The organism is Globicatella sanguinis, assembly GCF_002847845.2.
In the GTDB taxonomy this organism is placed as follows: Bacteria; Bacillota; Bacilli; order Lactobacillales; family Aerococcaceae; genus Globicatella; species Globicatella sanguinis.
This window is the reverse complement of the sequence record NZ_CP126962.1, coordinates 865,073-922,743: the sequence shown is the minus strand read 5'-3', so window position 1 is coordinate 922,743 and position 57,671 is coordinate 865,073. Positions and strand designations below refer to the sequence as shown.

The 57,671-nt window shown below is 37.0% G+C and carries 50 protein-coding genes and 2 riboswitches (2 of these 52 running past the window's edge); of the genes, 37 read left to right on the top strand and 13 right to left on the bottom strand.

Going from position 1 to position 57,671, the window contains the following annotated elements; translation table 11 throughout:
• Together pepV and CYJ72_RS03885 are read left to right on the top strand one after the other, a co-directional pair.
• A protein-coding gene (gene pepV / locus CYJ72_RS03890; protein ID WP_066125963.1) for a dipeptidase PepV crosses the window boundary here: on the top strand, positions 1-786 show its 3' portion. Its footprint begins 612 nt before the window's first position; only the last 786 of its 1,398 coding nucleotides appear in the window; the start codon falls outside the window, past its left edge; its stop codon occupies positions 784-786.
• A gap of 3 nt (positions 787-789) precedes the next feature.
• On the top strand, positions 790-1,566 hold the full coding sequence (locus CYJ72_RS03885) for a TrmH family RNA methyltransferase (protein WP_284630586.1): 777 nt from the start codon (positions 790-792) through the stop codon (positions 1,564-1,566).
• Between the two features lie 384 nt (positions 1,567-1,950).
• On the opposite strand, the gene CYJ72_RS03880 is transcribed toward CYJ72_RS03885, so the two are convergent.
• Positions 1,951-2,841, bottom strand: a complete 891-nt coding sequence (locus tag CYJ72_RS03880) for a mechanosensitive ion channel family protein (protein WP_284630584.1) — start codon at positions 2,839-2,841, stop codon at positions 1,951-1,953.
• A 151-nt stretch (positions 2,842-2,992) separates the two neighbouring features.
• Between CYJ72_RS03880 and CYJ72_RS03875 the strand changes: the two genes are divergently transcribed.
• From CYJ72_RS03875 to CYJ72_RS03860, 4 genes are all read left to right on the top strand, one after another.
• Positions 2,993-3,559 (top strand): DUF948 domain-containing protein, encoded by a 567-nt coding sequence (locus tag CYJ72_RS03875; protein WP_066125959.1) that lies wholly within the window; start codon positions 2,993-2,995, stop codon positions 3,557-3,559.
• A gap of 1 nt (position 3,560) precedes the next feature.
• Entirely contained in the window at positions 3,561-4,079 is a 519-nt protein-coding gene (locus CYJ72_RS03870; protein WP_066125957.1) for a YtxH domain-containing protein, read from the top strand.
• A gap of 189 nt (positions 4,080-4,268) precedes the next feature.
• Positions 4,269-5,270 carry a catabolite control protein A gene (ccpA, locus tag CYJ72_RS03865; protein WP_284630581.1) on the top strand — a complete coding sequence of 334 codons (1,002 nt, stop codon included), beginning with the start codon at positions 4,269-4,271 and terminating at the stop codon, positions 5,268-5,270.
• A 544-nt stretch (positions 5,271-5,814) separates the two neighbouring features.
• Positions 5,815-6,981: an IS110 family RNA-guided transposase gene (locus tag CYJ72_RS03860; protein ID WP_071407987.1), complete on the top strand. Its 1,167-nt coding sequence runs from the start codon at positions 5,815-5,817 to the stop codon at positions 6,979-6,981.
• A gap of 158 nt (positions 6,982-7,139) precedes the next feature.
• Here CYJ72_RS03860 and brnQ read toward each other — a convergent pair whose 3' ends face one another.
• Positions 7,140-8,444 carry a branched-chain amino acid transport system II carrier protein gene (brnQ, locus tag CYJ72_RS03855; RefSeq protein WP_284630579.1) on the bottom strand — a complete coding sequence of 435 codons (1,305 nt, stop codon included), beginning with the start codon at positions 8,442-8,444 and terminating at the stop codon, positions 7,140-7,142.
• Between the two features lie 145 nt (positions 8,445-8,589).
• Here brnQ and CYJ72_RS03850 point away from each other — a divergent pair, with 145 nt between their 5' ends.
• Together CYJ72_RS03850 and CYJ72_RS03845 are read left to right on the top strand one after the other, a co-directional pair.
• Complete coding sequence (locus CYJ72_RS03850; RefSeq protein WP_078756571.1) at positions 8,590-9,225, top strand: sugar O-acetyltransferase; 636 nt, start codon at positions 8,590-8,592, stop codon at positions 9,223-9,225.
• 441 nt (positions 9,226-9,666) lie between these two features.
• Positions 9,667-10,437, top strand: a complete 771-nt coding sequence (locus tag CYJ72_RS03845) for a hypothetical protein (RefSeq protein WP_284630576.1) — start codon at positions 9,667-9,669, stop codon at positions 10,435-10,437.
• A 332-nt stretch (positions 10,438-10,769) separates the two neighbouring features.
• Here the strand turns inward: CYJ72_RS03845 and CYJ72_RS03840 are convergent, their stop codons facing one another.
• Complete coding sequence (locus CYJ72_RS03840; protein WP_066126264.1) at positions 10,770-11,825, bottom strand: hypothetical protein; 1,056 nt, start codon at positions 11,823-11,825, stop codon at positions 10,770-10,772.
• Between the two features lie 222 nt (positions 11,826-12,047).
• Between CYJ72_RS03840 and CYJ72_RS03835 the strand changes: the two genes are divergently transcribed.
• The 7 genes from CYJ72_RS03835 (at position 12,048) to CYJ72_RS03805 (ending at position 21,825) form a co-directional block, all read left to right on the top strand.
• A complete protein-coding gene (locus CYJ72_RS03835; RefSeq protein WP_066126263.1) occupies positions 12,048-12,692 on the top strand; it encodes a helix-hairpin-helix domain-containing protein in 645 nt (214 codons plus the stop codon).
• Between the two features lie 20 nt (positions 12,693-12,712).
• Positions 12,713-14,935 carry a ComEC/Rec2 family competence protein gene (locus CYJ72_RS03830; protein WP_284630573.1) on the top strand — a complete coding sequence of 741 codons (2,223 nt, stop codon included), beginning with the start codon at positions 12,713-12,715 and terminating at the stop codon, positions 14,933-14,935.
• A 466-nt stretch (positions 14,936-15,401) separates the two neighbouring features.
• Positions 15,402-17,120: a septation ring formation regulator EzrA gene (locus tag CYJ72_RS03825; RefSeq protein ID WP_066126260.1), complete on the top strand. Its 1,719-nt coding sequence runs from the start codon at positions 15,402-15,404 to the stop codon at positions 17,118-17,120.
• An 86-nt stretch (positions 17,121-17,206) separates the two neighbouring features.
• The gene (locus CYJ72_RS03820) at positions 17,207-18,340 is read left to right on the top strand and encodes a cysteine desulfurase family protein (RefSeq protein WP_284630570.1); all 1,134 of its coding nucleotides are present in this window, start codon (positions 17,207-17,209) and stop codon (positions 18,338-18,340) included.
• 176 nt (positions 18,341-18,516) lie between these two features.
• A complete protein-coding gene (gene thiI, locus CYJ72_RS03815; RefSeq protein ID WP_101813263.1) occupies positions 18,517-19,728 on the top strand; it encodes a tRNA uracil 4-sulfurtransferase ThiI in 1,212 nt (403 codons plus the stop codon).
• Between the two features lie 601 nt (positions 19,729-20,329).
• Positions 20,330-20,830: a redoxin family protein gene (locus CYJ72_RS03810; protein ID WP_101813264.1), complete on the top strand. Its 501-nt coding sequence runs from the start codon at positions 20,330-20,332 to the stop codon at positions 20,828-20,830.
• Between the two features lie 254 nt (positions 20,831-21,084).
• Positions 21,085-21,825 (top strand): NAD-dependent protein deacylase, encoded by a 741-nt coding sequence (locus tag CYJ72_RS03805; protein ID WP_066127209.1) that lies wholly within the window; start codon positions 21,085-21,087, stop codon positions 21,823-21,825.
• A 450-nt stretch (positions 21,826-22,275) separates the two neighbouring features.
• Here the strand turns inward: CYJ72_RS03805 and CYJ72_RS03800 are convergent, their stop codons facing one another.
• Both CYJ72_RS03800 and proB read right to left on the bottom strand, forming a co-directional pair.
• Entirely contained in the window at positions 22,276-23,514 is a 1,239-nt protein-coding gene (locus tag CYJ72_RS03800) for a glutamate-5-semialdehyde dehydrogenase (RefSeq protein WP_284630566.1), read from the bottom strand.
• 11 nt (positions 23,515-23,525) lie between these two features.
• Positions 23,526-24,605 (bottom strand): glutamate 5-kinase, encoded by a 1,080-nt coding sequence (gene proB, locus CYJ72_RS03795; protein ID WP_284630564.1) that lies wholly within the window; start codon positions 24,603-24,605, stop codon positions 23,526-23,528.
• 315 nt (positions 24,606-24,920) lie between these two features.
• Here proB and secG point away from each other — a divergent pair, with 315 nt between their 5' ends.
• The 11 genes from secG to CYJ72_RS03740 all read left to right on the top strand — a co-directional run bounded on the left by secG (position 24,921) and on the right by CYJ72_RS03740 (position 39,869).
• Complete coding sequence (gene secG, locus CYJ72_RS03790) at positions 24,921-25,154, top strand: preprotein translocase subunit SecG (RefSeq protein WP_066124205.1); 234 nt, start codon at positions 24,921-24,923, stop codon at positions 25,152-25,154.
• Positions 25,155-25,260: 106 nt separating this feature from the next.
• A complete protein-coding gene (locus CYJ72_RS03785; protein WP_066124203.1) occupies positions 25,261-26,010 on the top strand; it encodes an alpha/beta hydrolase in 750 nt (249 codons plus the stop codon).
• A gap of 27 nt (positions 26,011-26,037) precedes the next feature.
• Positions 26,038-28,401 carry a ribonuclease R gene (rnr, locus tag CYJ72_RS03780; protein WP_284630558.1) on the top strand — a complete coding sequence of 788 codons (2,364 nt, stop codon included), beginning with the start codon at positions 26,038-26,040 and terminating at the stop codon, positions 28,399-28,401.
• 14 nt (positions 28,402-28,415) lie between these two features.
• A complete protein-coding gene (gene smpB / locus CYJ72_RS03775) occupies positions 28,416-28,877 on the top strand; it encodes an SsrA-binding protein SmpB (RefSeq protein WP_066124200.1) in 462 nt (153 codons plus the stop codon).
• A 97-nt stretch (positions 28,878-28,974) separates the two neighbouring features.
• Positions 28,975-29,859 (top strand): DMT family transporter, encoded by an 885-nt coding sequence (locus CYJ72_RS03770; RefSeq protein ID WP_284630557.1) that lies wholly within the window; start codon positions 28,975-28,977, stop codon positions 29,857-29,859.
• 172 nt (positions 29,860-30,031) lie between these two features.
• A complete protein-coding gene (locus tag CYJ72_RS03765; RefSeq protein ID WP_066124196.1) occupies positions 30,032-30,904 on the top strand; it encodes a YtnP family quorum-quenching lactonase in 873 nt (290 codons plus the stop codon).
• A 315-nt stretch (positions 30,905-31,219) separates the two neighbouring features.
• Positions 31,220-32,431, top strand: a complete 1,212-nt coding sequence (gene fadE, locus CYJ72_RS03760) for an acyl-CoA dehydrogenase FadE (RefSeq protein ID WP_066124193.1) — start codon at positions 31,220-31,222, stop codon at positions 32,429-32,431.
• 102 nt (positions 32,432-32,533) lie between these two features.
• Positions 32,534-33,709, top strand: a complete 1,176-nt coding sequence (locus CYJ72_RS03755) for an acetyl-CoA C-acetyltransferase (protein ID WP_284630548.1) — start codon at positions 32,534-32,536, stop codon at positions 33,707-33,709.
• Positions 33,710-34,383: 674 nt separating this feature from the next.
• Positions 34,384-36,120 (top strand): ABC transporter ATP-binding protein, encoded by a 1,737-nt coding sequence (locus tag CYJ72_RS03750; RefSeq protein ID WP_284630547.1) that lies wholly within the window; start codon positions 34,384-34,386, stop codon positions 36,118-36,120.
• Between the two features lie 15 nt (positions 36,121-36,135).
• Entirely contained in the window at positions 36,136-37,899 is a 1,764-nt protein-coding gene (locus CYJ72_RS03745) for an ABC transporter ATP-binding protein (RefSeq protein WP_284630544.1), read from the top strand.
• Positions 37,900-38,393: 494 nt separating this feature from the next.
• Complete coding sequence (locus tag CYJ72_RS03740) at positions 38,394-39,869, top strand: carboxylesterase family protein (RefSeq protein WP_284630543.1); 1,476 nt, start codon at positions 38,394-38,396, stop codon at positions 39,867-39,869.
• 210 nt (positions 39,870-40,079) lie between these two features.
• On the opposite strand, the gene thiE is transcribed toward CYJ72_RS03740, so the two are convergent.
• The 6 genes from thiE to CYJ72_RS03710 all read right to left on the bottom strand — a co-directional run bounded on the left by thiE (position 40,080) and on the right by CYJ72_RS03710 (position 45,057).
• Positions 40,080-40,775, bottom strand: a complete 696-nt coding sequence (thiE, locus tag CYJ72_RS03735; RefSeq protein WP_066124182.1) for a thiamine phosphate synthase — start codon at positions 40,773-40,775, stop codon at positions 40,080-40,082.
• On the bottom strand, positions 40,768-41,619 hold the full coding sequence (gene thiD / locus CYJ72_RS03730; protein ID WP_101813274.1) for a bifunctional hydroxymethylpyrimidine kinase/phosphomethylpyrimidine kinase: 852 nt from the start codon (positions 41,617-41,619) through the stop codon (positions 40,768-40,770). Before thiD ends, thiE begins: the two co-directional genes overlap by 8 nt.
• Positions 41,612-42,463 (bottom strand): hydroxyethylthiazole kinase, encoded by an 852-nt coding sequence (gene thiM, locus CYJ72_RS03725; protein WP_284630539.1) that lies wholly within the window; start codon positions 42,461-42,463, stop codon positions 41,612-41,614. The genes thiD and thiM overlap by 8 nt, the downstream gene beginning before the upstream one ends.
• Before the next feature lie 95 nt (positions 42,464-42,558).
• Positions 42,559-43,545 (bottom strand): ABC transporter substrate-binding protein, encoded by a 987-nt coding sequence (locus CYJ72_RS03720; RefSeq protein WP_066124177.1) that lies wholly within the window; start codon positions 43,543-43,545, stop codon positions 42,559-42,561.
• A gap of 2 nt (positions 43,546-43,547) precedes the next feature.
• Positions 43,548-44,321, bottom strand: a complete 774-nt coding sequence (locus tag CYJ72_RS03715; RefSeq protein WP_066124175.1) for an ABC transporter permease — start codon at positions 44,319-44,321, stop codon at positions 43,548-43,550.
• Positions 44,314-45,057, bottom strand: a complete 744-nt coding sequence (locus CYJ72_RS03710) for an ABC transporter ATP-binding protein (RefSeq protein WP_284630536.1) — start codon at positions 45,055-45,057, stop codon at positions 44,314-44,316. The genes CYJ72_RS03715 and CYJ72_RS03710 overlap by 8 nt, the downstream gene beginning before the upstream one ends.
• 99 nt (positions 45,058-45,156) lie before the next feature.
• Positions 45,157-45,263, bottom strand: a riboswitch (TPP riboswitch).
• A gap of 363 nt (positions 45,264-45,626) precedes the next feature.
• A riboswitch (TPP riboswitch) is annotated at positions 45,627-45,723 on the top strand.
• A 103-nt stretch (positions 45,724-45,826) separates the two neighbouring features.
• Between CYJ72_RS03710 and tenA the strand changes: the two genes are divergently transcribed.
• The 8 genes from tenA (at position 45,827) to upp (ending at position 53,139) form a co-directional block, all read left to right on the top strand.
• Complete coding sequence (tenA, locus tag CYJ72_RS03705) at positions 45,827-46,504, top strand: thiaminase II (protein WP_101813276.1); 678 nt, start codon at positions 45,827-45,829, stop codon at positions 46,502-46,504.
• 19 nt (positions 46,505-46,523) lie between these two features.
• Positions 46,524-47,078: an energy coupling factor transporter S component ThiW gene (gene thiW / locus CYJ72_RS03700; protein WP_071408447.1), complete on the top strand. Its 555-nt coding sequence runs from the start codon at positions 46,524-46,526 to the stop codon at positions 47,076-47,078.
• A 555-nt stretch (positions 47,079-47,633) separates the two neighbouring features.
• Entirely contained in the window at positions 47,634-48,206 is a 573-nt protein-coding gene (locus tag CYJ72_RS03695; protein ID WP_101813277.1) for a thymidine kinase, read from the top strand.
• 12 nt (positions 48,207-48,218) lie between these two features.
• Positions 48,219-49,298, top strand: coding sequence for a peptide chain release factor 1 (prfA, locus tag CYJ72_RS03690; protein WP_101813278.1), 1,080 nt, complete (start codon positions 48,219-48,221; stop codon positions 49,296-49,298).
• Positions 49,282-50,142, top strand: a complete 861-nt coding sequence (gene prmC / locus CYJ72_RS03685; RefSeq protein WP_284630531.1) for a peptide chain release factor N(5)-glutamine methyltransferase — start codon at positions 49,282-49,284, stop codon at positions 50,140-50,142. The genes prfA and prmC overlap by 17 nt, the downstream gene beginning before the upstream one ends.
• Before the next feature lie 4 nt (positions 50,143-50,146).
• Complete coding sequence (locus tag CYJ72_RS03680; RefSeq protein ID WP_284630529.1) at positions 50,147-51,172, top strand: L-threonylcarbamoyladenylate synthase; 1,026 nt, start codon at positions 50,147-50,149, stop codon at positions 51,170-51,172.
• 67 nt (positions 51,173-51,239) lie between these two features.
• Positions 51,240-52,466 (top strand): serine hydroxymethyltransferase, encoded by a 1,227-nt coding sequence (gene glyA / locus CYJ72_RS03675; protein WP_284630527.1) that lies wholly within the window; start codon positions 51,240-51,242, stop codon positions 52,464-52,466.
• Between the two features lie 34 nt (positions 52,467-52,500).
• Positions 52,501-53,139, top strand: coding sequence for a uracil phosphoribosyltransferase (gene upp, locus CYJ72_RS03670; RefSeq protein WP_066124156.1), 639 nt, complete (start codon positions 52,501-52,503; stop codon positions 53,137-53,139).
• A gap of 482 nt (positions 53,140-53,621) precedes the next feature.
• Here upp and CYJ72_RS03665 read toward each other — a convergent pair whose 3' ends face one another.
• Entirely contained in the window at positions 53,622-54,299 is a 678-nt protein-coding gene (locus CYJ72_RS03665) for a CpXC domain-containing protein (RefSeq protein WP_284630523.1), read from the bottom strand.
• Positions 54,300-54,458: 159 nt separating this feature from the next.
• Between CYJ72_RS03665 and CYJ72_RS03660 the strand changes: the two genes are divergently transcribed.
• From CYJ72_RS03660 to CYJ72_RS03650, 3 genes are all read left to right on the top strand, one after another.
• Positions 54,459-55,016 carry a flavodoxin domain-containing protein gene (locus CYJ72_RS03660; RefSeq protein ID WP_284630521.1) on the top strand — a complete coding sequence of 186 codons (558 nt, stop codon included), beginning with the start codon at positions 54,459-54,461 and terminating at the stop codon, positions 55,014-55,016.
• Entirely contained in the window at positions 55,013-55,693 is a 681-nt protein-coding gene (gene rpiA, locus CYJ72_RS03655; protein ID WP_284630519.1) for a ribose-5-phosphate isomerase RpiA, read from the top strand. The genes CYJ72_RS03660 and rpiA overlap by 4 nt, the downstream gene beginning before the upstream one ends.
• A gap of 88 nt (positions 55,694-55,781) precedes the next feature.
• Positions 55,782-57,086: a pyrimidine-nucleoside phosphorylase gene (locus CYJ72_RS03650; RefSeq protein WP_284630517.1), complete on the top strand. Its 1,305-nt coding sequence runs from the start codon at positions 55,782-55,784 to the stop codon at positions 57,084-57,086.
• A gap of 206 nt (positions 57,087-57,292) precedes the next feature.
• On the opposite strand, the gene tnpC is transcribed toward CYJ72_RS03650, so the two are convergent.
• A protein-coding gene (gene tnpC / locus CYJ72_RS03645; RefSeq protein ID WP_431606495.1) for an IS66 family transposase crosses the window boundary here: on the bottom strand, positions 57,293-57,671 show its final stretch. It continues 980 nt past the right edge of the window; the window shows 379 of its 1,359 coding nt (coding positions 981-1,359); the start codon falls outside the window, past its right edge — the gene reads right to left on this strand; its stop codon occupies positions 57,293-57,295.

The following is a 57,671-nucleotide window of genomic DNA, read 5'->3' as shown; positions in this document are numbered from 1 at the left end:
TTAGTGAATTTTGAAGGTGGCTTACGTGAAAATATGGTCATCCAAGATGTGACCGCGACGGTTGAAGGTTTAGATAATACTGTTACCGAACAATTTGCGACATTTGTCAATGAGCATCAATTGTCTGGAAATGCAGAATGGCATGATGGCGTTGCTGAATTTAAATTAGTAGGAAAAGCGGCTCATGGTTCTACTCCTGAAAAAGGGCATAATGCGGCGACTTATTTAGCTGTATTCTTAAATGAATTTGCTTTTAATAATAAAGCAGCACAAGATTTTATCACTGCTTTAGCAACAGAATTACATCAAGATTTCAAAGCAGAAAAAGTAGGGGTTAGTCACCATCATGAGGTAATGGGCGATGTTAGTATGAATGTGGGGATTGTGTCATTTAATGAAGCAGATGGCGGTCGCATTGTATTAAACTTCCGTTTCCCTGAAGGGACAGAACCAGCGATGATGTCTGAGAAATTTACCAATGCTTTAACAAAATATCAATTTAACTTAACAGTCGGAGAAAGCAAAGAACCTCATTATGTGCCAGCGGATGATCCATTAGTCGCAACATTACTCGATGTTTATACTAACCAAACTGGTTTAGAAGGTCATGAAATGTCGATTGGTGGCGGTACTTATGGTCGTTTAATGCCACGTGGGGTCGCTTATGGAGCCTTATTCCCAGATTCAATTGATACAATGCATCAAGCAAATGAGTTTTTAGCGATTGATGATTTATTACGTGCTACAGCGATTTATGCTGAAGCCATCTATCGCTTAACGAGATAAGCTATGTTAAAAATTACTTCAAAGCAAAATGCCCAATTAAAACAATGGCGTAAATTAGCAACCACTAAAGGTAGAAAACAAAGTGGACAATATATGATTGAAGGCATTCATTTAATTGAAGAAGCATTGCAATCAGGTGCGAAAATAAAGTATTTGATTTACTCGGAGCACTATTTAGCAAAGAATGAACCTTTTAAAATGAAGCATTCAGCTGAAGAAGTTTTATTAGCTGATAATTGTTTGGCGGAATTAAGTCAAACGGAGACGACGCAAGGCATCTTTGCGATTATCGAAATGGGAAGTAAGCCGACCGCAATAACCAAAGAATTTAAGCGTATTTTGTTGGTTGATGCGGTTCAAGATCCAGGTAATCTTGGCACCTTAATTCGGACGGCTGATGCGGCCAATTACGATGCGATTATATTAGGCACTGGAACGGTTGACGTCTATAATGATAAAGTGATTCGTTCGACTCAAGGGTCATTATGGCATTTACCGATTATTCAAGCAGACCTAAACGAATGGATTCCCCAAGCACAACAACAAGGCACCACAGTATTAGCGACAGCTTTACATCAATCCGCAATTGACTATCGTCAATTTGAGTTGAAGGAAGCGACCGCATTAGCTATTCTTGTTGGAAATGAAGGACAAGGCGTTAATCAGAGTCTAATTGAATTAGCTGACCAATCAATCTATATTCCGATGCCTGGACAAGCAGAGTCGTTAAATGTTGGTGTAGCAGGTGCCATTTTGATGTTCAAGTTTGTTAATGAATAACCTTAAAAAATATGATCTGAGATTTGACAAAAAAAGAGTAAAATCGATTATCAAGATAAAAATGTAGCAGGTATAGGTTGCACGATAATACTCTTAATAATTAGCTCAATCTATTATAAAAATTAAAATGTAGCACGTAACGGTTACACGACGATACTCTAAAACAGAGTTCAATCGATTATCAAGATAAAAACCTCAAGTTTCGAAGGCAGTCTTCATCCAATTGATGGAGTGACTCCTAATCAAACTTGAGGTTTATTTAGGTTCTATAATTTTTAGTGTTGGTGGAGAAACCACCAGTACTGTTTGGCTATTTGTCAAATGATGTGGGTCAACATAAATTACTTGGTTTATTCACACCAAAGTACTATGAGCCTATTGAGATTATGATGGTGTGACCTTTTGTTGGTACACTCTAATTTCACCACTGTTCAAACTAACACCATTGGTCATTTCTTCATTGAGCGCTGTCAAATACAGTTCATAAAATTTACTGGTTAGTTTAAATTGTTGACCATTGGTTACTTTGAAAAAAATTTGGTAACTAAAGGTTTGGTTATCATTTCTGGTCAGACCGATAATATTCGGTTCATCATGTAAAAATTCAGCATATTGTTCTTTAATACGTTCCGTCTCACGTTCAACGATTTGCATCCATAATGGAAGATTAGTAGTCGTAGAAATTGGTAATTCAATGGACATGCCAACGTTCTCTCGACTTAAATTAGACACAATATTAATTTCACGATTAGGAATATAATAAACTTGACCACTAGGTGTTAAAAGAGTGGTCGAACGGATACCAACGGATTGTACCGTTCCTTTAATACCTTTATTGGGAATTTCAATCACTTCATCTACATCGAATTGACCTTCTGAGATAATAAAGAAACCATTGATCACATCGGTAACAAATTCTTTGGCACCCATCCCAAAAGCGAAGCTGGCAATTCCGGCGCTGGCGACTAAAGTAGCAACCGGAAACCCTAAAATGGATAATATAGTGTAAAATAAGAAAAAGTATAATAAATAACTCAAGGCATTTTTAGTTACTTTTGCTAAAGTATTCACCCTTTGTGGTGAGGTGTTTTTATTTTTAGCGATGAGCATTTCTTGGGTTTTATAATTAAAAATCCGATTAATAAACGCCCTAATGATTATAAAGAGCAGATAGGTCAATATTAGTTGAAAAATAATGATTAAGATTTCAGTTGCTCTTTCGTCCCACTGTGTTTTAATAAACGTTTGGAACCATTGATCAGTTTGATTTAACATAACTCACACTCCTCGTATATTATCATAGCATATTTTGTCAAGTTGGTGTTTTTGAAAGTGAATGAAAACGAAGTGTTATTAGTTGAGTTGGAAGCGGAATCGTGCTATATTTAATATATATCAAATTTGAAGAACTGGAGATGATTGTCATATGGATTTAGCAGGAATAGCTGCAATTATTGCGGCCTTGGCATTTACTGCACTTGTAGTTGTTCTTATCATCAGTCTGCTTAAAATACCAAAATTAATTGCAGAATTACAAAATACCATTCAAAAAGTGAATACGACGATTGATGTCGTTACAAAGGATGTTGATGGTCTTTCAATCGAAGTAGAAGGATTATTAAATAAAACCAATTCACTAATGGATGATGTAAATGGTAAAGTTAGCAAGATTGATCCTTTATTTACAGCAGTTGGTGATTTAGGCATAACAGTATCAGAAATTAATGTCTCTGCCAAAGACACAGCTAATAATTTTTTAAGTGGTATTGGTAGAAAGAAACCCTCAAAGACACAAAGATTACAAAGAAATATTAAGTCTTTATCAAAAGTAAAAGACTTTGTTTCACCAAGTAAACAAGAAAAAGTAGTTGTGGATGAAACAGTGCCAGTAACGACCCCAAAATCAGCAATTGAAGAAGAATTAGAATCAATTAGAAACCGCAAGCCTTCTTCTACAGCAGGCGAAATTACGATTAACCAAGGAGTGAAATAACATGGCTAAAAAAGATAATGGTGGATTTGTTTTAGGTGCCCTATTAGGTGCAGCAGTTGCCGGGCTGACAGCTTTATTGTATGCCCCTAAATCGGGTGAAGAATTACGTAAATCTGTTAGCAAAGATGTGGATAAATTAATTGACCGTGCACGTGATTATAAAGATACAGTCGTTGAACGTGGTGTAGAAATGTATGATTCTGCAGCAGAAGTAGCAAGTGAAAAATCTGAAGATATTATGCTAAATGTTCAATTAACAGCAGAAAATTTAAAAAATCAATTTAATGATCTAAAAGAAGATGGTAAAAAGTTTGTTGCTAAAAAAGAAGAGCAACTAGATGAATTAACCGAAGATATCGAAATTGAAGTTAATCAAGCAGAAGAAAAAGCTCAAGAATTTGCTGAAGATTTATCGGAGGATGTTGCTGATAAAGCAGGAGAATTTAAACACGAAGTTGCTGATAAAGCAGAGGAAATGGAGCACGAAGTTTCTGAAAAAGTGGATGAAATTCAAGAATAATATTTGAGGTTTAAGGGATTGAAAATATTTTCAGTCCCTTTATTTTATTTTCAAGAAAAAATTTAACAAAAAAGCAGCTTTCATTGAGAGAGTATTAAGATAATGAAAAGTTGTAAATGAAACGCTTGCAATTGATGAAAAAATATGGTACATTAGTTTCAAAATAATAATAACGGGAGTGAAACTCTGATGGAAAAACAAACAATTACAATTTATGATGTTGCACGTGAAGCAGGAGTTTCAATGGCTACAGTATCTAGAGTTGTCAATGGGAATCCGAATGTAAAACCAGCAACTCGTAAAAAAGTTAACGAAGTCATTGAACGTTTAGACTATCGTCCAAATGCGGTGGCTAGAGGGTTAGCAAGTAAAAGAACAACAACAGTTGGAGTTATTATTCCAAGTGTATCCAATGTATTCTTCTCTTCGCTAGCACGTGGGATTGATGATATTGCAGTCATGTATAAATATAATATTATTTTAGCAAACTCTGATGAAAATCCTGATAAAGAAGTATCGGTATTTAATACTTTATTAGCTAAACAAGTAGATGGAATAGTTTACTTAGGGAATTCAATTGCACCAAAATTACGTGCAGAAATTGAACGTACTTCAACGCCAGTAGTGTTAGCCGGAACTGTTGCTGAAGGTGATGCATTCTCTACAATCAATATTCGTTACTTAGATGCAGTGAGAGAATCAACTGAAATGTTATTAGAACGAAACAAAAAAATCGCGCTCATTACTGGACCGTCTGAATATGAAATTAACAAAAACCATTATTTAGTCGGCTATAAAGAAGCATTGAAAAAACATAAAGTAAAATTTGATCCGGACTTAGTCATTCAAGGCGATTTTGATATTGATTCAGGTGAAGATTTATATGGTCAAATCCATGCAACTGGCGCAACAGCTGCTGTTGTAGGTGATGACGTAGTAGCAGTAGCCTTATTAAATGCATTGCAAGATCACGGGATGAAAGTACCTGAAGATTTTGAAATTATTACAAGCCATAACTCAACTTATTGCCAAATTGTCCGACCTAAATTAACATCTATTCAATTACCATTATATGATTTAGGGGCTGTCGCAATGCGTCTATTAACCAAAATCATGGCTAAAGAAGAGATTGAAGAGCGCAATGTATTATTACCACATAAGATTATTGAAAGAGGCTCAACACGCAAATAAAAGAAAGGTGATATAAATGAAAGTTAAATTCGAAAAAATTCAAACATACGTTACAATGTTTCTATTGGTAGTGCAATTCAGTCGATTATTATCATCAGTACTTGAACGTCGCAAAGAAGAAAAGCTTGCTAAACGCGCTAATAGAGCATAATTATTTTACTTTGTCTCACTCCTAAAAGGGAGTCAGGGAGAAGATAAAATCGATTGATTCTCTCTTCATAGTCCCGCTCCTCACACAGTGTTGAGTAAGCATAAAATAGGTCTAATACGATACTTTTTATGCTGCTCAATGCGGTGTTAATATAAAAAACCTTAAGAGTGCTTCGCACTCTAAACCATGACAGAAAAACGGTTTCGCATTATAATTAAATGGGCAATACAAATCCGATGCGTTTATTGTGAGGTATGTCCGTACCCCCGTATAAAAAACTGGATGAGCTTTTTATCGTTTGCGATAAACCCATTACGTCTTGAGCGTGTAAATAAAATTACAAGTTAATATAGAAAGCTCACATTGCCTAATATTATTTTGGAGGTCATGATCATGGAAGTAATGATTGAACGATGCTGTGGTATTGATGTTCATCAAAAGACCATCGTTTGTTGTATATTATCTGGTCCATTAGAGACCAATAAACCCCAAAAACATCAGAAGACATTTGGAACTACCTCAGCCGAACTTAGAGCGGCACTTGAATGGATTCAATCATTCAATGTGACTGATATATTTATGGAATCGACTGGACAATATTGGGTCCCAGTTTTTAATATTTTCTCCGATAGTGAGATTCAATTAACACTGGCTAATCCTGCCCATATTAAAAATGTTCCTGGTCGAAAGACTGACGTCAAAGATGCTGAATGGATTGCTCAATTAGGGCGATGTGGGTTAATCCAATCATCTTATTTACCTTGTGCACAAGCAATGGAATTGCGTCAATTGACTCGCCGTCGGTTAAGCTATATCCAAAAACGGACACAGTCGAAAAATGAAATACATAATATCTTACAACGGGCAAATATTAAATTGACGAGCTATCTTTCAGATATCTTTGGTCAAACAGGCCAAGCATTACTCTCTTTATTTATTCATGGTGAAAAAATCACCCTTGAACGAGTCGCCGAGTGTATGCATACTCATGTTAAAGCGACACCCAAACAACTCTTAGAAGCCATGGACGGCAAAATGTCAAAGACTGACCGACGATTATTAGATGATTCATTGGAAGAGTACCGCTTTTATACAGAAAAAATTAAGCGAATGGATGGAGATATTGAGGAATTTATACTCACTTATTTTAAGGAAGAATATGAATTATTAATGGAGCTCCCAGGGGTGAAAGCAAATAGTGCTGCGGTTATCTTGGCAGAAATTGGTCCAGATGTAGAGGCCTTCAAGACAGCTGCGCACTTAGCTTCATGGGCTGGACTATCACCTGGTTCATATGAAAGTGCTGGAGTAAAAAAAAGCAGTCGAACCACCCGGGGGAATAAATACCTTAAAACAACACTGATAGCCTGTGGCGGTATTGCAGGAAGGTCGATGGACCCCGCTTTTTCGAATCTCTATCAACGTCTATCTGCTAGAGGAGCCAAAATGAAAGCTGTAGTTGCTTGCGGACACAAGTTACTACGTATCATATATAAGGTACTTTCTTGTCATATTCATTATGATAAACAAAAAGCATTAGGACTGCGCCAACAGAACTAATGCAACAATTTTTAAAAATTTTTCACTTTAATTATAGCATAGAGGGTGCTTTTTTGCGCCTTTTTTGTCTTTCTTTTCAAATAAAATAAATGAACTGCCTCCTGTCTACTTGATCGGGGGCAGTTCATTCGTTTTGTTAAGGGTTGACCTTTGCCAAATTAGTTAGGAACAGCTTGACGATTAGTCGTAAAATAAGCAATGATCATTAGAATAATGACTGGCAACATCCAGTTGAGACCTGAGTCAGCCAGCGGCAAAGCCTCAGTTAATGCGGTTAAGATTGGTATTATAATCCCCATACTTACTAAAGAATTTATGATACTAATAAAGCTAACAACATAGGCAATAATACGATAGGTTAGTTGACTGTGATGAAGCCAATTATCCGTTAAGGTTAAAATAATTAGCGTAATCGCAATCGGATAAAGCAGTACTAAGATAGGGACTGAATAAGTTAAAATGCCATCTAAACCAATATTAGCTAAAGCAAAACTCCATAGAGTTAAAATCACCACATAAGTATGATAGCTCAATTGTGGTAAAATACGATGGAAAAATTGTGAAATGGACGTAATTAAACCTACGCAAGTATTAAAACAAGCCAATACAAAGATGATACCTAAAACAAGCGTGCCAAATTTACCTAAAAGTAAAGTACTGGCCGCCACTAAAATATTGGCTCCATTGGCTCCAACTTCTACCTTGTCTGCACCGTATTGACCAATAATCGTTAAACACCAATAAACAAGTGCTAATACCACACCGGCAACGATACCTGCTTTAGTTGCTACTTTCACGACTTTTGATTCATCTACTTTAAGATTACGTACTGCTGTCACGATGAGTAATCCATAATTTAATCCCGCTAAAGTATCTAAAGTATTATAACCTGATAAGAAACCAGTTGTAAAAGCGGCTTTTTCATAACCATTGGAAGGCTCTAATAGTGTTGGTTGTTGATGAGTAAAAGCTAAAATTGTCAATACTAAAATTAAAACTAATAGTGCCGGCGTAGAAAACCGTCCAATCCGATCGATAATTTTATTGGGCGTCCAGCAAAGAAGTGCTACTAGACCAAAATAAACAGCTGAATATAAAATGAGTGGCATTGTGGTAGACATCTCACTATTTAACCAAGGTTTAATGGCCATTTCAAAGGAGGTACTGCCAGTTCTTGGAATAGCAAGTCCTGGACCAATCGCTAATAAAATACCAATAGTGATAATATAAGCGAAAATCGGGTCTACTTTACGACCTAAGTTTAACAGCCCATCAGTTTTGGCGACTGTAATAATACCTAAAATCGGTAGAATAACGGCTGTTATTAAAAATCCAAAATAAGCTGACCAAATATTGCTTCCTGCTAATTGTGCTACTGAAGGTGGGAATATTAAATTACCTGCTCCAAAGAATATCCCAAATGACATCAGGGATAGAGCAAAAAAGTTCTTTCTTTTTAACATAAATCTCTCCAAATTTTAATTATTTTATTACTTTACAATATAACATCAAAAAATCAGTGATGCAATAGATAACCCATAGATTAATTGAAAGCAATTCCAAAGCGTGATATGATGGAAAAGTAACAATAAGTAGAGGTGATTTAAAATGAAAGAAAAATTACATACAGGAGAATTATATTTACCGAATGTTTCAAGTATTATGGACCAACAACTTCAATGCTTAGAATTATTATACGATTATAATCACACGCGTCCTACTGAAGGTGAGAAACGATCCGCTTTACTAAAAGAAATGTTTGCTGAAATTGGTGAAGGTTGTTATATTGAACCGCCATTTCATTCCAATTGGGGTGGACGTAATGTTCATTTTGGAAAAAATGTTTATGCTAATTTTAATTTAACGTGCGTGGACGATACCCATATCTATGTTGGTGACAATACAAAGCTAGCACCTAATGTGGTTTTATCGACTGCCACTCATCCCATCGATTCCGGTTTAAGATCCCATGCTTATCAATATAATTTACCGATTCATATTGGCAAAAACTGTTGGTTGGGTACGGGCGTAATGGTAATGCCTGGGGTTAAAATAGGAGATAATAGTGTTATCGGCGCAGGTAGTATTGTGACAAAAGATGTGCCCGCTAATTCTCTTGCTTATGGCAATCCTTGTCGCGTAGTGCGAGAAATCGGTGAGTATGACCGTCAATATTATGCCAAAGGTCGTGAGATTGATTGGGATGAAATAAAACGTCAATTAGAAGAGGAAGCTGGCAAATAAATGCCTTAGTAGAACTATCAACCATAATTAATTTTAATTGATGATATAAAATGACGAATAAAAAAATGAGCAAATAGTAAATTTTGCAAAGTATGCTAGATTAGAGAAGAGACGTATATTGGAGAACTTCTGTCAACTGATGGCTCGTTAATTATAAAATCATCAGTGAGAAGTTTTTACCTAACAATTAAAGAAATACCAATTTGATTGTGCGGAGCTAGGTAAACGAGGTGAAGTTTATTCAATTTTTACTTCTTGTTAACTTCAATTGTGCGGGGATGGGCAGACGAAGCGAAGACTATTGAATTTTCTACTTCTGGTCTACTCCCCTTTTTGATTAAATCGAGTAGCAGCGATGGATTGTTTAATTTGTAATCAAATGGTAATAGACTTTCAATAACACTTTGATACAATTTAAGAAAATCTCAAGGAGGCATTTGAATGAATAAAATAATTTCTAATTTAATAAAACTTTTATTTATTATATTCGTTTGGGGCTTCCTATTTTGGAACAATCGACAACCAATTCATGAGATTGTGAGTCAGACAGACCGTTCTGCGGTTGATAAGGGACTTCAAATTACTCGACAAATTTTAGGGGCTAACCAGCAAGAGATTTCCAATCAATCAACCGGTAAAAAAATTGGTACTGAAAATGCTACTTCAAAATCACCTAGAACACTTGATGAAGCGGTGTTAACCTCCGTAAATTATTTACATGCACAGGAAGTAGCTCAACAATTTAATCAACAACTGGATATCGACAAGCTTAATGAGCATTTTACAACTTTAATTAATCAAACACGCGCTGCTAATAACTGGTCGATATTATCGGTAGGTTATCATTTAGCAACAGGTGTCGACCAAAGAATTAACGAATTAGCAGACTATCATTATTTAGGTGCTCAAACAATTGATGATCAAGATTTTCGTAGCCTATTTGAAATGGAGCATGCAAGCAGTCGATTATGCGAGAATCTTTATGAATTATATATTGCTGCTGACGATATCCATCTTTCAACCTGGCTAAAACCAGAAATCTTTGCTGATTATTTGTATAGAGCTTTTGAAACTTCAACACATGCTGAATTGTATCAAAACTTTAATAGTCAATACATTAAGGTTGTGGCTTCGCCAACGGATTTTAGAGTCGACGATACCGCCTATGTTCGCTTGGTTGTGGTCTTAGTAATGGATACACAAGTAGAATAAATGGTGACCTATTAATTATCTTTTGGATGTTATGAGAATAGGGAGTAGGTAAGCAGTAGAAAATGAATCGATTCTCTACTGTTCGCCCACTCTCTTTTTTTCGTGTGCAGTGGTCGTTTTTTTCGTGTGCAGTAGTCGTTGAAAGTTATTCAATCTATGAGATGCGTCCTATATGAAGCATAAAAAATTGAGTGATAATTTCCGGTTAAGTACCGAATTTTATCACTCAATGATGCTGTTTGATTAAGAGTAGGTGAACGCAGTGAAAATTATTTCATTACGATATCTTAGTCACACTCTTATCTCCTAGCAAAGATTATTTGATTAATCCATTATTTTTCAGCAACTTCTACAATGGCTTGTAAGTAGTTAGCAGTATCAGCTAATGTAGCACCTGAAACAACATCAGCTACATTTCCATCTTCACCTAAAGCTGCAACTTCATCAATGCCAGCTTTTAATTCTTCGATTGTTTTACCATTAGCATAAGCTGCGACCGCGTTTAAGTTATCTAAATAGCTGACAGTAGAACCAGCTTTTTCAGCCATTAATTTTGAATAGCCTTCATTGTTAGCAATCTTAGAAATTAAGACTGAACCTTCCGCAATTCCTTTTCCAAATTCAGCATCTGAGTTTGGTACACCTGTAAAGTCGCCACCCGCTTCAACGATTTGGAATTCGTCAATAGCAGAAGCAACTACTTTATCGCCATCTACTGCAGCACTTACTAAAGCAAATGATTTAGTGCCGTGAGGCGCCGCAATTTCTTGTTTTAATACTAAATTATCAGCATTAGCTTCAACCCCTGCAAATTCATAACCTTCAGTTATTGCTTCAGCAATTGCTTTTAAGTAGCCTGATGTATCAGCTAAAGTAGCTCCAGAAACAACATCAGATACATTCCCATCCTCACCTAATCCATCAACTTCTTCTACTAAAGCTAAGATTTCATCAGCAGTTTTTCCTTTAGTAGCTTCAATAATCGCTTTAAAGTTTTCGCCGATTGTGACAGTAGATCCTGCTTTTTCAGCCATTAATTTAGAATAACCTTCATCGTTGTCTAATTTACCTACTAATACTTGTCCTTCAGCATAGCCAGCACCAAAATCTGCATCGGAGTTTGGAACAGCTGTAAAGCCACCATCTTTAGCTACGAATTGGAATTCATCGATTACAGCATCGACTAATTTGTCACCTTGTAATAAAACAGTTACAGCAGTGAAAGCTTTGTCTCCGTGAGCGGCTGTATAGTAACGACGCATTGTGACAGCCTCTTCTTGAGCTTGAACAATAGCAATATCACCAGTAAATTGTGTCGCTACTGGAACAGCTACAGTAGCAGCTGATAACACTAATAAACTAGATAAAACGATTTTTGACAATTTCATGTGAAATTCCTCCTAAACTTGATAGCTAGATTATAGCATAGGATTAATTTATTGTGAAGCCTTTCATAGATAATTTTTATAATAAAATGAAAAATATTTCACAAAATTTAATAAATAGTGTATTCGCAATAGATTACGTATTTATAGATAATAATAAGTTAATCATAACTTGCCGTGAAAGATCATGTTAAGAAATAATCTATTAGCTAAGGGGGAGAGATTGTGAATAAAATTAGCGATATTTTCAAAGAAAACAAAGTGGTACTTGTGATTTTTATTTTAGGTATTGTTTATTTTCTGTTTCAAAATCAACCAGAAACTGTATCATTTTTATCAGAAAGCGGAGAGACGAGAATGGATGAGGCCCTCTTAACCATGTCGACTACTGAAACAACGGAAATAACAACCCAAGAAATGATAATTTATGTAGATGTTAAAGGTGAGGTTAGAGATCCAGGGGTTTACCAATTATCGAATGGTGCGAGGGTCATGGATGCGATTGAGTCTGCCGGAGGGTTAACCAATGAAGCCGATGAAGACCAATTGAATTTAGCTTTATTACTCAGTGATCAAATGGTGATAGTGGTGCCAAACATCAATCAAACCTTGGAAGAAGAGTATTCGATGGTCAATCATTTTGCTAATGAAATAGATGAAGATCCTTATAATGAATTAAAAATTAATATTAATGTTGCGGATGTAGCCGAATTGACTTTACTGCCTGGTATTGGTGAAAAAAAGGCGCAGGCAATTATCGACTATCGTGAGGAAAATGGTTCTTATCAAACAATTGAAGACTTAATGAATGTGAGTGGCATTGGTCAAAAGACCTTTGATAAGTTATCAAGTATGATTTCGGTACGATAATGATACAAAGGTTAATTAAGATGAAATATTTAAACAATCAATGGATTTTCCTGGCTATTATGGCATTTATTGTTCAGAATTTTTGGTTAACGCATCATTGGGGATGGGGATTATTATGGGTTGCCTTTTTTATCCGCTGTCTGTTTTTAACTAAAATAGTGAAACAATTTGTTTTCATCGTCATTGTCATCAGTAGTGTAGTCACCTTTAGATCCCGCACGCAACCTCTAGTATTGCAAGAGGAAAATACTTATTTATTGCAAATAGATCCGATATACTTAGATGGCGATGAAGAATATATAACGGGACGAGCCAAACTATGGTCACAAGGAGAATGGTTAACTATCAATGTTAAAGGGAGTCAATTATCAGCACTTCATCAATTGGATCAATTGACCTTATTGGAAGTAAAAGGGCGTGTGACGATACCAGAAGGTGCTAGAAATTTTGGTGGCTTCAATTATCAAAAATATTTACAATCACAAAACATTGATTATCAAATTGAAATTAAAACAATTGAAAGAGCCCAAGCGGTTAAAAATTTATGTAGTTATTTTCTAAATTGGCGTTGGCGATTGTTAAATTATTTTCAAAAATTAGATCATATTCGTTTGTTCAGTCTTTATAATCGCTTAATTTGGAATTTATCATCCACTCAATATAAGACGCACCGTGAACGCTTAATAGAATTTGGCATCATTCATTTTTTTGCTATTTCAGGTTTTCATGTCACTTTAATAAAAAACAATATCGATTATTTATTACGACGTTTGGGGATCATTAATGAGGTAGGGAGTCTGATAATAGATGGATTGTTAATTGGCTATACCTTTTTAACTTGTTTTCCAGTTGGGGTAGTAAGAAGTGTTGGCAGTCACTTTCTGAAAAAATATGGGTCACTCTCTCGAATGGATAATTTAAGTTTGTTGGTTTTAGCTTTTCTCTGGTTCAATCCTAGAATTGTGTTATCCACGGGCTTTCAATTAAGTTTCTTAATCTCGTATAGTTTGATTTTTATTGAAAAAATTCCGAAACCTTTACCTTTTTCGCACTCCATCCAATTAGCCATCATCTGTACGCTGTTTACTTGGCCCATCACGATGCGACAAAATTATTATTGGTATCCTCTCCAATTAATTTGGGGTCTGATTATTGGCAAAGTGTTTGATTGGGGCATTTTTCCATTAGCTGTATTATTAACGCTCCTATCTTTTTCGCCAAAAGGACAACTGCTCGTTCAACATTTTGATTTTCTACTTGAACCGATTGAATTATTCCAACCCAAAATATTAGTCGGTCATTATTCTTGGATTTTAGTCATCGTATTGATGGCAGTTGCCGGTAGATGGTTGGTGGATTGGCAACAAGCGTGGAAATTCACCATTATCAGCTATATAGGATTAATCTTAATAAGTGGTAGATGTCATTTTGAACGGATAATAGTATTAGATGTTGGACAAGGCGATGCTGTATTATACCAAGCTGCCTTTTCTAATCGTGGCTGGTTGATAGATGTCGGGGGTAAAGTTTCCTGGAATCGTGATGCAAATGATCCCGAAAATCAACTAGAAGAAAATTATGCCAAGAAAACGATTTTGCCTGCTTTAGCTTCTTTAGGCGTTCGGCAATTAGAAGGGATTGTTATTACCCATCCTGATGCTGACCACTTTGCTAATTTACCGGCAATTATCAAAACCATCCCTGTGAAAGAAATCGTCATTTCCAATATAGGATTCCATCATCAAAACTGGCAACAAGTGATGGCACCTTATCAGAATCAGCTGCCATTAACTATGTTAGATGCGCCCGGTTGGCAGACGATTATCCCACATACTTTATGGGGATGGTTTGACACCAATGCGCCAAGAGAAGATTTAAACGAAAGTTCAATTGTCACCTTGTTAAAATTATCAAATCATTCGTTCTTGAATATGGGAGATTTAGGAAAAAATGGGGAGCAGAAATTATTAATGACCACACCTAATTTGGATATCAATCTGTTAAAAGTTGGTCATCACGGCAGCAATACCAGTACGAGTAAACAATTAATTGAACAAACAGCACCAGAAATGGCGCTTATTTCTGTGGGGAAAAACAATCGTTATGGACATCCTCATCAAGAAGTCACGGTGCTTTTACAACAAGAAAAAATCCCTTATCTAACGACTGCAGACAATGGAGCCATTGAAATAATGGTTATTCCCTTTAAAGGCATTAACATTCGACATGCATTATCCCCATAAGGTCAATCTAAAATCATGGTTGTTCGGTGATTAGTTGCATTAATAAAAAAGTAACGAATATACGCATTGTTATGAATTATGCAAGCGAGGTAATTAAAAGCCCGATAAACTTACAATGTTTACGGTGAAAAATCGCGTAAACAAGAATTTTAATAGAACAATTGAAGTGAAGGAATGTCTAACTTTTTTACGAGAATTGAATGAATGGTAGGGAAGATATTGAACTTTATGTTAATTAATGCTAGTCAGAGATGCTCCCTAGTCATTAAAGGTAATACTGGAATGGCGATATTTTGAATGCGTTTTACTAAGACTGTATCATTTACTGTTAATAAACTGGTAAAATTATGGAAATGAATGCTTTTAATTCAATGGCTTAAATGATATAATCTAATAGATAGACTGTACATTTGTAGAAAAGTAATGATAGAAATGTATTTTTGAAGGATTAGAGGAGCGAACGACATTGAGATTTACGGATATATTATTTATAATCGTCATTCTGGTGTTAGTTGGGTATGGGGTTTTCTTTTATATGAAGAGCCAACTAGCAAAGGATATTAATGAATTAGAAAAAAGAAAAGATCGCGTAATGGAAGTTTCAATACCTGACCAATTATTTACGTTAAAAAATATGGAATTATCGGGTCAAACAAAACGCCAATACGAAAATTTAGTCGCAAATTGGCAAACTATTACCAATTACCAATTTACTGAGATTGAAGCTGCACTCGTTGGAGCTGAACAATTTGCAGATCAAATGAACATTGTAAAATCTAAAAAGGTTTTAGAAGATGCTCGCGAAATGTTAGACGAAACCGAAGCGCAAGTGGACGATTTAAGCGAAGCATTAAAAGAGCTATTGAGCGTTGATGAACAAAACCGTGAAGAAATTGAAGCGTTATTAGAACGCTATAATACAGCACGTAAAAGTGTGATGAATCATAGTTTCGATTATGGTCCTGCCATTGAAACTTTAGAGAAAAATTTACAGTATTTAGAATTAAATTTCACTAAATACAATGAATTAACCGCTTCGGGTGACCATTTAGAAGCGAAAGAAATGCTCGCTGTCATTGAATCGGATTTATCAAGTTTAGAAGAAATTTTAGAAAAAATTCCAGCGATGTATAACCAAATTAAGAATAAATATGAAGATTCCATTGAAGATTTACGTGATGGTTATCAAAAGATGGTTGAAAGTCACTTTAAATTTGGTGATATTAATATTCCTGAAGAAATTGATGCTGTTCAAGAATTACTTGATGAAGCTAAAATTAAAATTAAAAATGCAGACTTAGTTGAAGCAAGAACGCAAATGGATAAATCTGAACGTGAAATTAACTCGTTATATGAATTGATGGAAAGTGAAATTGCTTCAAAAGAATATGTTAATAAGAATATTAACCAATTAGGCACGCAATTAGACCAAGTTTCTGAAAATAACCGTTATGCCGGCATTGAAGTTGATCGCATTTCTCAAAGTTATATTTTACATAATAATGAATTAGATCAAGTATCAGAATTAACGGAACAAATTCGCAATGAGTATCAACGATTCAATGATATTGTTGGACAAATTAATGATCATACAGTGATTTATACTAAGGTTGAATCTGACATTAAGAAAATCAAGAAACGCGTTGAAGAAATTGATGAAAAACAAAATAAGTTAGTCCAAGGTTTATCGGATATGAATCATAAAGAAAAAGAAACGAAACAAAACTTAGATCTTTATGAAATGGATTTACGTAATTATAAACGTAGAATTGAAAAGCATCACTTACCTGGATTAAATGATAATTACTATACCTTATTCTTTAAAGTAACTGATCAAATTGAAGAGTTAGCGAAACTACTTAATAAAGTACGAATCGACATGTTTGAAATTGAAACATTAGAATCAAGATTAGTCGAAAACTTAAATAAATTAGAAGAGTTAACGGAACAAACGATTGATAATGCCATGTTAACGGAATACATGATTCAACATAGTAATCGATTCCGATACGATTATCCTGAAGTGGATGATGCCATTAGAGAAGCACAATATTTATTCCACCAAGATTTCCGTTATGGTGATAGTTTAGCAGTGATTGAAAAAGCTTTACGCCGAGTAGATCAAGATGCACCAACGCAAGTTCGTCGTATGTATCATAAAGAAAAACAAAGTCGGATTTATTAATGATTTGAAACGATTAGATAAGTACTGATCAAGTACCGTCTAATCGTTTTTAAATCGCACAGACATCACATGAAGGAAGGTTATGAATGTTATATTTTGATAATAGTGCTACCACAATGCCTGATCAATCGGTATTAGACACCTATTTACAAGTATCAAAGGAATATTTTGCAAATCCATCAAGTTTACATGAATTAGGCGTTAAATCAAAAAAATTATTAGAACAAGCACGCGCACAAGTAGCCGAAATCATAGAAGTCAAAACGAACGAAGTCTATTTTACTTCTAGTGGGACTGAAGCCAACAACTGGGTATTACAAGCGGTAGTACGAGAATTGAGTAAGCATCGGCCAAACGCAAAACGGATTTTGATTTCAGCCATTGAACATCCCTCGGTATATGAGCAAATCAATTTACTTTTGTCTGAAAATTATACGGTTGAACGAATCAATGTTAACCCACAAGGGGAAATTGATCTTGAATCATTAAAAGAGCAGTTGGATTCAGATGTCCTATTAATATCAACGATGGCAGTAAATAATGAAGTAGGCGCAGTTCAACCCTTGAAGCAAATTGCTGAATTATTGGCAGAATACCCGCAAATCATTTGGCATGTTGATGCTGTGCAAGCTGTTACTACCCAATTATCTCTGTTACATCATTCGCGCATCGATGCCATGACTTTATCGGGACATAAATTTCATGCGGGACGAGGGACTGGGATTTTAACCTTAAAACAGAAAGTTAACACACAGCCCTTTATTTATGGCGGCGGTCAAGAAAAAGGATTACGCAGTAGTACTGAAAATTTAGCTAGTATTGTAGTGACCGCAAAGGCATTACGTCTCGCAAGTACAAAACAAGAAGCAGTGAAGCAAAACCTGGCTAAATATCGTCAATCTTTAATCGAAGCATTTAAAGCACAAAATTGGCAAATATTTGCCGAAGCATCGGCTAGTGAACATATTTTATGTGTGGCCTATCCGTCGATTCCTGGCGAGGTGTTAGTGCATGCATTTGAAACGGAAGGCGTTATGATTTCGACTACGAGTGCCTGTTCAAGCCGCAAACATCAAGTGCATTCGACACTAAAAGCAATGGGGGTTCCTGATAACATTTCAGAATCGGCAGTACGCCTGAGTATGTCGAGTTTGACTACTAGCACGCAAGTAAATGAACTCATTAAAATTATTGAAAAAGTCACTGCTAAATTTGCTTAAAAAAGATCAAATGAGTCGCTTCAAATAGTAAAAAATATCAGTATAGGCGGTTCATTGCTAAAAGAATATCAGCTTAGACCATAAAAAAGTAAAACAATCTCAGTATGGTCGATTCAACTCGAAAATATATAGCTTAGTCGCTTCAAATAGTAAAAAATTATCAATAAGGAGTTAGTATGCATCAATTAGTTATTCATTATGGCGAATTATCCACTAAAGGTCGTAATCGTAAGTCTTTTCAACAACGATTAGCCGAACATATTCGTCTTCAAACCAAACATTTAGAAAATATTAAAATTACTGTCAATCATGATTTCATGCATTTATTATGGGAACACACTCCCGTTGCAGAAATTGTTGAAATATTAAAGACAATACCGGGGATTTCTAGATTTGAGCCGGTTCATCGAGTTGATAAAGACCTCGAACAAATTAAGAACAAAGCACTGGAATTATTCGAAGAATTAACGATTAATGAAGGAGACACATTCCGTGTAGTAGCGAAACGTTCTGACAAATCATTCCAGTATGACACAATGAGTTTACAACGTGAAGTAGGGTATGTGATTGGGGAACGTTACCCAGAAATGGGCGTTGATCTTCGTCGCCCGACCCATACATTATCGATTAGTATCCATCAAAATACCGGCGCTAACTTGAGTTTAGTCTCATATCAAGGCTTGGGTGGTTTACCATATGGAACCAGTGGTAAAGGGTTATTGATGTTGTCAGGTGGTTTTGACTCACCAATTGCGGGTTATCAAATGATTAAACGTGGATTGGAAATTGAAGCTGTTCATTTTAGTAGTCCGCCTTATACAAGTCCCCAAGCACTAGATAAGACTAAACGTCTAACGTCAGTTTTAGCGAAGTATGCCAAACCCATTCATTTTATTAATGTTCCTTTTACTAAAATCCAAGAAGCAATTAAAGAAACTGTTCCCGATGAATATTCAATGACCGTCATGCGTCGGATGATGATTCGTATTATGGATCAATTGTTAATTGAACGTCAGGCAGAAGCCATTGTAACAGGCGAATCTTTAGGGCAAGTAGCGAGTCAAACATTGACGAGTATGAATGTCATTAATTCGGTGACACACTCTCCGATCTTAAGACCGTTAATTGCAGTTGATAAAAATGAAATCATTGAGTTAGCTGAAAAAGTAGGCACTTATGATATTAGTAATGAACCTTATGAGGACTGTTGTACGGTTTTTGCACCATCTTCGCCAAAGACAAAGCCACGTCAAGGTAAAATTGAGTTTTTAGAAGAATCCTTAGACATTGAAGCTTTAGTTCAAGATGCCGTGCAAAACATAGAAATTGAAGTGATTGATGCGCAATATATTACGAGTCAACAAGCTGAATTTGAAAGTTTATTATAAACATCCATTTGTCCGGTAATAGGCTGCGTATTGTTATTTGGCACAAAATTAAGAGATTTATAATAAATATCCATTTATCCGCCAATTGCCTGCATTTCGTTGTCGGACACAAAATCAAGAGGCTGAGCAAAAACTTTTTAAATTCTGTTCAGCCATATCTATTTAATTCAAAGCGCAGTGGTTGAGTGGTCTCAAATGGCGTCTTAAGCTAGCTAAGAACAAGCTTGAAAAATCCAGTCAAGTCGTTGCTCGATATTTAAAAGCGCAGTGGTTGAGTGGCCTCAACCTGCGTCTTAATATGGTTTGGGATAAAGTTGATAAATTCAATCGAGTTATTGCTCAATAATTAGAGCGCAGTGGTTGAGTGGCCTCAACCTGCGTCTTTCGACTTGTTTGAGGCCTACTCAACTTTGCGGGGGTAGGCCGACGAAGCGAAAATTATTTAATTTTCTACTTCTTGCCCACTCCCTATTCGGCCGGTGACAGATCACTTTTCGATTTTGGATATAAATTCAATACAACAACCGCAAGCACTTCCTTTGTGTAATGGCGGTTGTTTTTTGTATAATTAAATTAACAACAAAGAAAGAAGGTACACAACATGGAAATTAAAGTGAACGGAGAACCATTAGTAATTGAAGGTAAACAAGTTGAAGTGGGTGATTTAGCACCTAATGCGACTTTGGTTAATCGAAAAGGTGAAACAGTCCAACTGAAAGATTTATTAGCGGACAAAGTGACTATTTTAAGTGTGGTTCCTAATATTTTAACTCGCACTTGTGAGTTACAAACCAAACGTTTATCTGATGAAACAAAATCAGGTGACATTCAATATTTAACGGTTTCACGCAATACACCACAAGAATTTAATACTTGGAATCAAGAAAATGAGTTAGATGTTGATACCTTAACTGATGAAGCAGGTGAATTCGGTCGTGCGTATGGATTAGACATTAATTTAGATGGCAATGATTTATTAGCACGTACAGTATATGTTATCGATCAAAATGGTGTTATTCAATATCGTGAAATTGTTGAAGAATTAACGGAAGAACCTACTTATAAGCAACCATTACAAGTTGCAAAAAATGCTTTAAAATAAGCCATAAACATTAACTATTTTTGGTATAATTGAATAAAGATAGACAATAGTGTGGTTAAGAAGTAGAAAACAATCGGATTTTTTCTTCTTATGCCTCATTGCATCGTTTGAATAGCGCTTAAACATGATTGAGTATTGACTGTTTGATGCTATTTGAATGCTGTGTTATTCTATCAAGTTAAGTGACTGGAAAGAAATGAGGGTAATCGCATTTCTGCCCAGTTCTTTTTAATAATTATGAAAGGGTGGGTAGGTTGGCAGATTTAACCGAGTTTAAACAGTTAATAGAAGAAAGTCAGCGTATTGTATTTTTTAGTGGAGCAGGAGTATCAACCAATAGCGGCATTCCCGATTTTCGATCAGCACAAGGCCTTTATGTAGAAGAGCAGGGGTATCAATTTTCTCCTGAACAAATCATTTCTCGTTCTTTCTTTAATCAATATCCAAAAATATTTTTTGAATTTTATTTTGATAAATTAGTCTATCGTGAAGCAAAACCTAATGTTGCCCATCATTTTGCAAGATGGTTAGAAACAAAAGGGAAAGAGGTGGCAGTCGTCACTCAAAATATTGATGGATTGCATCAAAAAGCGGGCAGTAAAGAGGTATACGAATTACATGGCAGTGTGGCACGTAATTATTGTATGGAATGTCATCGCTACTATCATTTAGAGGAGTTAGTCCTGGATAAAGATGGGATTCCAAGATGTGAGAGTTGTCATGGGATGGTGAAGCCAGATGTTGTATTATATGAAGAACCATTAGATCAACAAGTAATGAATGATGCGGTTCATAAGATTCATCAAGCTGATTTAATGATTATTGCCGGTACTTCATTGGTGGTCTATCCGGCAGCTGGTTTGGTAAACTATTTCAATGGACGTAAAATTGTAGTTATTAATAAAACAGCCGTCCCACTGTATCGTTCGGATGTGTTAACCATTCAAGAAGAGATGGGAGCTATTTTCAGCGAAGTTATGGAGATGGATGCTTAATAGCAAATGATGGTTAGGTTGCTTTTTGATTCCATAAGGATAATGCAGCTTCAAGCATACCGTTGTCAAAATAAGCGCCACTTGGTAATGCGTTATGATAAAAGCTTTAACGTGTACTTTTTATTATTACTAGTTCAAAGTCCAACTCACGAATTTTAATGACAACTAATTCAAAGTCCAACGGGGTATGATAAAAAGTCCAACCCATGATGTTTTATGATAACTAATTGTTATAATCAAATACATTAAATTAAAGCGATCAACATAATAAAAATAACCCCGTTCCAAGCTCTGTTTGTGTTCAGTTTTGAGTAAAACAGAAGCGATTAACATAATAAAAAATAAAGCCCCAACATTAACCAAGTCACTATCGATGTCTTAAATCTAATTTTGGATTTAAGCAAGACAGAGTGAAGAATGGTTCGTGTTGGGGTTTTTGTTTTCGATTGATTAACGAATCGTATGATTACCTTTCAAGATATATTTGTAACTGGTCAATTCTCTTAAGCCCATTGGGCCACGCGCGTGCATTTTTTGAGTGGAAATACCAATTTCACAACCAAGTCCAAACTCACCACCATCGGTAAAGCGGGTGGAAGCATTGACGTAAATCGATGAACTATCGACTTGTTCAGTGAATTTCATAATGGCAATGGGATCATCACTCAAAATACTTTCGCTATGTCCCGTCGAGTGTTGATTGATGTGCTCAATGGCTTCATCAACAGAATCGACAACCTTGATAGCCATAATATAATCTAAAAATTCAGTCGCAAAATCATCGTCATTAGCTAATGTAGCCTGAGGTAAATAATTGAGTGCGCGTTCATCTGCACGTAATTCAACACGGTCTTGGAAAGTAGTGGCTAATTGAGTCAGCAATTCTTCAGCAATGGCTTGATGTACTAATAAGACTTCAGCTGAATTACAAACCGAAGGGCGACTGGTTTTGGCGTTATCAACCACCGTTAAGGCTTGGGTAATATCGGTAGTTTGATCAACATAAATATGGCAAATTCCGGTACCTGTTTCGATGACCGAAACAGTTGCTTCTTGCATCACAGTTTGAATTAACCCGGCGCCACCACGTGGTATAAGTAAATCAATGTAGCCTTTCGCTTTCATCATTTCTTTTGAACTGGCTCTAGTCGTATCTTCAATTAATTGGACAATATCAGGATTTAATCCTGCTTGTTTAATCCCTTCTCTTAAGGCATCACAGATTGCTTTTGAACTACGATAAGCTTCTTTACCGCCACGAAGGACAACGGCATTGCCACTTTTAACCGCTAAGGCAGCGACATCAGCTGTTACATTTGGACGACTTTCATAAATCATACCTAAAACGCCAAATGGAACCGAGCGTTTGGTGAGTTCCAGGCCGTTTTCCAAGGTTCTTTCCTCTAAGACTCTTCCGACAGGATCTTTTAATGTTTTTACCGCTAAAATACCGGCGGCCATGTCTTCAATACGTGCTTCGTTCAGCATTAAGCGGTCAAGCATAATATCAGCAATTTGACCTTTAGCTTGTGCTAAATCCTCAGCATTCGCTGCTAAAATGTTGGGGGTTGCTTTTAATAATTCTGCTGCCATTGCGGTTAAGACTTCATTTTTTTGAACAGTAGTGGCAAAATTGATCGAAGCTTTCACTTCTTTTGCGGTTTGTAAAATGGTTTGAGTAGTTTTCATTTTAAGACCTCCTAATTAATGGTGACCCAATCATCGCGATGAATCACAATGTCATTATTTTGTTTGGTAGATAATTTATCTTTAATTTCACGATGAGAAAAACGCGTCTGACCTTTGCCGATTAGATGTTGACCGTCCAAGCTATAAACGGAAATAATATCTCCCGCTTGAAAAGAATCCTGAACTTTTGTAATCCCGGTTAATAATAAACTACTTCCAGTATGGAGCATCGCATATTCAGCACCAGCATCAATGTTAATACTGCCAGTGGTACGTGCATAAAAGGATAACCATTGTTTCTTTTGAGCCATAATGTCTTCATTGGCAATAAAAAGTGTTCCTTTATTGGATTGTGTGGCTGCTTCTACGATGGCATTCGGATTGGCAGAGGAACAGATAAAAACCGGTGTACCGGCTTTAGTTGCTAAACTAGCGGCAATCAGTTTAGTTGTCATGCCACCTGTTCCATTATTGGTACCTGCGTCGCCAGCCATTTTAAATAATTCAGGGGTAATCTCGTTAATGCGTTCGAAAAATGTTGCTTGTGGATTTTTCACTGGATTATCGGAATAGAGGCCATCGACATCGGTTAAGAGCACTAATAAATCAGCTTTTAGTAAAGAAGCGACTTGAGCAGAAAGCGTGTCATTGTCACCTACTTTAATTTCTTCTACAGCGATGGTGTCATTTTCATTGATGATGGGAATGACTTGGTTAGAAATTAAAACTTGTAAAGCATTAGCGGCATTACGATAACGTCTTTGATCAGCAAAGTCATCTTGTGTCAGTAAAACTTGTGCGCTGACAATTTGATGCTTTAATAAATATTTAGTATATTCTTCAATTAATAAACCTTGTCCAACAGCGGCACTAGCTTGTTTTTCTGCAATACGAGTAGGTCGTTTTGAAAAACCTAGTCTTCTAAAACCAGCCGCAATGGAGCCGGAAGTCACTAATACCAACTGATAACCTTGTTGATGCAATGTGGCTAATTGGTCTGTTATATTAATTATTTTTTGAATATCGATACTGCCATCCGATTGTGTTAATGAGGAAGTACCTACTTTATAAACGATTAAAGGTTGTTTCATATCAATGGCTCCTTTTCTTATTATTCTTAACTTACCCCATTTTAAAGATAATTACAATATTTTACGTCATTTTTAATTAAATGGGAGTAGCAGCGAAAGCTTGTCAATCGCTAGACTAATGATAAAGATAAATAGAACGATAAATAGGATGGCGTTATAACCAACCATTTTACTCTTTAATTTTTTCTATCAGATTTGATTTAGAATCATATATGCTCTTTAATTTTTTTCTATTAGATTTGATTTAGAATCATAGCAATTTAAATCATTGTATGGTAAGATTATTAATGGAATCTTCAAGAGGAGGTAATACCTTTGTATAATGCATTATTAATCGCATTGATGGTGGTAGCAGTTTTACTGATTTTATTAGTAGTTTTACAACCAGCCAAAAGTAACGCTGCCAGTACATTAACCGGTGGTGGCGCTGATCAACAAGGAAGACAAAAAGCGCGTGGCTTCGAAGCTTTCTTAATTAAAGCGACATCTGTTCTAGGTTTTGTGTTCTTTGCTTTAGCCCTTGCGTTGGCCTATTTATCAGCTAAATAAGATTTTTGAACTATGATAAACCCTTATTTTATGCGTTTGTCATAGTTTCTTTTTTTGCAGTGAAATAGTAAATAATGTACAATAAAAAGGAGTAGGAGTGTGAAAGATGAGTGAAACAATCATAGAAAACAGTCGTTTTTATCAAGTTGAAGGAGCGACTACAGGTGTTATTTTATTTCATGCCTATACAGGATCGCCGAATGATTTTTTATCTACGGCACGATTTTTACAAAGAGCGGGCATTGAAGTGTTATGTCCCACTTTTAAAGGGCATGGTACGGATGATATTTACGATATTTTAGAAGCTCATCCCGATCAATGGTGGGAACAAGCACAAGCAGCATTACATTATATGCAAGGGCGTCAATATGAACGATTATTCGTATTTGGTTTGTCGCTAGGAGGAATCTTTGCGACACGTTTATTAACCGAAAACCATCAAGCTAATTTAGCGGGTGGCGTGTTTAATTCTCCCGTTTTTACTGCTCAACAAATTGATGTTGGTTATTTCTTCGAACAATATGCACGTCATTTATATGAGAAGCAAAATCGCTTAGATGAGTATCAAGTGGAAAAGGGCCGTATAATGAGTCTTTATCGTGAACAAATTGAGTCGATTTCTTATTTTGCGATGTCTTTTTATATGGAATTATCACAAATTACCAGTCGCTTTTATCTTGCTCAATCAGGCGAAGATGAAATGATTAATCCAGAAGATGCGTATTTAGTGAGAGACGCATTAACCGGCGCGCAAGAAGTTGATTTCCAATGGTTTGAACATAACACTCATGTCATCACTACCAATCGAGAACGCTCTGCGTTTGAACAATCCCTATTAGCCTTTATCCAAAGATAAAATTTAAAATGAGAGAGGAGGCTCACGATGTCATTAACAAGTTTTGAACAAGAACTTTTAGCATTTTTTAGAGCCAATAAAGGAACAGGCTTTACAATTAACCAACTAGCAACTGAATTTAAGATGCAAGGGGTCAAGAAATACAAAAAGCTCGTTAAAGCCATTACTTTTTTACAACACATTAAAGAAGTGGAAATGATCAATGGCAATAAATTCAGATCCATACAAACGTCTCATAATTTAATAACAGGAACATTCCGCGCCAATAACAAAGGATTTGGTTTTATTACTTATGAAGAAGGCGAACCAGATTTATTTGTCCCACCAACCAATACGGGGGCAGCGATGAATGGCGATATCGTCGAAGCACAAATTATAAAACGAGTTGACCCCGAAACGGGCAAAGGCTCGGAAGCGATGGTTACGAAAGTCATTGAAAGAGTAACCAAACAAATGGTGGGTGAATTTTATAGTTATAATCAAGATGAACGTGAACAGACCGGTTATTTAGGTTATATTGTACCTCAAGGTGAATATGGCGAAGAGGTCAAAATAATGGTCTTGCCTGAAGGGATTCATCCGGCAGATCATACGATTTGTATTATTAAGATTAAAGAATATCCCACAAGCGATAACCCTAATCTTTTAACTGGTTTAGTATCGAAAGAGATAGGTCATCGTGACGCACCAGGTGTAGATATTTTAGCCATTCTGTTTCAGTTTGGAATTCCGCATGAATTCCCTGAAAATGTGATGGCAGAAGCAGATGCGGTTCCACAAGAAATTGATCCTAAAGATTTAGAAGGGCGTCGTGATTTAAGAAGTGAATTAATTATCACCATCGATGGGGCGGATGCGAAAGACTTAGATGATGCGATATCATTAGAGAAAAATGACGATGGTACTTTCCAATTAGGTGTCCATATCGCTGATGTTTCGCATTATGTAAAAGAAGGCTCGGCCATTGACCGTGAAGCTTTTGAACGTGGAACCAGTGTTTATTTAACAGACCGTGTGGTGCCAATGTTACCGCAACGTCTTTCTAATGGTATCTGTTCCTTACATGCCAATGAGGACCGTCTAACGTTAACTTGCGACATGAAAGTAGACACCCGTGGAGAAGTCATCGACTATGAGATTTATCCAAGCGTCATTAATTCATCCTATCGAATGACTTATGATGCGGTCAATAAAATGATTGATGGCGATGATGTAACCAATCGCGAGTTTAGCGAAATCAGTGACATGGTACAAGAAATGGCGGAGTTGCATCATATTTTAGAAGCGAAAAGAACCAATCGCGGAGCATTGAATTTTGATGCGCCAGAAGCTAAAATTATTGTAGATGAAGAGGGTCACCCACTTGATATTCAATTAAGAGCTCGTTATACAGGGGAAAAATTAATTGAATCCTTTATGTTATGTGCCAATGAGACGGTGGCTTACGAATATACGAAGCGTCAATTACCTTTTGTTTATCGTATTCATGAACAACCTAAAGAAGAAAAAATGTTGCGCTTTGCGGAATTTGTGACCAGTTTTGGGATGGTATTAAGAGGGAATGTAGCGCAAATAGAACCGCGTCAATTACAACAGGCACTTAAAGCGGTCGAAGGGGAGCCCTTTGAACAAGTGGTGTCAACGATGATGTTACGCAGTATGCAACAAGCTAAATATAGCGATTTACCAGCAGGACATTTTGGATTAGCAGCTGAAGACTATACTCACTTTACTTCGCCAATCCGTCGTTATCCAGATTTAATGGTTCATCGATTAATCCATCGCTATTTAGTCCATCAACCAAGTGCCAAGGAAATTGAAAAATTAGAAGATAAATTACCAGGCATTGCGGAACATGCTTCAAAAATGGAACGACGGGCAGTAGATGCTGAACGCGAAACCGATGCACTGAAGAAAACAGAATATATGATGGACAAAGTTGGAGAACAATACGAAGGGATGATTAGCTCGATTACGTCATTTGGTATTTTCGTTCAATTACCGAATACAATTGAAGGCTTAATTTCCTTAAAAGATTTAGACGATGATTATTATGAATTTAATCCTCAACATATGGTATTAATGGGACGTAACCGTGGAAATATTTACCGCATTGGTCAAAAAGTGACCATTGAAGTAATGGCGGTCGATATGGATGAACGTAATATTGATTTTAAATTAATTAAAGCGGAGCCTATGGAAGGCATGAGGCCCATTAGTTTACCGAAACAAAAAGGCAAAAAAGATAAAAATAATCGCCCAAAATCGATAAAAGATTTTCAACGAGCAAGTGGAAAAGAGAAAGCTTATTCAAAGCGTAAAAACTCTAAAAAGAAAGCTGATAAATCTTCAGCGAAAAAATCTTTTAAGATTCGTAAGCGAGGTAGATAAGGTAGGTGGAGTCGATGGCACAACCTGGAAAGGATAAGCCATTAGCGCAAAATCGTAAGGCTCGTCATGACTATGAAATCATTGAGACTTACGAAGCAGGTCTAGTATTAAAAGGGACGGAAATTAAGTCTATCCGTAAAGGCAAGATGAATATTCAAGATGCTTATGTCTCGATTCATCAAGGTGAAGCTTGGTTAAAAAATGCCCATGTAAGTGAATATGATCATGGAAATATTTTTAATCACGATCCATTACGAGACCGTAAATTATTATTACATAAAGCAGAAATTATTAAGATGTCTCAACAAGTAAAACTAATGGGAATGACGTTAATCCCATTAAAAGTATATCTTGTCAGAGGACGAGCTAAATTATTGTTTGGCTTAGCTCGTGGTAAGAACAAATATGATAAACGTCATGCCTTAAAAGAACAACAAGCTAAACGAGATATTGACCGCGCGTTAAAAAACAGATAAAATAGACTATATTATTAGAACTGAGTTAATCTTATTCTCATTTGAAATTAATCAAATGGAATTATCTCAGTTCTTTTTTTACAAGGAGGTAAGGTAGATGTCACAACGTTTGAAATTGATTTTTGCTATGATGGTGGTAGGAAGTATTGGTTTATTTGTTCATTACATTGCCTTACCATCTGCTACGATTGCGATGTTTAGGGCAATCATTGGGTCATTGTTTATTTTAGGATGGATTCATTATAAAGGGATTGTTTTTGATTGGCAGGCAATCCGTCAAAATTGGCTCTGGCTATTAATTACTGGTTTTGCGATGGGATTTAATTGGATTTTTCTTTTTGAAGCCTATAAATGGACCACCGTTTCGATTGCGACTTTATGCTATTATATGGCGCCAGTAATGATTATATTATTATCTCCATTAGTATTTAAAGAACATTTGACAAAGGGGCAAATTGGCTTAACCTTGTTAGCAGTAGTGGGCGTCGTCTTTATTTCTGGTGGATTAAATGGTGCTAGCCCCAATCATCTAAAGGGCATCTTTTATGGTTTAGTGGCCGCAGTTTTATATGCGACGATTATGATTTGTAATAAATTAGTTAAAAACTTAGATGTAATGGTTAAAACTTTTGTGCAACTGGCCATTGCCGCAGTCGTCATGATTGGATATGTCAGTCAGACGAGTGGACTCACAAGTATCAAAATGGATTTACAGACTGTTATTTTGATCTTATTGATCGGCGCATTACATACTGGCTTTGTGTATGTATGGCTATTTGACTCTTTCGATCGTTTGCCATCACAAACCGCTTCGCTTTTAACTTATGTTGACCCTGTAACAGCTATTATTTTGTCATACATCTTTTTAAACCAATCGATGACTCATTTACAAATAGTCGGGATGTTACTCATCTTAGGTTCGACCGCTGTCAATGAGTTACTTAAAGTAAAGCTTCCGCTTAAAGCAGAAGTAAGGAAGTAGTCAGCAAAGGGATTTTTTCCTATTAAAGCAAAAGTAAGGAAGTAGTCAGCAAAGGGATTTTTTCCTATTAAGATGAGTGAGAATCATTTGAAGCTTGATTATTGTTGATTTAATATTATGCGCTTGCAAATGCTTACAATAGGTGTTAGTGTAAAAAGAAAAAGGTGAAATTATGGATCAATTAAAACTTAACAATATGACCTTAACCTGGTTAGATGGAGGTCAAACAGCTTTAGATGGGGGTGCCATGTTTGGGGTTGTCCCGAAACCTTTATGGTCTAAAAAATATCCCTGCAATGATAAGAACCAGATCGAATTAGCAACTGATCCCATCTTAATACAACATGAAGGGCAAAACTATTTAATCGATGCGAGTGTTGGTAATGGAAAATTAACCGATAAGCAAAAACGCAATTATGGTATATGGTCAGAGCCACAACTCGAAACGAGTTTAGCTGAGCTAGGTCTAACAGTAGACGATATTGATGGTCTATTAATGACGCATTTACATTTTGATCATATTGGAGGATTAACCATACCGAATAATAAAGGCGAACTGGTTTCACGCTTTCCCAATGCTAAAATATATGTATCGGCCATCGAATGGGATGAAGCACAACATCCGAATATCCGTTCAAAGAGCACTTATTTTGAACAAGATTGGCAAGCAATTGTCTCACAAGTGGAGACATTTAACCAAGAATTGGTCATTAATGATGCGATTAAAATGCAACATACGGGCGGACATAGTAATGGCCATGCAGTGGTTATTTTAACTGATGGCCAACAACAAATCATTCATATGGCAGATTTGATGCCAACTCATGCTCATCAAAATCCGCTATGGGTTTTAGCATACGATGATTATCCGATGACTTCTATCTTTGAAAAAGAGGCCATTTTGAAAAAGGCTTATCAAAAGCAAACGATCTTTACTTTTTATCACGACGCCTATTATCGCTGGGTACAATGGGATACTCAAGGCAAGAACATTATCAAATCGGCAAGACGAAATATGCCAAATTACATCCCATGGTTTGAATAGACTAAGTAGCAACTGGACCAAAAATTAAGAATCAATAGAGTAGACAAAGAGAGTCATGGAGATGATTTTCATTAACTGTCTACTCTTTTTTGGTGCTAACATGTTGACGTAAATATGGGTAGATAAGTGGACACAAACATGGAAAATAAGTTGACACAAACATAAGCAAAAAGAGTCTACGCAATTATAAACGCATCTTCTTAAACAATAAGCTCAACTTATCGTTTTTATGATTAAAAGCTATTAGACGGACATTCTTTAATCGGGTAATATTAAATTAGATAATGAAAGCGTTTAAAATAAGGAGTGTTGATTATGACCCAATCAGTGGAAGAACTAGCAAAATTATTATATCCTGAAGATATCTATAATGAAGCCGCAGCTTTAACTTTAGGCGAATTAAAAGTGCTACAACATTTAAGAATCGAATTAGAAGAACGCGTACGTCCAATTTTAATTAAATGCTATGAAAAAGCGCAATTACCACGTCAGGAAATCTTGACGGCTTTTCGCAATGCTCGGATTATGGATCATCCAAGTCTTTTTGAGGGCCGTGACGAGAAATGGCGTGTACGTGAAATTTATAATGCCTTTTTATATTTAGAAATGGCCCGTTTTGATCCTTCGGTGGCGACCTTTTTTACCGTTCATGGAGGGTTAGGGTATAATACGATATTAATTGGGGCTAATGAAGCCCAACGCGAACGATATGGAACAGCTATTCGTGAATTTACAGCTCAAACTTGTTTTGGGTTAACTGAACCGGATCATGGTTCTGATATTGCAGGTGGATTAGCCACAACAGCTGAAAAAGTTGGAGATGAATGGATTTTAAATGGTGAGAAACGGTGGATTGGGGGAGCCAAAACCGCTGATTTTATTCCCATCTTTGCCCGTGATACCGAAACGAAGAAAATAAAATGCTTCATCGTACCAGGAGATGCCCCCGGTTTAAGTGTTGAAGATATTCAACATAAAATCGGTTTGAGATTGGTGAATAATGGACATATTACCTTAAAAGATGTTAAAGTACCTGATGCAGATCGCTTAGAGCATATTAATGGCTATGGTGATGTGGCGAAAATCTTTATCCATACAAGGACTGATGTCGCTCATATCGCAATGGGAACAGCGGCTGGTGCCTTTAATGCAGCCCTTAAGTTAACAACGACCCGTGAACAATTCGGGCGTAAATTAGCAAGTTTCCAATTAGTCCAAGAAAAATTAGCGCGTATGCAAGCAAATGTCGTAGCAGCGATTAGTTATTCAACACGTGTAGCGAACCTTCAAGAAAAAGGCATCCACGAGATGAAAAATTCATCCTTGGCTAAGATGCATAATGCCCTAGTCATGCGTGAGACGGTTGCACTTGCTAGAGAAGTTTGTGGAGGTAATGGCATAACTTACGAAACCGAAGTGGCCAGATTCTTTACCGATGCAGAAGCGATTTATACCTATGAAGGAACTCATGAAATTAATGCAATGATCGTCGCACGAGAATTAACCGGCATCGGCGCCTTTGTCTAAGATCGTTCATTAATATAAATGATTGTTCTATAAAATTTTACAAAACAGCTCGAAAAGATTATGATAGTTAAATAACAAGAAAGTGAAGTAAGGAGGTATTCAATGACAGAAGTCGTGATCGTTTCTGCCATCAGAACCCCAATTGGCAAGTTTGGTGGGGTTTTTAAAAATATAGACGCCGTTCAATTAGGGACCAAGCTAGTACAAACGGCTATTAACCAATTAAATTTACCGGTGGATGCAGTGGATGAAGTGATTATGGGAAATGTACTAGGTGCTGGCTTAGGACAAAACATTGCCCGTCAAATTGCCATCAAATCAGGATTATCAGAAACAACTAATGCTTATGTGGTGAATAAAGTATGTGGATCGGGATTAAAATCCGTTATTTTAGGTGCACAGTCCATTTTGTTAGGAGACAGTGAAATCGTCATTGCAGGGGGAACTGAAAATATGTCACAAGCCCCTTATTTAGATTTATCAGCGAGATGGGGAGGAAGAATCGGACATCGCCAATCCATCGATATGATGCTCAGTGATGGTTTAACCGATGCTTTTAGCCAAGAACACATGGGAATTACCGCTGAAAATATTGCTGAAAAATATCAAATTAGTCGCGAAAAACAAGATGAATTTGCGGTTTCAAGCCAACAAAAAGCGGCTAAGGCTATTGAGGCAGAGCGTTTTAAAGAAGAAATTGTCCCTATTTCAATTCCGCAAAGAAAAGGCGACCCAATCATTATTGCAACGGATGAAGGGGTCCGCCCAGATACGACCAAAGCGAACTTAGCAAAATTAAGCCCCGCTTTTAAAAAAGAGGGCAGTGTTACAGCTGGAAATGCTTCTGGATTGAATGACGGTGCAGCGATAGTCGTGATGATGTCGAAGGAAAAAGCTGAGCACTTAAACCTGACACCATTGGCAACCATTAAATCGTATGCTACGGCTGGAGTGGATCCAGACTATATGGGACTTGGTCCAATCCCCGCAACCGAAAAAGCTTTGCGTAAAGCTAATTTATCAGTAGAGGATTTGGAATTAGTTGAAGCCAATGAAGCCTTTGCTACTCAAGCCATTGCGGTAACTGATCAATTACAATTAAATCCAGAAATCGTGAATGTTAACGGTGGTGCCATCGCATTAGGACACCCAATCGGTGCGAGCGGAACGCGTGTTTTAGTAACTTTAATCCATGAAATGATGAAACGTGACGCTAAAAATGGTTTGGCTACCCTTTGTATCGGTGGTGGCCAAGGCATCTCGTTGATTGTCGGTTGATGAAATCAAAAATAGAGATTACATTGTTACAAGGCTAAAACGTTGGGATTCTCCAAGTGAATGGAATTACCTTCGAAATTTGGCAGTTGATGAGAGTATTTAAGAATAGTCTGTTCAATCTGCAATAGTTGGTGGAAGATGTTACTTCCCACTAGCTATCGTTGACCCCCAACACCTTGTAGCAATTGTGATGCTAATATGAATGACTCTAGCAACGCCTTAATTCGGTTTTGCTAGAGTTTTTCCTATTATTTAGATGAAGCTATCGTGCTAATTCTACCTTTCCTATAGGAGCAGGCATCGACAGGAATTTTATGGGAGAAAATGTTAGTGCCTAAAAATTTCCTACTTATATTTAATTAGAATATAAGAGAGGCTGGCAGGTGTCATTTACACAGCAATGCTAGCGACCAAACTTTAATCATTGATTGTTCTAAAATAATGATTGCACGAAATACCATTTTCAAGCAGTTCCTTTAAATATCACCATCAAATCGTATCATCAAACAGTATCATTCAGCAGCACTTTAAAAAAGTACTATCAAAAAGCACTATCAAGAAGCACTATCCAAAACCCATGATTTGAAAACGTAATCTTAAACTTTGTATTTGATTTTATTTTAAAAAATGTTTACTATTGAAAAGTAAAGAAAAGAAAGGGGAAGAAAAACAAGATGAAATATATTTTTAGTTATTTAAAAAAATATCCAAAACTGCTTGCATTGGATGGCCTTGGGGCTATTTTTTTTGTGGCGATAAACTTAGGTTTACCAACTATCCTTGCACGTATGATTGATGAAGGCATTTTGCCTAAGAATCAAGAAAGACTTTATTTTTGGGCTTTGATGATGTTTATCTTAATCATTGCCGGACTCTTCGGGCGCATCATCTTATCATATGCTTCTAGTAAATTAACGACCTTAATGATTAAGGAAATGCGTAATGATTTATTTGATAAAATTCAACAATATTCCCACCATGAATATGAACAAATCGGTGTTTCATCCTTAGTCACTCGTGTTTCAAGTGATGCCTTTGTATTAATGCAATTCGCCGATATGTCTTTAAGAATGGGTGTCGTTACCCCCTTAATGATGTTCTTTAGTATGGTGATGATTTTAATTACCAGTCCTTCATTAGCTTGGTTATTATTATTCGCGATTCCTATCATAGGTTATTCTATCTATTGGATTGCGGTTAAAACGCGTCCTTTATCGGAAAAACAACAAGCTACGTTAGATCGTGTTAATCAATATGCCAGAGAAAACTTAACGGGGCTACGAGTCATTCGTGCTTTCGCTCGTGAAGAATATCAAGAAGAGCGTTTTGAAACTCAAAATACAACTTATGCCGATACTTCTAAAAAACTTTTTAAATTATTAGGCTTAGCTCCAAGTTTATTTACCCATGTTTTAATTTGGATTATTGTCTTAATTATGTGGTTTGCCTTAAAACCGATTGAACAAGGCAGTTTACAAGTAGGGGATTTAGTAGCATTCATTGAATATGCCTTCCATGCCTTATTCTCCTTTATGCTATTCGCAAACTTATTTATGATGTACCCACGTACAGCTGTTTCAGCTAGTCGTCTACAAGAAATTTTAGACTTACCAATTTCGATTGATCCAAATCCAAATGGTATCACTGAGACTGAACAAAGAGGCTACTTAGAATTTGATAATGTAACCTTTGCATATCCTGGTGAAACTGAAAGTCCAGTCCTACATAATATTAGTTTCAAAACCAAACCGGGTGAAACCATTGCCTTTATTGGGAGTACCGGTAGCGGGAAATCGACACTCGTTCAGTTAATTCCACGTTTCTTTGATGTTAGTTTAGGAAGAATATTAGTAGATGGCGTTGATGTTCGCGATTATAATTTGAAAGCATTGCGTCAAAAAATTGGTTTCATACCGCAAAAAGCTTTATTATTTACGGGAACAATCGGTGAGAACTTACGTTATGGTAAATATAACGCGACTGATAAAGAATTAGAAAAAGCCAGTGATGTATCGCAAGCAAGTGACTTTATTAAACGAACTCAAGAGCGATTCCAAACACATCTTTCTGAAGGTGGTGTTAACCTTTCAGGAGGGCAAAAACAACGTCTTTCGATTGCTAGAGCGGTGGTGAAACAACCGGAAATCTTTATCTTTGATGATAGTTTTTCAGCTTTGGATTACCGTACTGATGCGGAATTAAGACGTCGCTTAAAAGAAGTTACGAAAGAATCAACCGTATTAATCGTTGCACAAAGAGTCGGCACGATTATGAATGCGGATCAAATCATTGTCTTAGATGAAGGGGAAATTGTCGGACGAGGCACTCACGAAGAATTATTAAAAACAAATCAGATTTATCGAGAAATTGCCAATTCGCAATTGAATCAACAGTCAATGACAGAAGAATAGAAAGGAGCGATATAAATGAAACAACGTAATGTCTTTTTAAGAGCGTGGGATTATTTGAAACACTATCGCTCTGCGGTATTTTTATCTTTATTTTATACAGTATTTGCAGCCATTATGAATGTGCTAGAACCTTATGTATTAGGTTTGATTATGACGGAGATTACTCAAAATGTCACAGAAATGATGCAAGGCGTTCCAGGTGCAGGGATTAACTATCGTTTTATCCTAATCTGGTTAGTCATTTACTTCTTTAGAGGGTTATTATGGCAAACAACCACTTATGGTTCTAACTACTATATTACGGAAGCAGTACAAGGAGCGATGCATGATATTCGTCGCGATTTAAATGCGAAATTAAATAAACTGCCCGTTTCGTATATTGATGGTCACTCATTTGGTGATTTATTAGGACGTTTAACGAATGACGTTGAGTCTGTATCCAATGCCTTACAACAAAGTATTTTACAAATCATTAATGCGATTTTAAGTATTGTGCTTGTTATTGTGATGATGTTAATTTTAAATCCTTTATTAGGTACCATCATTTTTATTAGTATGCCTATTTCCTATTTTGTAGCGCAAGCAATTTTGAAAAAATCACAACCTTATTTCAAACGACAAGCTAAAATCTTAGGAGAAATGAATGGTTATATTCAAGAGAATTTCTCTGGCTTTAATGTCATTAAATTATATGGTCGTGAAGATAATGCACGTGAAGATTTTCAACGAATTACAGATGACTTAGAACAAACTGGTTTTAAAGCAAGTTTTATTTCTTCTTTAATGGTGCCTTTTGTCAGCGTAGTCTCTCATATTACTTATTTATTATTAGCCTTCTTTGGTGGGCAAATGGTAATGGCGGGTAAATTAACGATTGGTAACTTACAAGCTTTTGTACAATATGTATGGCAAGTTAACCAACCGATTCAAACGATTACCCAATTATCGGGTCCATTACAAAGTGCTAAAGCGGCCCTTGATCGTATTTTTGAAGTGTTAGATGAAGAGGAAGAAGTGTCAGAAGTCACTCAACATTTAACCAAACCTTTAACAGGGCATGTGCAATTCGACAATGTGTCCTTTGCATATAATCCAGAGCAGCCCTTAATTCAAAACTTCAATGTGGAAGTGCAACCCGGAGAAATGGTGGCGATTGTCGGGCCAACTGGTGCTGGTAAAACAACGATGATTAACTTGTTAATGAGATTCTATGATGTCACGAAGGGTTCTATCAAAGTAGATGGCATTGATATTCGCGATTTACCAAGACAAGAATATCGTCAACAATTCGGTATGGTTTTACAAGATGCTTGGTTATATGAAGCAACCATTAATGAAAACCTGCGCTTCGGTAATCTCGATGCGACCGATGAAGAAATTGCAGCAGCAGCTAAAGCAGCCAATGTCGATCATTTTATCCGTACTTTACCGGGTGGTTATCAAATGCTAATGAATCAAGAATCAAGTAATATTTCATTAGGACAAAAACAATTATTAACCATCGCCCGTGCGTTATTATCGAATCCAAAAATCTTGATTTTAGATGAAGCAACCAGTTCAGTCGATACACGTTTAGAGCAACTGATTCAAAAAGCGATGGCTCGTTTAATGAAAGGACGGACAAGTTTTGTTATTGCCCATCGACTTTCAACGATTCAAGAAGCTGACCGTATTTTAGTGATGAAGGATGGTCAAATTATTGAACAAGGGAACCATCAAAGTTTATTAGATCAAAAAGGATTTTATTACGAATTGTATCAAAGTCAATTTGCGAAATAAAGAAGGTCACTCTTGATTTAAAACTAGAGGTATGACTAGATAGCTTTTAAAAAGTTTATGTCTAACCTTCGTAACATATAGCGACAAAGCTATCAAATGAATTTCAAATACTTCGTGTATTGGAAGGATTTTGATAGCTTTTTTTATTGTTTGATGCCGGTCATTCGGGCGATTTTGTCCTTTTTTTATTGTTTGATGCCGGTCATTCGGGCGTTTTTGTCCTTTTTTTACGACTGATGCCAGTGTGTTGGTCTGGTAGCATCATAGCGTTTTGATAAGCTAATACTAGTTAGTTTGTCGGATTTTGTTCATTTTTTATGACTGATGCCAGTGCGTTGGTGGGAGAACATGATAGTTTTTTGATCATCTAATGTACGTGAGTTTACCCGGAACGTGATAGCTTTAATGAACGCCTAAGGCTAGTCAGTCGAACTGGATTTTGATATGATAAATTTACATTGAGACAATTAATTTTTATCGAGGGAGACTATTATATGAAAACATACCAAAAATTTATCTTAGGTGGCTTAAGTAGTTTAGGAGCACTTGGATTAGCTGCTTGGACTTATAAAAAAGTCGATTTAGCACAACGACTACCATTAGGTACCTATCGGATTCAACCGACTATGAGAGATTTAATTAACAGTCAAAATAGTCGTCAAAAACTACAGTGGCAGACTGATAATGGCACGTTTAGAGGATGGGAAGATGAAACGGTTCTGCGCGTACAAGGAATTCGTTATGCCATTTCAGAACGTTACGGCGCTCCTGAATTGTATAACTATCCTGAAGGGATCTTTGATATGATGACACCCGCTCCTTTAAGTGTACAAAATCGTTCGGGATTTGAGGAGTTCTATGGTGGAGTCCAATATGATGCGATTCCTCAAGATGAATTTGGACAGTATTTATCCATTACATTGCCAAAAGATATTCAACCAAATGAGAAACTGCCAGTGTTAGTATGGATTCATGGTGGTGGTTATGGAAATGGAGGTATCGATATAAAATCTTATGACCCGCAATTACTAGTATCGGAACATCGTATAATTGTGGTGAGTATTAGTTATCGTCTGGGCGTTTTAGGTTATTTAAGAGACCGTGACGGACATTTCGCTAATTTAGGATTATTAGACCAAATAGAAGCTTTAAAATGGATTCATCGTAACATAGGCTATTTTGGTGGCGATAACCAACAAGTGACGCTTTACGGCGAATCGGCTGGTGCCAATGCAGTCCAATATTTAATGATTGCACAAGGAACACAAGAACTGTTCCAAAAAGTAATAATCGCCAGTTCACCTTTTGCGACGATGGATGATCGTAATGAAATGAATTGTCAAATGTTAGCAGCTTATAACCAATTGCCAATCGACGCGACGCTTGAAGAAATACTAGCGAAACAAGATCAAATGATAGCCAATATAGACGAAGAAGGTTATGCCAAAAACATGTTCTTTGCACCACATTATGGCGTTTATCCATTACCAACGAAGGAAGAGGCTGAAGCTGCTTGGACAAAAGCTACGCAACGCTTAGATGTGTTAATTGGGGCCACAACACGTGAAGCGGCGGCTTTTATTGGCGAAGATAGTTATTTAAAATTAGCGGGCAGTTTACCTGGCATTAAACGCTTGATCGAACAGAAATTAAAAACATTGTCACACGATATTTTTATAGACGGTGCGGAATCTTTTGCGCAACGTTATGCCAATTCGCAAAGAGCGATGTATTATTATTTAGTGCATTGGGGAGAAGGACATCTCTTAGGAGCTAGCCATACGATTGATTTGAGTTTAGCTTTTGGCAATAATCACCCGCAATCGCCAATTCTTTTAGGGATGACCAAAGAAGCTGTTGATTATTATGGACGTCAATTCCGTGGGGTATTAGCTGATTTTATTAAAAGTGGTGCAATAGATGTTGATGAAATTCCCGATGTCATGACGATTGAACATTTAGGTAAATAATTAATGCGTTCCAGTGCGTAACAAAAAACCTAGCAGTGAAGGATAATCCGGACCTGATTTCAATGAGAAGTTCAGCCTTGACTATCAGTTGTCTGCTAGGTTAAATTTGTTGGCATTTTATTCGGGATCAATGAATGGCAAATAAAAGCTGTGTGGAAAGTATTCACTGGTTATAAAAATGCCAAAGGTTTATAAAAGTAATACGTATAATTAAATAGTTTGAGAGTGGCTTAATTGTTGAATGGCCATCTCAATATCGTTGGATGCGCTAATTTCAGAAATAACGCAAATCGCATCAGGATTCATTTTTTGAACTTGTGCGACATTATCTAAGTGTATGCCCCCAATCGCAAAAACTGGAAAATCAGGATTGACGGCTTGTAATTGGCTGAATAATTCAGGACCAATGGCCGGGCGGACATTTACTTTTGATTGTGTAGTAAAAATCGGTCCACAGCCAACATAATCGGCACCGTCATCAATCGCTTGTTGCACTTGTTCGACAGTGTGAGCAGACACGCCTAATAGCATATTATCACCAATTAAGTCGCGTACTTTTTGTGCTTGTGGATCTGTTTGACCGATATGTAAGCCATCAGCTTGAAGTTGAATGGCCATTTCAACATCATCATTAATGAAAAAAATGACATTGTATTGTTGACAGATGGCTTGTGCTTTTTGTGCTAGCTCCAATCGCTCTATATCCGTTAGAATGGACCCATCTTTATCACGGAATTGAAAATAACGAATGCCATGTTGGCAAGCTTCTGTTAGCACGGCCATAAACTTTTCAATTTGTGCAGCTTTTTCTAATTGTGGAAATTGTTGCGTACCTAAAATAAAATAAATAGGGAAAGCGTCTTGTTGTGGCGCTTTTTTTAATGTACTCCATTGACATCTATTCATGAATCGTGACCTCTTTCAATGCGGCTTGTGGATCTTTTGCATAAGCCCAATGGTTGGTTGGGCCATGACCGTGTCCGATACCGAGCGTGTGACTAATGGCAGCGTGAATATAGGCTTTTGCATGATAGACTGCTTCTTCAACCGATAATCCTTTTGCTAAAAATGCCGTAATAGCCGCTGAGAAAGTACAGCCAGTACCATGGGTATGCGGTGTCTCAATACGAGGACTGGTTAAGGTGAAGGTCTTGCCTTGTTGATTGAGGAAATAATCTTCAGCTAAATTATCTTTTGAATAACGATGACCGCCTTTAATGACGACTGCTTCGACACCGAAGGTTAATAATTTTTCAGCTGCTTGTTGGCGTTCTTGATCATTAGTAATCGCAATGCCCGATAAAACTTCCGCCTCTGGAATATTAGGAGTAATTACTTTTCCTAATGGTAATAACTGTGTGCGTAAAGTATTTTGAGCTTCTTCTAATAATAAAGAGGCACCACCTTTCGCAATCATCACCGGATCGATCACTAAGCGCGTTTGCAGTTTGTTTTGTTTAATGGCTTCAGCCACTGTTTGAATCACTTGACTATCATGTAACATACCGGTTTTGACGGCTTGAATTTCGAAGTCACTCGCGACATGATTAATTTGGCCACTAATAATCTCTAAATCCATTGGTTGAATGCCGTGAACCCCTAAAGTGTTTTGCACCGTTACGGCCGTTAAAGCAGAAGTACCAAAGGTTTCTAAAGACATAAAAGTTTTTAAATCCGCTTGAATTCCAGCACCACCGCCACTATCTGAGCCGGCAATGGTCATGACCACTGGATAATGTGTATTAGTCATTACTTGACATCCTTTCTTGTTTAATAATTAGGTTTGTTAATTCGTTATCATATGTTTTTTTATCATTTGCTTTGACCGAGTGTTCATATAATTGGTTTAATAAATGAATCGGTAAATCACCAGGTCCGGTAGTCAATTGAACGGCACGGCCTCCGCACCAAGCATAAAATCCGGTCGCTAAAGTGGCTGCCGTTAAATAGTCAGTAGGCGTAGGTGCTTGACTGATAAAAGCAGCGACGATGGTTGTTGCGACACAACCAGTGCCGGTCACATAACCGAGTAAAGCATCGCCATATTGATGGGCATAGACAACCGTTTGATTAGCGATATAATCAGTTTTGCCAGTGGCCACCACCACTGTTTGATAAAGGTTGGCTACTTTTAGTAAATGATCGGTCATTTCACCTTCAGGATGACCACCATCCACGCCTTTACCATTACTTTTCGCTCCAGCTAAGGCAGCAATTTCGGAATAATTACCGCAAACAGCGGCGATATCGTATTCACTTAATAAATGTTCAACATAGGCAAGCCGATTGGAAAGTGCCGCTACCCCTACCGGATCGATGATGACCGGAATTTGTTTGTCATTAGCCGCTTTTATGGAAAGCTCAATCGCCTCCATTTTATCTTGATTAAATGGGGAGCCGATATTAATGACAATCGCTTGAGATTGAGCCGATACTAAGGGACTGGCGTCCGGTTCATCGGTCATAATCGGTGAAGCACCAATGGCTAATAGGGCATTGGCCTGGAAATTGGTGGTCACTTTATTAGTTAAACAATTGATTAAAGGGTTTTGTTTGACGATTTGCTCGAGATAAAACGTCATTTGCTCGTTCATAACTTATCCAACTTTCTATTATAAAAGACAGGAGGGGGTAGCTAATTTGAAAACCACTGATTTTCTGATTGCTACTGACCCTCCATTCATCTTGATTATTTACTTAAATCTTCCACTAACTCTTCAGCTGTTAATTCTTTAGCAATTGAACCTTTATCAGCTAAGAACTTCGCAAAGGCTACATAGTCATCAACAACTAAGTTACCAAAGTCACCTTTATTTACCATGTAATGTTGTAATAATGCCCAAGATTGAATTTCGATTTCTTTGTCTAATACATAAGCATTATCTTCATTTTCAAAAATCGTTTCAATCGCTGCTTCAGGATCTTCTAATGCTTTATCAAACCCTTTTTTCAATGCACGCATAAACGCTTGTAGTTCAGGTTTTTTGGCTTCGATGGTGTCATTGCCCGCTACGAAGATTAATTCATCGGAATCTGGCACTCCAAACTCTGTGAAGTCAAAGTAATCCACGTCATAACCTTCTTTTTGTAACATTAATAATTCGTGATTAGTATAAGCGCCAATTAATGCATCGACTTTATCTGTTGCTAAAGCAGGAATTAAGTCCCATCCAACATTAACCATTTGCGCTTTGTCATAACTTGCACCGTCATGTTCCATCATCGCTTCAATAATATTTTCAGAAATAGTGGTCGCTGAGTAACCTACTTTTTTACCTTCTAAATCTTTTGGAGTCGTAATACCAGACTCTTTTTTGTACATGACAGCATCTAAACGTTGTTGCACTAATGAACCGATGGCTTTCGCTGGAATACCTTCAGCTACTGCTTGCATTAATACCGCTGGATAACTCACCGCAATATCCGTTTGACCAGCACCGGCTAATTTAATTGGATCATCTGCTTCAGCAGGCATATTAATCGTTAAGTTTAATCCTTCTTCTTCAAAATAACCTTCTTTAATCGCCACATAGATTGGAACATGGTTCGCATTTGGATACCAGTCTAACATTAAGGATAAATCCATCTTTTCTTCGGCTTGCACTGATTGTGGCATCCATGGTAACACCGTTAAGGCCATTAATAAAGTTAAGCATCTGACAACTAATTTTTTCATTTTTATTTCCTCTTTTCTGTATATAAATATTTTAATGAACGATTTTCTAATAATCCGACGAGGTTAAATAATAGAATACCAATTAAGGATAGCACTAAAATACCGGCAAACACGCCTTCAGATTTAATACTACTGGACATTCGACGAATATAATAACCTAACCCTTCAGAGCCACCGAGCCATTCTCCAATGACCGCCCCGATTAAAGAATAGACAACGGACATTTTTAAACCCGAGTAGATAGACGGTAGCGCGAATTTCCATTGTAATTGGCTAAACATTAGCCATTTTGAAGCACCCATCACTCTGAATAATTCGAGATACTCTTCATCCGTTCGTTTTAAGCCATCGAAGACACTCACCACGACGGGGAAAAAGGTAATCAAAAAGATAATCGCTACTTTGGTCCATAAACTATAACCAAACCACAGTACAAAGATGGGGGACAAGGCGATGGTCGGGATCGTTTGCGAAATCAGGACAAAAGGATAAAATGCCCGCTCGATAAAATCAGAATAATAGAGTAGAATACCAATCAATAAACCAAGTCCGATTGAAAAGGCTACGCCTACGATGACTTCTAATAAAGTTGCTTGAGTGTGCGTCCATAGTTGTGGGGCTTGGATAAAGATGGTTTTAATCACATCACTTGGTCTCGGAATGATAAACTTTGGTACCCATTCACTAGCAACCGCCCATTCGATAATGACTAATAGAACAGCTGAAACAGATAGGAAAGGCCAGTAACGTTGAATTAACTGTCGTAGTTTATTCATGGATGGCCACCTCCAAAGCTTTTTTATACTCAATAAATTGAGCATGATAACGAATGTCTTTCGGTCGTGGACGTGGCAAATCAATGTGCCACTCTTTGATTTGGGTATCGTCGCCATTATGCCAGTTTTGTAATAAATAGACACGATTACTTAAAAGCACTGCTTCATCAATATTATGCGTAATAAAAACAATCGTTTTATTTAATTCTTGCCACAGTGATAATAACCATTGTTGCATTTCATATTGCGTAAAACTGTCTAAGGCTCCAAAAGGTTCATCGAGCAGTAGTACTGGCTTATTGGCCAGAATGGTCCGTACGAAAGCGGCGCGCTGACGCATTCCACCTGATAGATCTTTCGGTAGAGCATAGGCATACTCTTTTAAACCCGCCTTATCGAGCCATTCTAACGCTTTTTCTTTTGAAACAGGATGTTGCTTATCAAGTTTGCCACTTAATCTAACATTTTCTAAAATGGTCGCCCAAGGAAGTAATAAATCTTTTTGTGGCATATAACCAACATCACCTAATTGAATCGGTCGTCCATCAAATAGAATTTGACCTGCATCCGGTTGAAATTGCGTAGTCAGTAATTTAAATAGCGTACTCTTACCACTGCCGCTTTTACCGATTAGCGAAATAAATTCACCTTTAGGAAAGTTGAGGTTGACATTTTGTAATGTCTTCTCGCCTTTAAAGTCGGGGTAGGTAAATGAGACGTTTTTTATTTCAATCATCCAAAACTCCTTTCTATCCATTTGCTCAAAAAAAAGACCCGTTTCTAAGAAACCGGCCCAAAGCATACTGAGTCTTGACTGATCAAAATGTGTACAGTAAAACAAAATTGTAAACATCCCTACGGTAGTACTAACTACATCAGGTCAAGGGTCAAGGAACATTTCAGAAACCTACTCTCAGCGCATTGGCTCCCCTAGTTTAAAATAAATGGATTCAATTGTTAAAAGAGACCCTTTGATTTCACAAAGAAACTCTATCTGTCTATTAGAATAAATCAAGTGATAGTCAATGTCAAGCAGATAAGTTGAACAAAGGATTTGATTCATGGTTTATAAAAAAAGTAATATAAGCCAGGTTACTGAGTACTAGCTGTAATAAAAAGTTAACAATTCTGTTTAATAATGCCCAAATTAGCAAGTTTCATTACGACGCTAAGTGGACCAGACAGGCGATGGAGATAGAATGTCGATTTTGTTGGTCTTTGATTCATGACATAGTGGTAGGGAGTGGACCATTATTTAATCAAGCATATCCCCCTTTACAATCCAAGATTAATTTGCTAGTCTATTAGTGACACTAGGGGAGCATGAAAATGCTGAGAGAGAAATTGACCCTTTGAACCTGATTCAGTTAATACTGACGTAGGGAAGTGTGCTTAATTTAATCAGCTAGTTTAATTTTTGTTGGACTGCAGCCGATTTAATGCGCACACTTTATCTTTAAAGGTGGGTATTTTTTTGTTTCTAAAATATAAGGAGGAATAGCGTCATGACAAAATTTACTGAACGTGTGTATCCAAAAGTTGAATCGATTTGGGCATCGTATTTAGAACACCCATTTGTAAAGGGATTAGGAGAAGGTACGCTGGCTAAAGAGAAATTTCAACGTTGGTTAACGCAAGATTATGTTTATTTAGTTGAGTATTCAAAGTTAATGGCTCTAGGCGTAGCCAAGTCGACCGATTTATCGATGATGCGTAGTTTTTCAAAAGCATTATTTGGGACCTTAGAGATGGAGATGGAATTACACCGTCAATTTTCAGCTCAATTTGGGATTAGTGAAGCAGAATTATTACAAACAAAAATGTGGCCAACCAATACAGCCTATACTTCTTATATGTTAAATCATGCCCAAGCGGGTGGCGCAGAATATGCGGTAACGGCCTTATTAACTTGTGCTTGGTCATACGCTTATGTCGGCGAAGCATTAGCGAAACAAAGTCCTGAAAACAATCCTTACCAACAATGGATCGATATGTATGCGGGCAAAGAATTCCAAACTTTAGCTACTGATATGAAAAATTTAATGGACGAGATGGCTAAAGATTTACCAGAAGCAACCTTAAAACGTCTAGAAGAAATCATTATTAAAACGTCTTACTATGAATATCAATTCTGGACTATGTGCTATGACGGTGAAGATTGGGAAACCCGATACGAAAAATAACAATTCATAATGAGAGGGAATGATTCAAATAAATACACATAAACAAACTCAAAAACTAATGATTTTATCACTCATGATTGCCTTAGACGTGGTGTTATCACCGATTTTACGAATTGAAGGGATGGCACCAATGTCGAGTGTCATTAACATTATTGCGGCCAGTTTTATGAGTCCTTTATATACCTTTTTAATGGCTTTAATCTGTGGTATTATTCGCATGTTAATGATGGGTATTCCACCATTAGCCTTAACAGGTGCTGTTTTTGGAGCATTATTTGCGGGATTAGGTTATTGGAAGACACGTAACTTCTGGGCGGCAGCGCTAGGTGAATTTATTGGAACGGGTGTCGTAGGGTCATTATTAAGCTACCCAGTCATGGTTTGGTTTACCGGAGTCAAAACGGATTTACACTGGCTGATTTATACACCACGTTTTATGGGTGCTTGTGTAATGGGAGCGATAGCGGCTTTTGTCTTGTACGAAAGACTTAACAAATTATCAGCTTTTCATCGTATGCAACAATTGTTCTTAACAGATAATGAGCGTGTTTTAAGCAGTCAAAATGGTCGCTAATTTGTCCAGTAGGAACCAATCTTATACAACATTATATTAATTTGCGAGAGTAGGCAAATAGTGAAAATAATCTGATTTTTACTATTGATGCCTGCTTTTTTTTTGTGAGAAGCAAGCGCACAGTATGATGTGACCACTATCCAAGTGTTTGATGCCTACTTTTTGTGGGGAAAGAAAACCTACTGAATCAAACGGTTTCGGTCCTCATGTTGATGCCGACTTTTTTGTAGGGAAAAAGATAGTTTGCGGGTGTTAGGCTGGGTGTTTATCTTATATTAGGAAATAAGGTTTGTTTAATGGAATGACCAGATGACATCATTTGTCAAAGAGTGTTAAAGACCTTCTATTGAAAAAATTATGGTCGTAGCTATTTTAGTTAACGGCAAAACTAAATATACACTGTAGGCGAGAGGGGGCGCTCTAAATTATTAAAGTGAATTTTTATGAACCGCCTTTATCAGATAAAACTACTAAAATTACTCTCTTAGCAATTGACTAGAATGCTTTTTTCTTTTATTATGAATAGTTGAAAGTAGTAACGAGGAGGGCTTATTAATGGCGCAATTCTTTTTCAAATATGGGGCAATGAATAGTGGGAAATCACTTGAGATTATTAAAGTAGCTCATAATTATGAAGAACAAAATAAACAGGTGGAAATTTTTACGAGCGCTCTAGATACTAGAACTTCTGTAGGAACAGTCGCTAGTCGCACCGGCTATCAGCGTCAAGCGATTCCGATTACGGATGACATGGATTTATTCGAAAGTATTAAAGCATTAGGACACCGCTATTGTATTTTAGTCGATGAAGCGCAATTTTTAACAAAAGAACATGTGTTACAATTAGCTCGAGTCGTAGATGAATTAGATATACCAGTGATGGCATTTGGGTTAAAAAATGATTTTACGAATGAACTATTCGAAGGTTCTAAGTATTTATTATTATATGCTGATAAAATTGAAGAAATTAAAACAATTTGTTGGTTCTGTCATAAAAAAGCCATGATGAACTTACGCTTTGTGGACGGCAAACCCGTTTACGAAGGGGAACAAATTCAAATTGGCGGTAATGAATCATATTTACCTGTCTGCCGAAAATGTTATTTCCAACCAGGAGAGTTAAAATAGAAGGGGAATTTTATGTTTGAACAATTAGATACACTAATTTTTCGTTTTGAAGAAATATTAGAATTATTAAGTGACCCATCGGTTATTGCCGATACCAATCGTTTACGTGAATTAACAATCGAAGAAAGTGATTTACGTCCAAAAGTTGAAAAAATCCGTCGCTATAAGCAAGTAGAACAAGAATTAGCAGATACGGAAGAAATGTTAAATGAAGGCCTTGATGCAGAAATGGCCGAAATGGCTAAAATGGAATTAGCGGAATTAAAAGAAGAACGTGAAAACTTACAAGAAGAAATTAAAATTATGATGTTACCAGAAGATCCAAATGATGGCAAAAACATCATTATGGAAATTCGTGGGGCCGCAGGTGGTGACGAGGCTCAATTATTCGCTGGTGATTTATTGAATATGTACACTAAATATGCCGATAGCCAAGGATGGAATGTGGAAGTCTTGGATGCAAATATTACCGGTATCGGTGGTTATAAAGAAGTATCCATTATGATTTCTGGTCATAAAGTATATAGTAAATTAAAATTCGAAAATGGTGCTCACCGTGTCCAACGTGTCCCAGAAACGGAATCTCAAGGACGGGTCCATACCTCTACTGCTACAGTCGTGGTTATGCCAGAAGTAGAAGATATTGATTTCGAATTAAATGAAAATGATATTCGAGTAGACATTTATCATGCCTCAGGTGCGGGTGGACAGCACGTTAACAAAACAGCTTCAGCTGTACGTTTAACACATATCCCTACTAATACCGTGGTAGCGATGCAAGATGAACGTTCACAATTGAAAAACCGTGAAAAAGCGATGAAAGTATTGCGTGCCCGCGTCTTCGACCAAATGCAATCAGAAGCCCAATCTGAAATTGATGCTTCTCGTAAATTAGCAGTCGGAACAGGGGACCGTTCTGAACGTATTCGTACTTATAATTTCCCGCAAAACAGGGTGACCGATCACCGTATTGGTTTAACCATCCAACAATTAGATTCAATCTTAAATGGGAAATTAGACGAAATTATCGATAGCTTAGTCATGTATGACCAAACTCAAAAATTGGAGGAACTCAATGGTCCTAAGCTCTAAAATGACTTTAGCTGAAGCTCTCCAAAGGGCTTCAGTTTTTTTGCAAGAAAACCGCATTCAAGACAGTCCGATTAAAGATTATTGGCAACGGACATTTGATTGGAATTATACTCAATTGATATTAAACTTAAACATGCCGCTTAATGATGAACAAGCGATGCGCTTTAACGAAGTGTTAAAACGATTAGCCCAACATGAGCCGATTCAGTATATTTTAGGAAAAGCTGATTTTGTTGGTGAAACTTATTATGTAACGCCAGACACCTTAATTCCACGAGAGGATACTTACGGTTTAATTGAAATGGGATGTGCGTTTTTTAAGGAACATCCACAAGCCAAAGTGCTTGATATTGGAACGGGAAGTGGCATCATTGCGATTGAATTAGCCAAACAATTGGCGCCAAACCAAGTTACAGCGGTTGATATTTCGCCAGCAGCTTTAGCAGTAGCCCAGAAAAATGGTCAGCATCATCAAGTGCAAGTGGAGTGGCTTGAAAGTGATTTAATGTCTGCTTTAAAGGGACGTCAATTTGATTTAATTGTCTCCAATCCACCCTATATTGCTGAAGATGAGTTAGCTTTAATGGATGAATCGGTTAAACGTTTTGAACCCGCTACAGCACTTTTTGCCGAGCAACAAGGTCTCGCTATTTATCAGCGCCTAGCCGAAACATTGCCATCGTTTTTATCAATCAATGGCCAAATTTTGTTAGAAATAGGCTTTAAACAAGCCAGCGCTGTCCAAGCAATTTTTCAAAAAACATTTCCTAATGCCATCATAAGTGTTCATCAAGATTTAAATAGTTTAGATCGCTATATTAAAATCGATACTCAGAAGGGGTGAAGCAATGGAAACCAAAATTTATAAGAAAGAACAAATAAATGAAGCAGCCGCCCAATTAAAATCCGGGCAATTAGTGGCTTTTCCAACGGAAACCGTCTTTGGTTTGGGAGCCATCGCGACGAACGAAGCCGCCGTTAAAAGTGTTTTTGCAACTAAAGGTCGTCCGCAAGACAACCCCTTAATTGTGCATGTGAGTAGCATTGAACAAGTGGCAGAGTATGTGGCAGAAGTATCAGAAATTGCAGCACAATTAATGAAGCAATTTTGGCCGGGACCACTGACGATTATTTTCCCACAAAAACCCGGGGTGTTAGCACCAAGTGTGACTCCTGGACAAGAAACTGTCGCTGTCAGAATGCCTGATAATCCAGAAGCTTTAGCCCTAATCAAGGCTGCAGGTATTCCATTAGTCGGACCAAGTGCCAATAAATCAGGTAAACCAAGTCCAACAGCAGTGGAACATGTTTATCATGACTTTCAAGGGGAAATTGCAGGCATAGTCGAACCAAGCGAAAAGTTATTAGCTGTGGGTGTTGAATCGACGGTCGTATTGCCACGAGCGGGGGTCATCAACATTTTACGTCCAGGTGCGATTACGAAAGAAGATTTAATAGCATTAGGTTATCAAGTCGAAGAAAAAACAGCGGAAGAACAGTTAAAAGATACGAGCGTTTTGTCCCCTGGAGTTAAATACACGCATTATAGCCCTAAACAACCGGTTCATGTCTTAATAACGGATGATTCACTGCAATTTTTACAATATATTCAAGATTTAGAACAGCCAGTGGCCTTATTAGGAGATCAATCCGTCCTTGAAGCACTTAATGATGACCCACAGATTGTAGCTACTCATTCTTATGGCGCAAAAGGGGATTTAGTCTCAGCTACCCAACAATTATATGCCGGCTTAAGAGCCCTAGAACAAACAAGCGCACGGGTTATTGTCGCACAAGGCTTCCCAGATTCACCAGCCAGTCATGCGATGATGAATCGTTTGAGAAAAGCAGCCGATTTGGTTGAAAATTTTTGATAAAATGATGAAATGATAAGTGGCATCGACTTTAATCTATGTTATAATATGTTGAAGAAACGGGGGTATGCAAATGATGAAAGATAGTATCGTTTTTGACTTAATTAATAAAGAAGCCAATCGCCAAAAAAATGGCATTGAGTTGATAGCATCAGAAAATTTTGTTTCCGACGAAGTGTTAAAAGCACAAGGCAGTATTTTAACCAATAAGTATGCAGAAGGTTATCCAGGACGTCGCTATTATGGTGGCTGTGAATATATTGATCAACTAGAACAACTAGCGATTGATCGTGTGAAAAAATTATTTGGCGCTGACTTTGCTAATGTTCAACCACATTCAGGTTCATCAGCCAATTTAGCGGTATATCGTGCTTTCCTAGAACCGGGTGACCGCGTATTAGGAATGGACTTAGCACAAGGGGGGCACTTAACCCATGGCTCACCCGTTAACTTTAGTGGACAATCTTACGAAATGTATAGCTATGGTGTCGACGAAACGGGTTATATTGACTATGATGCTTTAGAAAAGAAAGCTGTCGAATGCCAACCAAAAATGATTATTGCAGGTGCTAGTGCATACTCAAGATCAATTGATTTTGAACGTATCGGTCAAATTGCCAAAAAAGTAGGCGCGATTTATTTTGTGGATATGGCACACATTGCCGGATTGATAGCCGCAGGCTTACATCAAAATCCAGTACCATATGCAGATGTAGTCACCAGTACCACTCATAAAACATTACGTGGACCACGTGGTGGGATTATTTTAGGGAAAGCAGAACATGAAAAAGCAATTAATTCAGCTATTTTCCCAGGAACCCAAGGTGGACCATTGGAGCATGTGATTGCAGCCAAAGCAGTCGCTTTCGGTGAAGCCTTAGATCCATCATTTAAAGAATATGCCGCACAAGTGATTAAAAACACGCAAGCAATGGCAAAAGTATTCAGTCAAAGCGAATTAAATGTCATCTCAGGTGGCACGGATAATCATCTCTTCTTAGTAGATGTGACGCCATTGGGAATTACAGGCAAATGGGTCCAAGAACGTTTAGATAAAGTGGGTATCACCGTTAATAAAAACTCAATTCCAAATGACACTAAATCATTTGTTCAAACAAGTGGTATACGTATTGGTGCCGCAGCTATTACGACCCGTGGCGCAAAAGAAGCAGACGCGATTCAGATTGCAGAAATGATGCTCGCAGCATTAAAAGCAGATGAATCAGAATTACCAACATTACATGAGCAGGTCATCGAGTTTGTTAAAGATTGGCCGATGTTTGCTTGGGCATAAAAATTATATTAGCGAAAAATAAGGAGGAATTATTTTGGCAAAATTTCAGGTAGTAGATCATCCACTCATTCAACATAAATTAACAATTATTCGTGATAAAAATACTTCAACGAAACAATTTCGTGAGGTGACCAACGAAATCGCGATGTTAATGGCGTATGAAATTACCCGTGATTTACCATTAGAAGACGTAGAAATCGAAACCCCATTAGTAAAATCAGTTCAAAAACAAATTGCTGGTAAAAAATTAGCAATTATCCCAATTTTACGTGCTGGTTTAGGAATGGTGGATGGCATGGTAGACTTAATTCCAGCCGCTAGAATTGGTCATATTGGTTTATACCGTGATGAAGATACTTTAGAAGCAGTCGAATATTTTGCTAAATTCCCTCAAGATATTAGTGAACGTCGTCTATTTGTTGTTGACCCAATGTTAGCAACTGGTAGTTCAGCAATTGCGGCCCTCGATTTATTAACTAGCAAATACAATGTGCAACCAGAAAATATTACCTTTGTCTGTCTAGTTTCTGCTCCAGAAGGTGTTAAAGCCTTCCAAGAAGCTTATCCAGATGTGGACTTATACACGGCTGCCTTAGATGAACGCTTAAACGAACATGGTTATATCTTACCAGGTTTAGGTGATGCTGGGGATAGAATCTTTGGTACCAAATAATAAATATTAAAAACCTTGTCAGGTGCAATGTGAAAACCCACAGTTAGCTTTGTCTCTAACTAAAAATTTTGGGTGTTCACTTTATAAATTGCACTGAACAAGGTTTTTCTTTTTGAAAATAATGTTTAAAACGGATTGGCTCAAACTGTACTAATCCTATGCATTCGTGTCCATATTGATGGAGGCTGTACCAAATTAGACAAACGCTAATGATATTAAAACCCATTACGACATAATGTTTTTAAGCTTGTCCATTAGAGAAGCAACGGGTCATCAAACTGAATCATAATGATCAGTGAAGAAAAAAAGTGGAAGTAGGCGAGAAGTCGAAAATCGATGATTTTCACTTCGTCTGCCTACCACCACATAATTTGAGCCCCTTTAACCATTGCACTAACAATCAATTAGATGAAATCTTAGGAAGTTTCAAAGGTTTTTCTGAGCTCGCTTTTTTAATGATTTGTTTCAGAAAAGAACAGTGCTTAATCTTCTGGTAAGATAAAGCCATCCGTTTCTTTATTTTGTAAAATATTTTCTGCCCATGCATGATTAATAATGCGGAAATGACCTTTAGTATTTTTTTTCAAAGCACGTTTGAATTTATCGCGAATGAAGGTCAGTAATCGTTCGTGGCAATCGACCATCATTTGGTTAGTATCCGTTACATATAAAAACTTCGGTTGACCTTCTTTATTGAGGAAGAAGTAACGATTTTTTACTTGAGCAGTAGGATTTTCTTTGGCGAATAACCCATCGGTTAACATTTTAACCATCTCAATTTCAGTATCTTTAAAGCCATAATCATAAATTTGCACTTTTTCCATTAAATCGGCCATGTTTAACATAATACGCATTTCATAATCATCGACTGAAACGGGGAAACTATTAATTAAATCATTTAATTGTGCTTGAATCGCTTCACGTTGTTCATTATATTGTGGCGCAACATGGAACAGTAATTTCTTGTCTGGGTCATGATATAAAAATTGAGATGAAATATGACGCTTAGCGCCACAATGCTCGCATTCAAATAATAATAAAGTACCGTCTAATAATTTTTCTTTTAAATCAGGGTTTAAACGGGTGTTAATGGCGATATCGAATTGTCTTTCTATTTCATGATGACAAACGGGACATTTAAATTTCATTTTTGGTGCCATAAACTCTCTCCTTTTTTGTAAGTTAATATCATTATAACAGAAATCAGTTAATACCTAAATGATTTTAAAAAAATCTATGCAATACTAGCTTTTAGAAACAATCTGCTATATGATATAATGGTAAATGTGAAAGTATTTTCAAAACAGAGGTGATAATGGATGGAGATAATCGTGATTCATAGTTCTCGTTACGGTTCGACTGAAAAATATGCAATTGAAATTTCAAAAAAATTACGCTGCCCCGTGGTGGATAGTGCTCAAGTTTCAGTAGAAGACTTGGCTAGTTATGACATTATTATTTTAGGTACTTGCTTATTGGAAGGTCAATTATCTGACGCAGCGATGTATGAACAATGGGTTAAACAATATCCCGATAAACATTGGGCTTTATTTACAGTGGGATTATCCAATCCTAAGTTAACTGACTTTAAAGACATATTAGACAATAACTTTGAAGATACAACTATTGAGAAAGTCGAATTATTCCATTATCGTGGTGCGATTCAATTCAAACGTTTACTGTTAATGGAGAGTTTGGTATCAAAAGTAAAACAAAAGCGTTTAGCATCGATTGATTATGTGCCATTAGATGATGACAATGAACGATTACTGCGTAAATATGGTACGACTTATGATTTTACAGACAAAGAAAATACTATTTTATTAATTGATTGGGCAAATAAAATCTTAAGAAATGAAAAGGAGCTTGAGAAATGAATCCAAAGGAATTAGTCGGACGAAAAGCAGCGGAATATGTTCAAGATGGGATGGTAGTAGGCTTAGGAACAGGCTCAACGGCCTACTGGTTTGTTGATGAAGTGGGACAAAGAGTTAAAGACGGTGAATTGCCAAATATTGTGGGCGTTCCTACTTCCAAACAAACAGAAATACAAGCACGAGAATTAGGTATTCCGCTAGCACAATTGGATGAAGTTAATTCCATTGATTTATTAGTGGACGGCGCAGATGAATGTTTACGTTCGATGTCAGGTATTAAAGGTGGTGGTGGTGCCCACTTAATCGAGAAAATTGTCGCTGAAAATAGTCATGAGATTATTTGGATAGTAACAGAAGAAAAGGTCGTCGATTATTTAGGTGCCTTTCCTTTACCAGTAGAAGTGATTCAAACAGGCAGTTGGAACATCTTTAGAGCTTTTGAAAATGCTGGCATGAACCCATCATTCCGTAAAAAGGGCAAAGATTCACTATTCGTAACGGACTCTGGTAACTATATCATTGATTTACATTTAGAAAGAATCGATCAACCACAACAAGTTGCCTACGAGTTAAAATCGATGGTAGGGGTTGTCGAACATGGATTATTCATTAACTATCCTAATCGTATTTTGGTAGCCAAAAATGATGGTACGGTTGAAGTAATTGAAGGTCAATAATTAGATTTAGATGTGGATTTAAAATGTATTAGGGTCATTTAATGAAGCCTAATACAATGGATAAGTTGAAGATAAGGACGTGAATAACATGAGAATGGTTGAATTAATTGAAAAAAAACAAGCAGGTCAAGCTTTAACAGAAGCTGAAATCCGCTTTATTATTGAAGGCTTTACTGATGGACGTATCCCCGATTACCAAATGAGTGCATTTGCGATGGCTATTTATTTTAAAGGAATGACCGAGGAAGAAGCCAGTTACTTAACAATGGCCATGGCGGAAAGCGGCGACCAAATTGATTTGTCAGCCATTGAAGGGGTCAAAGTTGATAAACATTCTACCGGGGGTGTTGGCGATACCACGACGTTGGTTTTAGCGCCATTAGTGGCTTCTTACGGCGTGCCGGTAGCAAAAATGAGTGGGCGTGGATTAGGGCATACAGGTGGAACCGTCGATAAATTCGAAGCTATTGAAGGCTTTCGTTATGAAATTCCAATCGAAGAATTTATTGACTTGGTAAATCAACATAAAGTAGCCGTTGTCGGACAATCAGGTAATTTAACGCCAGCGGATAAAAAATTATATGCTTTACGTGATGTGACTGGAACCGTTCAATCGATTCCCTTAATTGCCAGCTCCATCATGAGTAAAAAGATTGCGGCTGGTGCTGATGCGATTGTTCTAGATGTAAAAGTCGGTGAAGGGGCCTTTATGAAGACGGTTGAAGAAGCAGAAAAATTGGCTCGAACCATGGTAAAAATCGGGAACCATGTCGGTCGTAAAACTTTAGCTGTTATCTCGAATATGAATGAACCATTGGGGTATGCGATTGGAAATGCCTTAGAAGTGGAAGAAGCGATTCAAACCTTAAAAGGACAAGGACCGGCTGATTTACTAGAATTATGTTTAGTTTTAGGGGCGCAAATGTTGATGGCGGCTAATAAAGTATCAACATTAGAAGAAGGTAAAGAGATGTTACAAACTCAAATTGAGAATGGACAGGCTTTAGCAACCTTTAAACAATTTATCAAACATCAAGGTGGCAATGAAAAGATTGCTGACGATGTCACCTTATTACCACAAGCCCAATATAAGATTGATTTGCCAGCTTTAACAGACGGTGTGGTAAGTAATTGGGTCGCGAATAAAGTGGGCGAAGCGGCAATGGTTTTAGGTGCGGGTCGTGAAACGAAAGAAGATACGATTGATCCAGCTGTTGGCTTAATTCTACATAAAAAAGTAGGCGACAAAGTACAAAAAGGCGATGCCTTATTAACGATTTATAGTAATAGAGAAGACGTTGAAGAAGTTAAACAACGTTTGTATGATGCGGTAACGATTAGTGATTCTGCTAAAAAAGAACCGCTCATCTACGAAGTGATAACCGAAGCTTAATAAATAATCAATGCTGAAAGACTAGGGAGAAGTCTTTCAGCTTTTTTTATGTGGTGAAAGTTGAGGTTCAGGATGTTTCTATATAAATTGATTCTTTAATGAATAGGGGATAGGATTTGCTAAGTAAGCGTCCTATATCAGAGTATCTTGATACATAAAAAATCCACTTCCAAATTTTTTAATCAAAATGGAAGTGGATTTACTTTTTATTGGATACCTAACTGACAATGACGTTGGACTAATTCACTCCATGGTAAATAAGCCTCTAAGACCTCATTTTTTTCAAAAATCGGTTCATTCGGTAAGTGGGTCAGTAAATAATTGATATATTTTTCTGAATCAAGCCCATGTCGTTTCGCTGTTTCAATTATTGTTAGAATGACAGCGTTCGTTTGAGCCCCTTCAAAACTCTTGGAGAACAACCAGTTCTTTCGACCAATCACCAAGTTCTTTATCGCTCGCTCCGCTAAGTTATTCGATAAGACTAAATGACCATCTTCCAATACGGTTTTAAAAGTATTTTCATAATTTAATGCATATTGGATGGCTTTACCGAGTTTGAACCCTGGTAATACTTCTTGGGTG

What these genes read in the sequence shown, in the direction of transcription:
- CYJ72_RS03885 (WP_284630586.1), top strand. Translation starts at nt 790, where the DNA reads ATGTTAAAAATTACTTCAAAGCAAAATGCCCAATTAAAACAATGGCGT.
- CYJ72_RS03880 (WP_284630584.1), bottom strand. Translation starts at nt 2,841, where the DNA reads ATGTTAAATCAAACTGATCAATGGTTCCAAACGTTTATTAAAACACAG.
- CYJ72_RS03875 (WP_066125959.1), top strand. Translation starts at nt 2,993, where the DNA reads ATGGATTTAGCAGGAATAGCTGCAATTATTGCGGCCTTGGCATTTACT.
- CYJ72_RS03870 (WP_066125957.1), top strand. Translation starts at nt 3,561, where the DNA reads ATGGCTAAAAAAGATAATGGTGGATTTGTTTTAGGTGCCCTATTAGGT.
- ccpA (WP_284630581.1), top strand. Translation starts at nt 4,269, where the DNA reads ATGGAAAAACAAACAATTACAATTTATGATGTTGCACGTGAAGCAGGA.
- CYJ72_RS03860 (WP_071407987.1), top strand. Translation starts at nt 5,815, where the DNA reads ATGGAAGTAATGATTGAACGATGCTGTGGTATTGATGTTCATCAAAAG.
- brnQ (WP_284630579.1), bottom strand. Translation starts at nt 8,444, where the DNA reads ATGTTAAAAAGAAAGAACTTTTTTGCTCTATCCCTGATGTCATTTGGG.
- CYJ72_RS03850 (WP_078756571.1), top strand. Translation starts at nt 8,590, where the DNA reads ATGAAAGAAAAATTACATACAGGAGAATTATATTTACCGAATGTTTCA.
- CYJ72_RS03845 (WP_284630576.1), top strand. Translation starts at nt 9,667, where the DNA reads ATGAATAAAATAATTTCTAATTTAATAAAACTTTTATTTATTATATTC.
- CYJ72_RS03840 (WP_066126264.1), bottom strand. Translation starts at nt 11,825, where the DNA reads ATGAAATTGTCAAAAATCGTTTTATCTAGTTTATTAGTGTTATCAGCT.
- CYJ72_RS03830 (WP_284630573.1), top strand. Translation starts at nt 12,713, where the DNA reads ATGAAATATTTAAACAATCAATGGATTTTCCTGGCTATTATGGCATTT.
- CYJ72_RS03820 (WP_284630570.1), top strand. Translation starts at nt 17,207, where the DNA reads ATGTTATATTTTGATAATAGTGCTACCACAATGCCTGATCAATCGGTA.
- thiI (WP_101813263.1), top strand. Translation starts at nt 18,517, where the DNA reads ATGCATCAATTAGTTATTCATTATGGCGAATTATCCACTAAAGGTCGT.
- CYJ72_RS03810 (WP_101813264.1), top strand. Translation starts at nt 20,330, where the DNA reads ATGGAAATTAAAGTGAACGGAGAACCATTAGTAATTGAAGGTAAACAA.
- CYJ72_RS03800 (WP_284630566.1), bottom strand. Translation starts at nt 23,514, where the DNA reads ATGAAAACTACTCAAACCATTTTACAAACCGCAAAAGAAGTGAAAGCT.
- proB (WP_284630564.1), bottom strand. Translation starts at nt 24,605, where the DNA reads ATGAAACAACCTTTAATCGTTTATAAAGTAGGTACTTCCTCATTAACA.
- CYJ72_RS03785 (WP_066124203.1), top strand. Translation starts at nt 25,261, where the DNA reads ATGAGTGAAACAATCATAGAAAACAGTCGTTTTTATCAAGTTGAAGGA.
- rnr (WP_284630558.1), top strand. Translation starts at nt 26,038, where the DNA reads ATGTCATTAACAAGTTTTGAACAAGAACTTTTAGCATTTTTTAGAGCC.
- smpB (WP_066124200.1), top strand. Translation starts at nt 28,416, where the DNA reads ATGGCACAACCTGGAAAGGATAAGCCATTAGCGCAAAATCGTAAGGCT.
- CYJ72_RS03770 (WP_284630557.1), top strand. Translation starts at nt 28,975, where the DNA reads ATGTCACAACGTTTGAAATTGATTTTTGCTATGATGGTGGTAGGAAGT.
- CYJ72_RS03765 (WP_066124196.1), top strand. Translation starts at nt 30,032, where the DNA reads ATGGATCAATTAAAACTTAACAATATGACCTTAACCTGGTTAGATGGA.
- fadE (WP_066124193.1), top strand. Translation starts at nt 31,220, where the DNA reads ATGACCCAATCAGTGGAAGAACTAGCAAAATTATTATATCCTGAAGAT.
- CYJ72_RS03755 (WP_284630548.1), top strand. Translation starts at nt 32,534, where the DNA reads ATGACAGAAGTCGTGATCGTTTCTGCCATCAGAACCCCAATTGGCAAG.
- CYJ72_RS03750 (WP_284630547.1), top strand. Translation starts at nt 34,384, where the DNA reads ATGAAATATATTTTTAGTTATTTAAAAAAATATCCAAAACTGCTTGCA.
- CYJ72_RS03745 (WP_284630544.1), top strand. Translation starts at nt 36,136, where the DNA reads ATGAAACAACGTAATGTCTTTTTAAGAGCGTGGGATTATTTGAAACAC.
- CYJ72_RS03740 (WP_284630543.1), top strand. Translation starts at nt 38,394, where the DNA reads ATGAAAACATACCAAAAATTTATCTTAGGTGGCTTAAGTAGTTTAGGA.
- thiE (WP_066124182.1), bottom strand. Translation starts at nt 40,775, where the DNA reads ATGAATAGATGTCAATGGAGTACATTAAAAAAAGCGCCACAACAAGAC.
- thiD (WP_101813274.1), bottom strand. Translation starts at nt 41,619, where the DNA reads ATGACTAATACACATTATCCAGTGGTCATGACCATTGCCGGCTCAGAT.
- thiM (WP_284630539.1), bottom strand. Translation starts at nt 42,463, where the DNA reads ATGAACGAGCAAATGACGTTTTATCTCGAGCAAATCGTCAAACAAAAC.
- CYJ72_RS03720 (WP_066124177.1), bottom strand. Translation starts at nt 43,545, where the DNA reads ATGAAAAAATTAGTTGTCAGATGCTTAACTTTATTAATGGCCTTAACG.
- CYJ72_RS03715 (WP_066124175.1), bottom strand. Translation starts at nt 44,321, where the DNA reads ATGAATAAACTACGACAGTTAATTCAACGTTACTGGCCTTTCCTATCT.
- CYJ72_RS03710 (WP_284630536.1), bottom strand. Translation starts at nt 45,057, where the DNA reads ATGATTGAAATAAAAAACGTCTCATTTACCTACCCCGACTTTAAAGGC.
- tenA (WP_101813276.1), top strand. Translation starts at nt 45,827, where the DNA reads ATGACAAAATTTACTGAACGTGTGTATCCAAAAGTTGAATCGATTTGG.
- thiW (WP_071408447.1), top strand. Translation starts at nt 46,524, where the DNA reads ATGATTCAAATAAATACACATAAACAAACTCAAAAACTAATGATTTTA.
- CYJ72_RS03695 (WP_101813277.1), top strand. Translation starts at nt 47,634, where the DNA reads ATGGCGCAATTCTTTTTCAAATATGGGGCAATGAATAGTGGGAAATCA.
- prfA (WP_101813278.1), top strand. Translation starts at nt 48,219, where the DNA reads ATGTTTGAACAATTAGATACACTAATTTTTCGTTTTGAAGAAATATTA.
- prmC (WP_284630531.1), top strand. Translation starts at nt 49,282, where the DNA reads ATGGTCCTAAGCTCTAAAATGACTTTAGCTGAAGCTCTCCAAAGGGCT.
- CYJ72_RS03680 (WP_284630529.1), top strand. Translation starts at nt 50,147, where the DNA reads ATGGAAACCAAAATTTATAAGAAAGAACAAATAAATGAAGCAGCCGCC.
- glyA (WP_284630527.1), top strand. Translation starts at nt 51,240, where the DNA reads ATGCAAATGATGAAAGATAGTATCGTTTTTGACTTAATTAATAAAGAA.
- CYJ72_RS03665 (WP_284630523.1), bottom strand. Translation starts at nt 54,299, where the DNA reads ATGGCACCAAAAATGAAATTTAAATGTCCCGTTTGTCATCATGAAATA.
- CYJ72_RS03660 (WP_284630521.1), top strand. Translation starts at nt 54,459, where the DNA reads ATGGAGATAATCGTGATTCATAGTTCTCGTTACGGTTCGACTGAAAAA.
- rpiA (WP_284630519.1), top strand. Translation starts at nt 55,013, where the DNA reads ATGAATCCAAAGGAATTAGTCGGACGAAAAGCAGCGGAATATGTTCAA.
- CYJ72_RS03650 (WP_284630517.1), top strand. Translation starts at nt 55,782, where the DNA reads ATGAGAATGGTTGAATTAATTGAAAAAAAACAAGCAGGTCAAGCTTTA.